Genomic DNA, 57671 nt, shown 5'->3' with positions numbered 1-57671 from the left:
CGCACTACTTGCGAACCGGAAGGTGCATTATGCATTTCAGACACGGGTCGCGATACATGCTGCGTGTGATGTGCTGGGGCTGCAGGACGGGGACGAAATTCTGGCACCGGCTTATAACTGCGGATCAGAGGTTGACCCGCTTGTGCAGGCCGGACTGAAGGTGCGGCTTTATCCGGTCGGTAAAGACCTGCGTACTGATCCCGCTCGGATCGAGCCACTGATTACGGCCCGAACGCGGGCAATCTATGTCACGCATTATTTTGGAATTATTCAGCCTGAACTGACCGCCCTGCGCGCGCTTTGCAACAACTATGGGCTGCGGATGATCGAAGATTGTGCGCTGAGCCTTCTGAGCGGAAAAAGCCCGGCAGAAGGGCGCACCGGCGATATCTCGGTTTTTTGCTTTCACAAATTCGTACCGGTGCCGGAAGGCGGGGCGTTGGTCGTGAACGCCCCCGATCTGACCGCGGCTGTGCCGTTTCCACGCCCGGCACCGGGAAAAGTGGTCGCGAAGATAGTGGCACGGTCAACCTTGGTAAATGTGCTGGGATCTACCCGGGCCCGAATCCTGAAACGTGCTTTGTCCGGCGGGTCTGGGATGACAGAACCGGACCATGTAACAACCGACGAGATGGACGATATTCCCGGGCACTATTACTTTGATCCAGATTTGCAGAGGCGCCGTATCAGCGTCGTTGCGTCTCGGCAGCTTCGTTCGTTTTCGGTGTCTGATACCATCAAAATCCGACGAGCCAACTGGCATCGATATCGCGAGCGTCTCGAAAAGGTACAGGGCGTTGAGATGTTGAAGTCGGAACTCGAAACCGAGACTTGCCCACTGATCATGCCGCTTGTGGTGAACGGGCGCGACCGGGCAGCGCGTGATTTGCAGGCGCGTGGTATCGGTGCCACGCCTTGGTGGGCTGGGTTCCATCGAAATCTGGATTGGACCGGTCAGGATGAGGCAATAGCGCTAAAGAACCAAGTTCTGTCCTTGCCGCTGCATCAATATCTTTCAGAGGATCATATCGATCACATTGTATCCGCTCTGCAAGAAGTGCTTTCGAGCTGAGGTGCGGGACATGTCCTGAGTAAGGCGAAGTCCAATGCAGAACCTTAATGCGCCGTGACGAGTCTGGATCTTATTTTGGCCACCAACTCCAATGTCATGCTTTCGACGCCTTTGGGTTTACCGCTTAGCTTCCAAAGCAGGAAATGCGTACCGATGTAGGTCAAGATCCCGACCAGAACCTTGATCGCAAATCGAAAGCGCAGCAATGGCAGGTCTTCCTCTGTTTCATAGGCCCAACCCACCGCGTCGCCGCTGCCAAAGGCGCTGCTGACGAACAGAACAACAGAAACCATCGCCAGAGTGGACACAAATGACCGCCAGGCAACAGTTATTGGCCCAAAAAACGTGCGGGTTCCATAACGTTTCGCAATCATCAGAGTTGTAAAGATTGTGACCAAGCTGGCGATGCCTGCTGCGATCAGCGCGCCTGAGAAACCGAATTCCACCCCTTCGCGCATCAGCAGGCAGACGAACACCAAAAGGAACGTGTTCCGGATAAACAGTATCCTGGTAGAGCCTTCAATATAGGCGGCGGACCGCACGTTTTCGTGCAGCGTTTCAAGCGCCTTGAGCGGGGCCAGAATCCATATGACCTGTACGATGCCCAACCACTGCCAGCCGATCACGACCACGACGATATGATTGGCCACTAATGCCATCCCAAGGGAAACCGGTAACACGATCGCAAGAAGCAATTCGTTCAGCCGATTAAACGCCTCATCTTGGCGGTCGGTGTTGCGCGATATATCTGCAAGCCCGGGATAAAGCACACGTTGCAACGGGGCGAACAGCTGTGTTGTGACAAGTGTACTCAACCTGTTCCCAAGCCGGAATACACCCGCATCGGCCAGCCCCAGGGTGGCACCGATGATAAGTTGCGGCATGTTGTTCGAGAAAAACAATGAGACTTGGGCGCCCGTGGTCCAGACCGAAAAGGACAAACAATCGCGCCAGCGTGCCAATGACAATCGTATGGTCATGGGGGCCATGCTGTAGGTCCAGATACTGCGCGTTATCAGCGCACAGACACTGGCGACGATAATTGACCAGAAATCACCCCAAAGCCACGCCAGACTGATTGCAATGATCGAATACACGATCCGGCTTATCGTTTCTTCGGCGGCGGCGAAACTGAACCGTAGTTTGCGTTCAAAAAGGACGAAGCGGGGGCTTTTCAGAGCTATAATCAGTGAAAGGGCACAAAGAATGGGTGCCAGTTGGATCAGCTCGGGTATTTCGAGCAGGGCAAGCAATGGCTGGGTAACGTAGAAAAACAGCGCAGCAACGACGCCAAGGATTACCTGAAAGGTGAAAACGGTTTTGAGATGCTCAAGAGTGACATCGTCCAGTCGGATCAGAACTGTTGCGATCTGCCGCTGCATCATTTCCAAAAAGGCCGTGGCGACCAGGAAATAGGCGGCGATACCGAAATCTTTTGGTGTAAGCAGCCGGGCGGTTACGATCAGTGTGATCAATCCAAGCGCTTGCCGAAACAGGCTGGAGGCAAGCAATGTGGTTGCCCCCACCGCAAGAGCGGACGTGCGGGCAGACGTGCTTTTATCCACAACAGGATCGGACGGCTGCTTCAAACTGTTAACTTCCCAAACTCATAACAAATGACGCATATCTGCATTAATGTTTCCATATTCGCGATCCATTGTGAGGTCCTTAGACGTGTGAGATCGCGATTCTGGTGTTCTGACCAGACGACTGATAAGTGTCAGCATAGTGCTATTTTGTATGTGCCTCGCAACGGTTTTGTCTTATTTGTCAAATGATACTCGTATCTCGTACCCGTACGTTGAATTCTGTTTCAAAGTACATTCTCAATTGGTGTCATGAATTGGACACCAAATGCAGAAAGAAGCCAAGCACGACGGTTTACATGTCTTTTGTCGCGGCAGGATAGATAATTGGGTGCTGAGTTTTAGAGCGGTATTGCGGTATGAAAATTGCAATTTTCGGGCTGGGTTATGTGGGCTTCACGGCGGCGTGCTGTTTGACCCGCGAAGGGCACGCGGTAATCGGCATCGACGTGAACGCCGATAAGGTTGCTGAAATCAATGCTGGTCAGCCCCCGATTAAAGAACCCAAAGTGGCTGAACTGCTGACCGAAGCGCTTAGCAAGAACCTGATACATGCGGTGGTGGAAACACCGGATCTGTCTGATGCAGATTTGGCCATTGTCTGTGTTGGCACCCCTAGCGCGACTGACGGGTCGCATAACATGGATTTTGTGGCTGAGGTGACGCGCCAGATTGCCGAGACCGTGTCGCCTGATCGGGTGCGACCGTTGACGGTTGCGTATCGGTCGACCTTCCGGCCCGGCACGGTGCGCCAACTGATCGAGCCGATCTTCCGGAGCCAACTGGGGGATCAGACGGCGCAGGCCGTCGAAATCATCTACAACCCGGAATTCCTGCGCGAAGTGTCGGCGGTGGACGATTACTTCAACCCGCCCAAGATCGTCGTCGGCACAGCGAATGGAAATCGCTCTGACGTGATGGACGCCCTGCACGAAAATCTGGACGCCCCGGTGTTCTATACCGCCTTCGAAGAGGCCGAGATCACGAAATTCGTCGACAACACCTGGCACGCGACCAAGGTGGCATTCGCCAATGAGATCGGTCGCATCTGTCACCGGATGGGCGTGTCGGCGAAAACCATGCATGAGATTTTTGTCTCGGACACCAAGCTCAACATCTCGGCTTACTACACCCGTCCCGGGGGCGCGTTCGGGGGGTCTTGCCTGCCCAAGGATGTCCGTGCGCTGCAGCATATCGCCAGCGAGGTCGGGGCGCATACGCATCTGATCGATAGCCTTTTGCAGACCAATCAGGCGCACAAGACCTATCAGGCGCAGGACATCATGGCTCGCTTGCCCGAGGGGGGCAGGGTGCTGATGGCGGGGCTGGCCTTCAAGGCCGGAACCGATGATTTGCGCGAAAGTCCCAATGTCGATATCGCCCGGCGGCTGCTGGACGCAGGCTATCAACTGTCGATCTATGATCCGGCCATCGAACCTGCTGATCTGCGGGGACAGAACCTGGGCTATGCCTTCACCCATTTGCCCAATGTGGGCAGCCTGCTGGTGAACCGAGCCACGGCCGAGGCCGGGCCCTGGGATCTGGTGATTGGATCGAACCGGATTATCAATGATCTGAACCTTGGCGATACAGAGGTGGTGCGGACCTATGAATATGACTAGCCCGCCGCCTGCCGTTCAACCGATCTCGTTTGAGGAACTGCGCCAGACCCAACCCCTGAAGGGGTTGAAAGTTCTGATCGTGGTCGAAAACCTGCCCGTGCCTTTCGACCGCCGGGTCTGGATGGAGGCGCGCACGCTGGCGGCCGCCGGCGCGCTGGTGTCGGTCATCTGCCCCACCGGCAAAGGCCATGAGGCACGCGTGTGGGAAGACGAGGGGATCAAAGTCTATCGCCACCCTCTGCCTTTGGATGCCAGCGGGGCACTGGGCTACCTGCTGGAATACGGCGCGGCGCTGTTCTGGGAAAGCTGGCTGGCGTTGCGGATCAAGCTGACGCGCGGTTTCCATGTCATACATGGCTGCAACCCGCCCGATCTGATCTTTCTGGTGGCGCTGCCGTTCAAACTGTTCGGGGTGCGCTATCTGTTTGACCACCACGACATCAACCCCGAGCTGTACGAGGCCAAATTCAACAAGCGGGGTTTCTTCTGGAAACTGATGAAGAAATTCGAGAGGCTGACCTTTGCCTCGGCGCGGGTGTCGATCGCGACCAACGAAAGCTATCGTAAGATCGCCATCGAGCGCGGTGGCATGGCGCCCGAAGATGTCTTTGTTGTCCGCTCAGGCCCGGACCTCAGCCGCCTACAGCACCTGCCCCCGAACCCCGATTGGCGCAACGGGCGCAAGTATATGGTGGGTTATGTCGGCGTGATGGGCGATCAGGAGGGGATCGATCTGCTGCTGGAGTCGGTGGCGCATCTGGTGCAGGTTCAGGGGCGTGACGATATCCAGTTCTGCCTTGTGGGCGGTGGTCCCAGTCTGGACAAACTGCGCCAGCAATCGGTGGATATGGGGCTGTCGGATTATGTCACCTTCACTGGCCGTGCCCCGGATCACGATCTGTTCGAAATCCTGTCAACCGCCGATGTCTGCGTGAACCCGGACCGGGTGAACGAGATGAATGACAAATCCACCATGAACAAGATTCTGGAATACATGGCGTTCAAGAAGCCCATCGTTCAGTTCGACGTGACCGAAGGGCGCTTTTCCGCGCAGGAGGCATCGCTTTATGCAAAAGCCAACGATCCAGTGGATATGGCGGACAAGATCACTGAATTGCTGGCGGATGACGAACGTCGCGCCACCATGGGCCGGTATGGCCGTGCGCGGGTTGAGGCGGAAATGGCCTGGCCCCATCAGATACCCGCTCTGATCGCGGCGTATCAGCGTATTTGGAAAGGGTAGGGGCCGCCCTGGCTATTTAGCGATTTTCAGGAAACAGTTCTCGCATGAGAAGGCATGCAAACAAGTGAATCCAGGCACTTTGCTTGACGTATTACCAATTCATGTCATAGTTTTTCTCCCTTTTCGGCAAATGGAATGTTGTATTGCTATATTCTATTCAAGCGCTCAGGGCGATTGCCGCGTCTGCCGTTGCATTGCGTCACAGTGTGTATTTTGTTGATATTTCAAGCACTGACGCTTTTCCGGTAAGCAACTACATTTCGGGCTTGGGTTCTGCCGGTGTTCATATCTTTTTTGTTGTCAGTGGCTTCATCATGATGTGGACCAACCAAGACAGCAGCAGCAACTGGCGTTCCTTTCTAAGAAAACGCTTTTCGCGCATCTACCCGTCCTACTGGTTAATTGCGGCGCTGAGCATTCCGGCAGCCCTCTATCTGGGTGCGCAACTGCCTGACACCGCAGAAAAATGGTTTGGCGCCTTTTTCCTGCTGCCAGAAGGTGCAAGCTCATTGATCTTTGTGGGTTGGACACTGGCCTACGAAGTTTACTTTTATCTGCTGTTTGCCTTGGCACTGGCACTTGGTTTGCCAGCGTTCTACCGGGTTCTGTGGTTGACCGTGTTTTTTGTAGCCAGCATCTTTGTGGGCGTCTTCTTGATCCCTCCCAGCATGGGGTTCATGGGGATTCCCAAATTGGTCACCAGTGTTTTACTTCTTGAATTTGCAGCCGGTGCTTGGATCGGGTGGATGGCAACAAGTGGGTTAAAGGCGACCGTCAGCTCAGCAAGCGCCATGATCCTGATAGCTGCGGCTGGGTTTGGCCTAAGCCTTTGGTTGGGTTACAAACAATACCCTTCGGTAATTTTATGGGGTATCCCAAGTATATTGCTGGTCATTGGATGCATTTCGTTGGAGGCGCGTGGCGTTGGACAGCGATTTTTTCGTTGGCTCAGCCCGCTTGGGGATTCCTCTTACGCGCTGTATCTCATCCATGCGATTCTCATTCCGCTTCTAATGGCGTTCATCCCACAATTGGACGATTTGAGCCTTTTCGCGTTTCTCACCCTCTCATTTGCGATTTTTTTGATCAACATTCTGATCTCACATCTTTACTTCCTTTACGTAGAGCGGCGATTGGTGCGGTTATCTAATCAGTTACTCGCCGAGAAAACGAGTGCAAGGCACAGATCACAATAGCAGAGCAGACGGGCTCTATTTGCGCGTAAGATAGTTTATTGGGCTGCTATGCGTTGATACAGCGTCCACGGTTTGGCTGCGGCCAATACCCTGAACTCATCGATCTTCTGCTGCAAAAGAATCCATCGCACAGATTACGACGGTATCCGCTATTGCTTGAGGCAAAACAGCTGAAGCTGAAGCTGCCGTGCGATCAGTATCCTCGCTGATCTTTCAAGTGTAGCCTGTAAATCGCCTAGTGATCCGGCCACCCGATTGGGCTGTTGTGTGGGGTTGCCAATTGTCGGCACTGGGGTTTCGTTGAAGATCATAAGAGAAGACAAGGGTATGCAATGGGGCCATAAGACTTGGGGTCTGTGGTACTCTCCAAAAAAAGCAACGACCCCACGAGCGTTGCGATCACGGATCGCCAGTAAGAGTGTTTTCAAAGACAGGATTGAAGCCAGAAGCGTTAGCAAAAAAGAAGGGGACGCGCACTTAGATGCCCGCCACCAAATAAGTTTGGGGGTGTGATCAGATCCAGCACTGCACGGAGTAATACGGCAAGCTTCATGCGACTATCGATTCGCAAACCCTATTAGAAGACCTCTTATCGCCCCCCCCCCACAGGACAATGCCAAATCTCTGGTCTAGCGTGTGCCACGTAGAATCCGCCACCTGCAGTTACCGTATGCAGGAATAACAAGGCGGAAACGAAGCTAAAAGAAGCTAACCATGCGTCGAATCTATTTCCCTTGAATGCGATGGGCTGACGCGGGTGAACAAGTGGTCCGATCACTTGTCTTTGGCCCGGCGTTGTTGCCAGCAGGATTTAGGTGGCAAAGCACACCAATGTACTGCCGATCCAAAGACGGATCGGGTTACTCAAAATCCCGATGATCACGGCCACGCTCGGCCTGCGTCAAGGGACCGGTGAGCATTCAATTTTAATGCGGCTCAGGGTTTAAGAGTGAATCGCCGCCCAAGGGTCAAAAACGCCGTGCTTGAGCTGGCAGTAAAGTTATTTTGGTCATCCCTTTCGTATTGGTAGCCAATATTCATCGCCCAGTCCTTTGTGATTGCACGACTGTAAGAGGCGCTGATCGTGCCCCGGGTGCGTGGGTTTGATGGACCTGAACCTTCTGTTTGCTGATCAAGAACATCGACACTGAAAGAGAGCGCCGAAACAGGATTAATGAAATAGTCATATGTCAGAAAGGCTAATGTCTGGCGTGTTTCCAAGCTGTCGGTACTGGTACCAACCCGTCGTTGGATCGTTGCACCGATCCGGGAACTAAGCAGCCGGTACGAATAGTTGAGCTGGCCGATCGGGGTTATCTCGTCAAAAGGCCCCCGGGTGAAACCAATATCAAAATTCAACGTTCCGTTTGTTAGCTGGTAGTTGCGTCCGGCAGTTGCATTCAGCCTAGTGCCGTTCACGCCGAATGTTTGATTGATCCGTATGTCGGCGTTTCCATCTGACAGCGCCTTGTTCCAAGCAAAGTTCCAGACGAAGCTTTCAGTGGTGTTACTCGTATTTGTCGCACGTTGCGTATCGTCGACCTGGCTGTATCCGGCATCCAACGAGACGAATGTCGTGGAAGAGAGGTTATATGCTCCACCCGCTGAAACAGTTGTAGTCTGCGTTTCAGTTCGCACGTTGTCTTCGGCCGTAAAATCTTCGTAACCGACGCTCAAATTTCCCTGTAAAACCGGAGAAATCTGGAACAACAGTGCTGAATCAAAAATATCTGATCTGTTTTCGATCAGACTCGGGTCGAATGTGTCCTTATAGCGGCGTTCGCGGTGGCTGTAGTCGAACTGGAATCCCACAGGGGCATTCAGACCCACGGCCCAGCTCAGGTTCGCAAGGGTGTTGATCTGATCTCCGGCGGTTCCGAGTACGTCGGCGGAATCAATGATGCCATCCAGGTTGGTGTCTGTCAGCGACCGGTTAAAGGCCAAATCCCGTTCGGTATAATCCAACAGCAGGTCAAGGCTGCTGTTCAATCGGGTACGCTGATAAGCCAATTGCGCGGATGGATCAGAAAACGATGATTCAGTCCCTATGATCGGTTCGTTGGCGATCCGGTATAAGCCCGATAAATCGATAGCCAAAGTGGAATCGTTTGCTTGCTTCAGGATATTCAGGGCAAGCTCGTTTTCCCACCAAGTAGTTGATCCGAGAGACGGATCTGTCAGTCTGAGATTGTTATCATGCCGCAGTGAGGACAGGTAATCTAGCGTGACAATCAAGTCAGACCCCGTACCGGCTGACTGGACAATTGTGGGTGGGCCAACCTGCCGGGCTGGGTTCTGCAGAGCCTGTTGTGCAATCAGCTGTTGGCTGGGCGTTTGCTGAACAACCGTTGATTGGGCGGTCGACTGCTGCAGCGGTGTCTGCGTTGCAGCAGTGGTCTGTGCCGTCGTCTGCTGTATCGGCGGTTGTGGGATTGGGCTTTGTTGACCAACTGCTGGCGTCAATGATGCAGCAAAAGCTACCCCGCACCCCAGCGAAGCGGACAGCCTGTTCCTAAATTTTCCCACCTGTATAAGCCCCTATTCGAACAAGCGGCGTGCTGGAACAACAACAACGTCTCCGGGTTTGAGCAAAGTATTTCCCTGGATGCCGCCGCCCGTGCCTTTGTAGTTGTAGGTGTATCTGTTCATCACGCCTGTTTTAGTGTCGGGCCGCCGCAATTCGATGCGTTTTCTGGCCGCGAAATTGGTCAAGCCGCCAGCCTGAGCCAAAATCTGAAGAATGGTCGTACCCTCTGTCGCAATATGTTTCCCAGGTGCGTTGACCTCACCCATTATGAAAACGTCGATCGTCGGACCGGTTGGGGCGAGCGCGCCCTGCAACGGGGGTGGTGCAAGCGATGCCACCGAAATAAATACAGTCGGCGGTGCATTGAAGTTGGAAGACAGCGCCGACGAGAGCGACGAGCTTAGCCCATTGGTGGATTGCCCGGCTGCGCGAAGCGAGCCAGCAAGCGGGAAGTTAATGGAGCCGTCCGGCAGAACCAATATGGTTCGGTTCAACGTGGGATCTTCCAGAACTTCGACCTGAAGCGCATCACCCGGTTGGATTTGATACGAGCCTTGCGCCCACGATGCTGATGCTGCGACCATGGCGAAGACTAGAGAAATCAATGCTCTTATAACTGTACGCATATATAAATCTTTCACTTTTCCCTCCCTTTTTACCTTTATGTTATTTTCAAAACAATCTGTTGGTTTTTTGACAGGGGCATGGTGCGGCAGAAATGCAGCGTTCCGTCCCCGCATTATTGTCCAGCGATATTTGCTGCGTTCAATTGCTTTATTTCATCCTCTAATGTTGGAGATACATTTATTGTAACCCCAGTTTCTTGTGCGGCCCTAAAGGCGTGCAACGCCGCTTGTGGCTGGTTAATTGCAGCATAGGTTTTGCCCAGATGGTAAAGTACCAAGGGTTGGTCCGGCAAAGCCCTGGCCGCTGGCTCAAGGTATATGAGCGCTTCTTGATAGCGGCCCAGCTGATAGGCAACCCAGCCATAAGTATCCTGAAATTCGGGTATTCTTGTCCCATGCAACCGTCGCGCCAGATGCGCCGCTTGTTGCAGGCTTTCGTCGTCGTTGCGGTGACTCGTCAGAAGGCTTGCCAATTTGTTGGCCACGATCTGAGACTGGTTGCTGAGAGGGTACAGCTTTTCATAGACCGCAATCGCCAAGTCTAGTTCCCGGGCGCGTTCGTGTTCTGTCGCCTGCAGCAATAAAAGATCTGGATTCTCCGGCAGAGTTGATAGCGCTTCATCCAATATGGCTTGGGCCTGTTCAAGCTGTTCACGCTGAATATGCAATGAAAACAAGCTGGCCCAGACACGGGCCGCGTCCGGGTGATCTTTGAGGATCGCGCGGTGAAGTTGCTCGGCTTCGTCGAGCTTACCTTCACCCGTCAGAACGCGAGCTTTCATAAAGCGCAGGTTCAGCGATCCCGGGTCTTCCGCCAGCAATTCATCAAGTCGGTTGGCGGCACCGGTCACGTCGCCCTGTATTAACATCTGCCGGATAAGCGCAATGTCGGCTGACAGGCCAAATTCAGGATCGTTTGCCAGTTCGTCCAAGAAAGCCGTCAGTTCATCCTTGCGTTGCTGGGTCGACAGCATTTGTGATCTGAGGTCGTCTAACCGTTGACGCGCGCTTGGGTCGTCCAGATTGCGGAGTTTGTTCAACACCACATCGAGTCGTTCCCAGTTTTGCAGGTTTAGGTACACATTGCCGAGAGCCAATAACAGTTCAGGGTTCTCGGGAAGCCGGTACAAAGCGTCGTTCAATACGCGTTCGGCAACTACTAGATTGTCCTCTTCAAGAAGGAACCGGGCATAGTTCAGTGTCTCTTTTTGTGCATTCCGGGACGCCTCTGTCGCGAGTGCCAACATTTTACCCATCACAACCCGATCATCGTTGCGCTCGTGGGCGCGCGCCATCAAGGTCATAAGCTGTGAATCCCGAGGTGTGACATCCAGCGTTTTGCGCAACAGCACGATTGTGTCGTTGATTTTATTTTCTTCTATCAACCACGCTGCCTTCAATTTTACAGCTTCAATGTGTGTTGGGTCTTCGACAAGGACGCGCTCAATCAAAGCTCGGCCTTCCTTGGTCTCGCCGACATCCAATAGCATCCGGGCGAATTCCACTTCGCTGTCGCGGGTTTGCGTGGTCCGCTTTGCGTTCGCAAGCAACTCCCGCATCTCGCCAAGTGCGGTTTGCGTGTCCCCGATCTGGAATTTTAGCACTGCCCGCGTGGTTTTGAATCGCGGCGTATCGATTGTGTCCAAAGCAATAATCTGATCCAACTCGGCAATCGCCAGGTCAGGGCCACGGTACTCTGCCAGAAACGCGATGAGTTTTTGCGTCGAAAGGGGGTCCTGCGCCTCCTGCTCTGATTGTTCCCGCAGAAGGCCTTCGGCGGCATCCAGTTTCTTATAGCTAATATAATGTTCGAAAAGACTTTGCTGAATGCTTGTGTCCTCGGGGAAGACCTGCTGCATCTGCATCAGCTGTTTTTCGATTTCCTCGGGCTTTTGCAGTTCCTGCAAAGCGCCGAGCCGAATGGTATGCAACTTGGCCTGCTGCGGCGCAAAGCTTAGAGCAATATCGGTTTCGCTTAACACAGTTTCCCAATCCTGAGAGCGGACCAGATCGTCGATGACGATCTGTCGCGCGGACAACAGGTCGGGGCGGTCCTTTAGGAAATCATGGGCGATGGCGACGGTGAGTTCTGCCTCGGCTGTTTTCTTGGTGTTGACGGCCTCGGTATAGTTCAGCGAGTTGTTGAGGGATTTGATCTCGATGTCATCGGGGGCAAGTTCTTTTGCAACACCCGCATAGCGGCGCAGATCTTCCCAGTTCTCAGTTTCCAAAGCCATCTCAGCCAACGCGCGATGTCCTTCGAGGTTGTCCGGGTATTGCTCAACCAGTAACAGAAACTGGCTGTAAGCGATCGAGGTATTGCCGCGTTCACGTTCCAGCCGGGCATAGATCAGGCGGGCTTCTTTGTGTTTGCTATTCAGTTTGAAGACGTTTTTGAATTCGTACAGCGCGCTCTCGACATCATCCTTTTCAAGGAGGGCTAGACCAGCCTGAAAATGTGCCTCGGCCCGTTCTTCGGCTGTGTCACATGCGCTCAACACCAGAACTGCCGCCAAAAAAACAGCCGCCAATCTGTTGCCAAAGGATAAAAAAGTTACACGCAACGCTGTACTCCCGCAGAATCTACGAAAGGTACCCACCTTGTGGCGTGCCCTGCCTCAGCAGCCGGTGCCGCGCAAAACAACGGAAACCGTCCTGATCAGGATGGAAAGATCAGTGCCGAACGACATACTCTTCCAATACTCAGTATCATGAAATGCACGCTCGGCAAAAGTAGACTGGTTGCGTTTGGAAACCTGCCACGGCCCAGAGATGCCCGGCCGCATGGAATTGTAGAAATCGCCAGGATACAGTTTTTGCTGGTTCACCATCATAGGGCGGGGGCCGACCATGGACATCTCGCCTGTGAAAACGTTCCAGAACTGCGGTAGCTCATCCATCGAGGATTTGCGCAGAAACGACCCGAACTTGATGATGCGCGGATCATTGAGGAGCTTTTGATTGCGATCCCACTCTTCCCGTGCGCCCGGGTTGTTTGCCAGATGCTTTTTGAGAACTGTCTCGGCGTCATGCACCATGGTGCGCAGCTTGAGCATTTTGAAAATCTTGCCGTCTTTGCCGACCCGTTCCTGCCGATAAAAAGGCGTCACACCCTGGCAGGCCAGAAATACGGCCAAGAACAAAACCATGGGCACAACAAACGGCGCTGCAAGCAGCACAAAGACGATATCAAAGATGCGTTTTCCTACACTTCTGTAAATCCCTGGGTAGGTCGCCAGGGCAGGTGCAACAGAAATATTAGAGTAGCCAGTATCGGCTACGTCCTTCGAATGACTTGTCACTATTTAAACCCCCAGCACAAACAAAAAACCAAGAACCACTTACCCAACTCAGAAACTGACTACGCTCAACCTCGTCACATATTTAAGAAATATTGTTTTATTATATTGCAGAGCATTGCCGTTTACACACACGATACCAGCCTGCTCCACTCGCAAAGATTAACAAATTCTGGTCATCTTGCAAAACATTAATCATGACAGCTTTGTGCGCAGAACCTGAAAAGAGTGGGTATTTCAGGGTTGTTTGGAGCTGGGATGCGCCAGACCTGATTGAGGGTCTTGTGAGATTCTGTATCCAATACTGCAACAATTTGCATAAAACTTAGTTTTTGGTGCTTAATACTGCATTGTGCGGCGGGGCGGGAATTTTCTTTGTGAGGCTAGTCTTTGGTCTCTTTGCCGCTTTTCTGCACAGTCTTCTCAAGTGTTTGATGGGCATTACGACGGATACCACCAGGGATTGAGGTGGGCGAGCGCCAAATCACCAAGTGTGAAATTTAGTGCTGATTGCTAGTGTGATTTTGTGGCAGAGTAGTCCCCAGCTGCATTTGATTTATGTAATATGTGTATCGTGTAAGAGGTTTCTGGTGGTTCAGGGTATGAGTGTGGGTAATCTCCGGGGGGCCAGTACGAGGTTTGACAAGGCGGAAGGCAACCGTGGTGCAATGGCGTCCAGTGACGGGTTTTATTTAGAATTCTTCGGGCTGGACCGGCGCCCCTTTACGCTGCTTCCGGACCCTGGGTTTATGTATTGGTCACCGCTGCATAAACGCGGTTATTCGGTGCTGCAATTTGGGATCATGAGCTGCGCACCGATTACGCTGCTGACTGGTGAGATCGGGGCCGGCAAGACGACCCTGGTTCAGCAACTTCTGAGCGAAATGGAGCAGCAGATCACCGTCGGGCTGATCTCCAACGCACAGGGCGGGCGAGGAGAGTTGCTGCAATGGGTGCTTCATGCGCTGGGTTTGCCGATTAATAAAGACGCCACCTACGTGCAGCTGTTCAGGGCGCTGCAGGATTTTCTGGTCTCGGAATATGCCGCTGGGCGGCGGGTGGCTCTGATTTTCGATGAAGCGCAGAACCTGACAGTCGAAGGGCTTGAAGAAATCCGCATGCTGACCAACATCAATGCCAACACGGATGAGTTGATCCAGCTTGTTCTGGTCGGACAGCCCGAACTACGTGATTTGGTTCTGGACCCGAAAATGCGCCAGTTGACGCAAAGGGTGGCTGCAAGTTTCCATCTGGAGCGGATGGATGAAGCTTCGGTCGAAGCCTACATCCGGCACCGGATGAAGACGGCGGGTGGCTCAGGCGAGGAGTTCACGGATGACGCCTGCGCACTGATTTTTCAGCAGACCCGCGGCGTTCCGCGCCTGGTGAATCAGTTTTGCGATTTCGCCCTGATGTACGCTTGGACCAACGAAGCTGACAAAGTTGATGAAGATGTTGTCAATCAAGTGGTCGAAGATGGTGTATTCTTCGGGGGGAATTCACTAGAAAAGGAGGCAATAGTCTGAAATGGGCCCGGTTCGTTACTATTCTTCCATTTTTCTGAGGCGGCTCCCGTATTTCCTTGCTGTGTCTTTGGTTGTTTCGGTGGCTTCCGTCATCATAGCGATAACGTTGCCTCCGTCATACGAGGCTCAAATGCGGCTGATCGTTGAATCTCCTCAGATTTCTGGGCACCTGGCGTCCAGTACTGTCAATACTCCTGCTTTCGAACAGATGCAGATCGTTGAGCAGCGCCTGCTCACACGGCCGGTTCTTCTGGAAATAGCGCGAAAGCAGTTGGTTCTGGAAAACATAGACAATGCAAGCCCCGATCAAATTGTTGGTGTCATGCGCAACAACACGACGATTCAAATCAGCTCTGGTCAGGGCCAAGCCAACCTAATGACAATTTTCTTCAATGCGCGATCGGGTCAGATCGCTGCCGGGGTGTTGAATGAATACCTGACCGAGATTCAGAAGCTCGACGTGACCTATCGCAAGAACCGCGCGTCAGATACGCTTAGTTTTTTTGAAAAAGAAGTCGAGCGTCTTGGGAAGGAGCTTGATATACGCAGTTCCCGGATATTGGAATTCGAGAGAGAAAATTCCGACGCATTGCCAAGTAACCTTCAGTTCCGAACCGCGCAGCAAGCGGCATTGCAGACCAATCTAGAACAAACGGATCAGCAGATTTTCTCGCTTAAAAGCCAACGCGAGAAACTTTTGGAGATTTATGGTTCAACCGGCCAGATCGTGGGCGTAGCACAGCAAAACAGAACACCTGCGCAGGCGCAGCTGGATCAGTTGCTGAACGAACTCGACTCGAAGCTCGCGATCTATTCGGAAACCAATCCGCAGATAAGGCTTCTGCGTGCCAGAATTTCCAAATTGGAAGAAACTGTAGTTGCCGAACAGGCAGCCAATACAGCAGCGACTAACCCTCAGACGGGCAACTCGACGCTGGATCTACAACTGGCCCAGTTTGATTCTCAGATTTCGGCCCTTGAGGATCAAAGGATTTCAATTGTGGACCGCTTGGCCAAGCTGACGCTGACGATTGATCAGACCCCGGCCAACGCGATTGCGCTTGCAGAGCTGCAGCGGGATCATGACAACATCCAGGCCCAGTATAACAGTGTGGTCGATCGATTGGCGGCGGCATCGACCGGTGAACGGATTGAAGTGACAGCACAGGGTCAGCGCATATCGGTAATCGAATATCCTGTCGCGCCAGCTGCACCGACAAAACCCGACCGCATGATGGTAGCGGCAGGGGGAACTGCCTTTGGCATTTCGCTTGGCCTGGCTTTGGTTGTTCTGCTGGAACTTCTCAACCGTACGGTGCGTCGTCCAGAGGATTTGATCAACAAGCTCGAAGTTTGGCCGATCGCAACCATTCCCTATTTGCCCTCACGAGGAGAGATGATTAGGCGCCGGATTGGCTGGAGCATGGTTGTCCTGGCTATTCTGATTGGTGTGCCCGCGGCAGTTTGGGCCTTTCATACGTATTATTTGCCGCTGGATTTGATTGCAGAACAAGTGATCGAAAAGTTGGAGGTCTATTGGTGACTTTTGTATCTACAAGATTGGACAGGGTGTGATGGATCGTCTTCAAGAGGCAATTCGCAAAGCTCGCAATGAACGCGAAAGCCGCCAAGCGGAACCTATTCTGCAACCCGGGGCTCCGCAGCCTGTTCCAACTGATGACAGCCAAGATGCCTGGAGTTCTCTGCCCGAGTTGCAGATTGATCAGAACTTGATCGCTCGTAATCGTCTGATTGCCTATCACGGCGGGCCTGAAGCTGCCCCCTACGATATGTTGCGGACAAAGATGATTCAGCAACTTCAGTCCAACGGCTGGCGGCGCATCGCCCTGACATCCCCGTACAGCGGATGTGGTAAAAGCACGGCGGCCGCAAATCTTGCCTTTAGTCTGAGCCGACAGAAGGACCTGCGTACAATCGTCATTGATTTTGATATGCGACGCAGAGGGTTGGCCGAAATCCTGCGGCAGACCGGCAATCACAGCATGTCCGATGTCATTAATGGAAACATTTCGTTTGAACAGCATGCGCTGCGCCATGGTGAAAATGTAATCTTTGGATTGAACTATTCGTCAACACGCAATCCAGCCGAGATTCTGCAAAGCCGGGCCATGATCGAAACACTGGAACAAATCGAAGCAGAGTACCAGCCGGATATCATGCTGTTCGATACTCCGCCGCTGATGGCCAGCGACGACAGCCACGGGTTCCTGAAGAACGTTGACTGTGCCCTGCTATTGGGTGCCGCCGAAGAAACCAGCGTGGACCATGTTGACCTGGCCGAACAGCAACTGGCAGAGCTGACGAAGGTCATGGGCATCGTGCTGAACAAATGTCGCTATATCAGCGAGGCTTTCGGCTATGAGTACGGCTCGTACTGATCCGGCTCCGACGGATGCGGTCATTATTCCCCATTACAACGACCCTGATAGACTGGAACGATGCCTGCGGGCGTTGATGGAGAACGACACCACCGAAACAGAAATCGTGGTTGTAGACAACGCGTCTCCGGTCTCGTTGGACGAGGTGAAGCTGGCCTTTCCTGATGTGCGGTTCATCACTGAAACCCAGAAGGGCGCGGCGCATGCACGAAACAAGGGTATTGCCGCAACCACAGCGCCAAGGTTGTTTTTCATAGATGCCGATTGCGTTCCAGCGCCTGACTGGCTGACGGTCGGCCGCGCAATCGCCAACCGGGCTGACCTTGTCGGGGGCCGAGTTGACGTGTTTGACGAAACCCCACCACCGCGCAGCGGGGCCGAGGCGTTCGAGGCCGTTTTTGCATTCAATTTCCGCAGATATATCGAGGTTCAGGGGTTTTCCGGTGCAGGCAATCTGCTGACGCGCCGCGACGTGTTCGACGCGATCGGCGGGTTTATAAACGGTATATCGGAAGATCAGGAATGGACCATGCGTGCTGTCGCGCGAGGTTATAGTCTGGTGTACGAGGATCGGTTTCGTGTCAAACATCCGTCAAGACAAGATTGGTTCGCGCTCAGGACGAAATGGCGACGCATGACGCAGGAAGCGTATCAGTTGAACGGAACCGGAGGCAAAGCACGCCTGAGATGGGCAATTCGCGGATTGGCAATGCCTGCCAGTGCCATGGTACATACGCCAAAGGTTCTGGCCAGCAGCAGACTGAATTCAACCGGTGAAACCTTGCGAGCTATTGCCACTCTTATCCGGCTCAGGTGTACGCGAATGGTCTGGATGCTGCGCCAGGCCGCCGGTGGCTCCATCTGAACGAGGTCCGGTAAGTAAGCACGGCTTAAATTTACCATAACATTGATTCCACGTCTTGAAACATGCGTTACACCCGCATTTGGTCCCCGCTTGGCTCCAAAAGGCTTAACGTTATTTTTTTGACGTACTCGGAACAGTCTCGGTCTGAGCGCACAATTGTTTAGCCCAGCTTTGGTAACTGGTTCTGAAACATGGCTCATACAACCGGAAACCACAAAAACCGCAGAGCGCGCATATTTATCCTTCGTCCCTCTCTAAATTTCGTGTAGCCTCAACCGCGATGTACATACTGAGTGCAGGCGCTCAAATTTGCAGCCGAATTATTTGTTTTATTCGTTTGTAGTGCCTGATCGTTTTAGAAAACCGACGCGAAGCAATACCGGTCGGATTATAACTGCAGAGAGCGCTGATGAACGCGTCTGATTTTGATCCCAACGACATGCATCTAACCGCCAAGCGGATTCTGGTTACGGGTGGCGCAGGCTTTCTCGGCTCGCACCTGTGCGAGGCCCTGCTGAAACAAGGGCACGAGGTTTTGTGTGTCGACAATTTTTTCACGGGTCGGCGCGGAAACCTGCACCACCTGCTACAAAACCCCCGCTTCGAGGTCATGCGCCATGACGTGACCTTTCCGCTGTATGTTGAAGTGGATGAGATTTACAATCTGGCCTGCCCGGCCTCTCCGTTCCATTACCAGCACGATCCGGTCCAGACGACCAAGACGGCTGTGCATGGTGCGATCAATATGCTGGGACTGGCCAAGCGGGTCGGTGCTCGAATTCTGCAGGCTTCGACGTCCGAGATTTACGGCGATCCGCAAATTCACCCGCAAACCGAGGATTACGTCGGCCACGTCAATCCGATCGGACCGCGTTCATGTTATGATGAGGGCAAACGCTGTGCCGAGACGTTGTTCTTTGACTATTACCGCCAGCACAACCTGCCGATCAAAGTGGCGCGGATCTTCAACACCTACGGGCCGAACATGCATCCCGATGATGGGCGTGTCGTATCCAATTTTATCATGCAAGCCCTGAACGGAGAGCCTATCACCATTTACGGTGACGGCAGTCAGACCCGGTCCTTCTGCTATGTATCCGATCTGATTGACGGGCTGATTAAGCTGATGGAATCCTCTGATGATGTGACCGGGCCGATTAACCTGGGCAATCCGGTGGAATTGAGCATTCGTGAGCTGGCCGAGTCAGTGATCCGCCAGACCGGCTCGAACTCTGAGCTGGTGCAGCGCCCGTTGCCGCCAGACGACCCAATCCAACGCCAGCCGGATATCACGCGAGCCCAGGAACAGCTGGGGTGGTCACCTCACGTACCGCTGGAAGAAGGGCTGGAAGCAACAATCGCCTATTTCCGGCGCATAGCTGTGGCGGCGGAGAGCGCTGTAGAACGGATATGAACGTATCGGTTTCCTCTGATAGGCCATCTTGGCGAATTGGAGGATTTCTGCTGCTTGCCGCGGCGGTGCTTGCCTGTTTGTCCGTGCTTTTGATAAATGGCGGGCCTCTCTACTACTTCGACACCGGCAGTTATATTCGACAGGGCAACGTGGCGCTGAACAGTTTGCTGCCAACAATAAGCGAGAGCGGCAGCGCAGGTGGAAGTAGCGCTGCGGATCAGGACAATACCGCAACCGGATCCCGGTCACTGATCTATGGCATTGTCATGGCCCTCTTTTTTCGCGCGGGCGCCCTTATTGCCGTTCCAATCTTTCATATGGCTGGCATATTTCTGGTTGTTTGGCTTCTGGCGCGGACGACAAACCGCACTCTGGAAGAGGCCCGCAGCACATCTTTGCTGACCACAGTGCCGCTTCTGGTTGCGGCTCTTTCCTCATTGCCGTTTTACATCGCCTATATGATGCCGGACATATTTGCGCCGGTTTTGCTGATCGTAATCGCTGCGCTGACGGCGGTCGGTCGCACAATGCGAGGCTGGGAACTTTTTGTGATGTCAGGTCTGGCTGTGTTTTCCGTCATTTCACACCCGTCACATCTGGCAATCGCTGGGCTTATGGTGCCTTTTGTGATCCTGGCCGCCCTATTCATGAAAGCACGGGGGCGATGGCGGGCAGTGATATTGCTTGTGATCGTGCTTGCGATTGCAGTGGCCGAGCGCAAAGCCTTTCAGATCGCGGTGGAAACCAAAACAAACAAAGAAGTCGTCTATACACCCCACATCACCGCGCGGCTGATTGTAGATGGGCCGGGCATGGACTACCTGAACGACGCCTGCCCCGACACAAACATACCGACATGCGCCCTGCACGAGGCCCTTTCATGGTCTGATGATCCCTATCGGTTGACTGTGTCGCATATCATTTTCGAGCGCTCGCCCAAGCTTGGATCATTCCGGCTTATGTCAGCAGAAGACCAGAAGAAGGTTGCACGTTCCCAGCGTGACTTCGCCAAGGCTGTGTTTCTTTCCCGTCCCATTGCCACATCTTGGGCCCTGGCCAAGAATGGTTATCGCCAAATTTTGCGTGACAGCGTTTGGATGACAATCCCGACAGAGCAGGCGCTTGACAACGCTCGCCATCTTGCACGGTTAGACGACTCTCAACTGCATCTGATTCAAGGCGGCCTGCTGTCCAAGGATCGCGGTTGGCTTACGCCGGTTAATGCGCTGCACGGCTTTATCTATGCCGTTTCGTTTGCTGTTATCGTGGTCTTTTTGCTGACCCCGCGCAGCGTGCCGCGCGATATCAAGCTATTTGCCCTATTCATCCTGATAGGAATTGCGGTCAATGCGCTGGTTTGTGGTGGGGTGTCACAGCCAGCGGACCGATATGGCGCTCGCGTGATGTGGTTGCTTCCGTTCACTGCAGCCTTTCTTCTTATCATAAGGTGGCCCCCTGCCCTGCGCGCCGCCACCAAAAGGGATTTGTGATGTCGGATCATTCATTGTCCATTAGTGTCGTTATGCCCGCCTACAATGCCGAGCATATGTTGCCCCGCGTTCTGACCCCGCTGATTGAATTGCTGAATGTCGGACAGGTGCAGCAGGTTCTGGTTGTGGATGACCAGTCCCCAGACGGAACGGCCGCGCTTGCACACGAGATGGGGGCGACGGTCCTGACAACACCGGTCAATGGTGGGCCGGGCGCAGCCCGCAACCTGGCTGCGCAGCACGCCACGGGCGATATACTATGGTTCGTCGATTCCGACGTCATCGCCTGGCCTGACGGCCCGGAACATATCCGCCGCGCCATGTCCGAAGATAATGTCGCTGCCGTTTTCGGCTCGTATGATGATGCACCGGACGGGCAGTCCTGGTTTTCGCGCTATAAAAACCTTTTGCACCGTTATCACCACCAACGCGCACGGCGCGAGGCCCAAACTTTCTGGGCTGGGTGCGGTGCCATCCGGCGCGACGTTTTCCTTGAGGTCGGCGGGTTCGACGTCAAAACCTATGAGGTCCCGTCGATTGAAGATATCGAGCTGGGGTATCGGATTGCCAATGCTGGCTACCGCATCCTTGTCGAGCCGCAGTTGCAGGGCAAACATCTGAAGGTCTGGACCATGCGCAACAGCCTGACCACTGACATCTATTGCCGCGCACTGCCCTGGGCCCGGCTGATGATTTCACGCGAAGGGCTGACAGACGATCTGAACACCTCGATGGCCGAACGGGTTCGGGCCGCGATTGCTGGTCTGCTGTTGTTGTCGGTTCTGGCCCTGCCCTTCTGGCCGGGTGCATGGGCCCTGCCTTTGCTTTTGCTAGTGGCGGCTTTGGTCGCCAATTTCGATCTGGTGCGCACGATGGCCGGGCATGGTGGGGCATGGTTTGCCTTTAAATGCCTACTGTATCACCAAGTGTATTACGTCTATTCGGCCACGATCTATGTCTGGTGCCTGTTCGAGTATCACGTTCTGGGGCAAAAGCAGAAACTCCATGTCACCCGAAACTGAAATTTCGGGCCCTGCGGCACGGATGCCGGATTTCCTAATCCTTGGCGCCGCGCGGGCCGGTACAACGGCGCTGTACAGCCATCTGCGGCAAAACCCGAGTATCTTCATGCCGTCCGCCAAAGAGCCCAATTTCTTTGCTTTCGAGGGCGAAGCCTTGAATTTCTCTGGGCCGGGCGCGGACTATGTCAACAACTCGGTCACGCAGATCGCCGACTATCATGCCCTGTTTTCCGATGCGCCAGTGGAGGCGGTCTGCGGAGAAGCATCCCCGCTATATCTTTATGCACCCAAGGCGCCTGAACGCATTCATCGCCGTATTCCCCGGGTGCGTATGGTGGTTATTCTGCGAAATCCAATAGATCAGGCCTTGTCCCATTACCTTTATGCGGTAAAGCAACGGATCGAACCGCTCGAGGATTTTTCCGCTGCATTGGACGCCGAAAACGAACGGCTTGCCGCAGGTTGGCAACCCCTGTTTGGGTATTCGCGCTTTCCGCTCTATGCACAGCAATTATCGCGCTATTTCAAGCTTTTCGACCGCAGCCAATTCCTGATCCGAACCTACGAAGAATTTCAGGACGATCCGAAAGACGTCATCGACAGCATCACTGCATTCATCGGGGCCGATACAAGCTTCCAATCTGACCTGTCATCGCGGGTAAATGCCGGCGGCGTGCCGCGCAGCCGTCTGTTTCAGGATTTCCTGATGAAACCCAACCCGATCACCGGAATGATCGCCCGTGTCATGTCACAGGAACTGCGCTGGAAAATCAGGGATCGCCTGTCCCAATTCAACCTCAAACGCGAGGTGGAAATGCCAGACCGCGCACGCGCGATCCTGCGTGAAAGGTTGCTGCCGGAAATCGAAGATTTGGAACATCTGTTGGACCGCGATCTAAGCTCCTGGCGAGCCTGATCGCACTTCTGGCAACAATTCCCCCAAATCCAGCAGAATGTGCATGCCGTACTTGTCGTTTTGCATTTCTGCCAAGGTGCAACCACCAATACTTTGATTTTGAGCAGCATGCTTTAGAATAGCCCTGTGTTTTATGGGCTGTTGTCCGGTCGATCGCAATTAGTACCGGGCGACGGTGATTTAGTGGTGACAGTTTTTTATGGACGACATTGACAGAGCAACAGCTTCGTCGCGAATGACACCGGACAGCAATGCGCGACGATTGTTCATCAGCCCCGTTATTGCACGGCGCGTTACCCTTTGTCTTTCGCTGCTTATGTTTGCCTTGGCGTTGGCTTATCTGCTGCTGAAGATCACGCAACTGTCTGCCCTTCCCGCAGGGTATGATTTCCGGTTCATCTGGGTGGCGGGTGACATGTGGCACAGTGGCATAAACCCCTACGGCCCGACGTTTTTGGCGCATGGCGAAGCAAATATTGAGGTCGGACATGTCCCGGTTCTGTGGCCTTACCCACCGACTTGGTGGATTTTTGCCGCGCCTTTGGGGGCGCTGGATTTGAACACTTCGAGTGTCGTCTGGAATATCTTCGGTCTGGTGATCGTCATCGCAATTTGCGGCATGTTGACCAGCGCTTTTACCACCGCATTTCCGGGGCGCGCCCAGATGATCGGCGAGTTCACGGGAGGTCAGGTTTTTTTTCCGCTTTTCAGTGTGGTGTTCTTTCTTTTAGCGATCCTCGAAGCTACCGCGATCCTGTTTTCCGTTGGTCAGACGACTCTGATCGCAGGGCTTGGCATTGCCGTTATGCTGTGGAGCCGCGTCGGCGGACGCCTCTTTTTCGAAGCCATCGGTTTGACGCTGGTACTGCTCAAACCGCAGATCGGAGCGCCTTTTGTGGTCCTATACCTGTTGTTTGATGCGCACTCTCGGAAAGTGGTTTTGATGGCCGTGCTTCTTTCCGCCCTGCTGACAGTGCCGCCGCTTTTGGTCGCTCCAAGTACCATTTTGGATTTCTTTCAAAATCTGGCTGCTTATGACGGTTTTACAATTGCCAACCTTCCACAATCCATGACGGGTCTGCGGCTGATCATTTGGGAGGTTACGGATCGTGATATCGGTAGCTCTGTGGCCACGATCATCACGCTCGTGATCATTGTGGTGCTGTGTCATGGCCCTACCCGGCTGACGCGCGCCTGCGACGCCAACAAACATAGCTGGCAGATCTTCGGATTGGCCTGCGCAGCTATCGTCGCGCTGGCGCCGCTGCATATATATGATTTTGTGCTGTTGGCCTCCCCGCTGACGCTGCTGTTCAGGGGGCGGATCGTCAGCACTCTGTTCGCCGGGCTTGGCGCATTGCTGATCTGGCGATCGGAAAACCTTGTCGATATCTGGGCCTTCCATGTGGACGGGGTCGAGATCTTTCCAAGCTCGCGTTTGGCAACCATTGGCGCCTTGCTGTTTTTAATAGCGGTCGTTGATACAGTTCTGCAGCTGAACAGACAGAAGGCCAGCGCTTCAAACCAGTCTTCGCGCGCATGACTGTTTTTCTAAAATCATCGCCTGCGCCGTCTCGTCCGTGGCGCATTGCGCTTGCTGGGTTTGCCGGGCTGGTCGCAGTGCTGATACTTGTTTTTTCAGTACAGAGTGCCTTGCCCGGCATCCGCGATCTGGCGCAATGGTGGATGCTGATGGTCGCGCTAGCGCTGACCCTCTTTTCCGTTTTTGTTTTGTGGGATCTGACGCTATCGGGTTTGATGCTGCTGCTTTTGTTTGTGGGCGGGGCATCGCAGCTTTATGTGACCCAACCGCTTTGGTACCCGGCGCTACGCCTCCCGCCCAGAACGACCATCGAAATGGCGATGTATGCCATAATTTTCGGACAGGGCGCCCTTTCGGCTTTTGTGTTGTTTAGAAATTCTAGTGACAGCAAACTCTCTCAGGTTATCAGCGATTTGGGCGTAAAACGCACTGCTCTGTTCCTTTTGCTCAGCGGTGCGTTCACCATACCGATCCTCGACCATCTTCGCCAAAACGAAATCGACGTCTATTTCATTCAGCTTGCGGCGGGGCTGATCCTTGTGGTCATCAACCTGGTGACGGTGATCGCATTGGCTGCCACCTTGCCCAGAGGGGTTACTCTGCCCGCGGGATGGCGATGGGCAGGCTGCATGGCCACTGTTTTTCTGATTGCGACATTGGTGCTGGAATGGTTGGCCTTTGAACGGGTGCCGCATGTTCAGGATGAGCTTGCCTATATGTTTCAGGCCAAGACCTATGCGAGTGGCGCCCTTTATGTGCCGGCACTGCCGGAAGGTCCCCGCGCAGCTTTTGAGTTTTATCTGCTAGATCATCATAACGGGCGCTGGATATCGGTCTTCACGCCCGGATGGCCTGCATTTCTGGCGGTGGGAGTTTTTTTTGGAGTGCCCTGGTTGGTGAACCCAATTCTGGGCACTGCGTCCATCTTTCTGGCGCAGGGGGTGATGCAACGGTTAACAAATGCCCGTACGGCCAGCATCAGCACTCTGATCCTGGCGACCTCCCCCTGGTTCATCGCGATGTCGGCGTCACTGATGTCCCATACATTCGCCCTGTTTCTTGTCTTGCTGGCCTGGCTTTTGATCCTTCGCGCCGAAGAAGGTGAATTGAAACGGGCCGTTCTACTGGTGTTTGTGGCCGGCTTGGCACTGGGTTGGTTGTTCCTGACCCGCAACCTTGACGGCCTGTTGCTTGGAATTCTGACGGGTCTGTTTCTGTTGTGGCGCGGAGGTGCCTTACGCCATCCCCTGACTGTACTCAGCTACAGCGTGGGATGCGTGGCAACCGGAAGCCTTATCTTTTTCTATAATTACTACTTCACTGGCGACCCGCTGTTGACAACATTATCAGACTATTATCAACGAACCTGGGTTGATGGATCCAACGCCTTTGGGTTTGGCCAAAACATAGGCTCCCCAGAAGGCTGGGGCCACATGGAACTGCGCCCGCATGAACATTCCCCGTTTGAAGGTCTGGTCAACACGCTGACCAATATCAGCGCGCTTCATACCGATTTCATGGGTTGGGGGATCGGGTCGCTCGTATTTGTCTGGATCTTGCTGATCTATGGCCGCATCAACGCCACGGACCGGATGATGCTTGCGATCATTATCGTCGTAGCGGGTGCACACGCCCTTTATTGGTTCGTAGCCAGCTTCTACGTGGGCCCACGATATTGGTTCATGATGATCGCTCCCCTGGTGTTCCTGAGTGCCAGAGGAGTTCTGGAAACTGGCATCCGATTGGAAACCATTGGCCTTTCGTCAGCTTCGGACAAACTTAACGCCGTGCTTCTTATTCTGTGTTTGTTTTCAGTGACAGTATTTTTGTCCTACCGAGGCGTCACAAGATATCACGAGCATCGTACCTATGATGACCACTATCGCTATCTGTCGCTGCCTGACACGGAAGGTCTTGTCCAACCGCTGGTCTTAATCAATCCGAAAAGCCAAATTGCTTCGGCACTGTTCTTCAATGATCCTTCGTTTCCCTTGGACGAGCCGGTTTTCGCAAAGGATCTGGGAGGCACAGCGAATGACGCCGTGACTAAGGCTTTTCCGGGACGCCCCGCCCTGTATTACGACGAGCGCGAAGAGACGTTTTCTCGGAAATAGACATTTCGCATGGGGCCGATTTGATTATCTTAGGCCCAATAGCTTTGCAATATCCCAGACCTGACGTGGAGAGGTTTGTGCTCCGCGACCGAAGATTGTTTCCCGAGGCACTTTGTAAATGGGTGCAATGCTCACCGGGACGTCTGCATTGCTAAAATCTTCTTCATAGGTGGGCAAATGATCAGTCACCAAAACCCTACCTTCCACGGCTTCGCCCAATCGAATTTCATCGGGCGCCAAAGCCTCAGTTTCCAAACGGACAAAGTAAGTAGGCGTGACATTGGCTGGAACCGGCATCTGTGCGTACACATAGACCGAGACAGTTCCCGCTAAGTATTGGTCCTGCAATTCGACATCTGACCAACCAGGGGGAAAGGCCTTCCTTATCAGAGCTGGCGTAATCCGGATCTCCTCAAGGTCAAAAAACGGGTCAGCGTCGATTTCAATCGCGATACGCTGCCCCAAATCGCGGGTCACTGTAAATGGGCGCAAAGTCGTAGGCCAACTCAGCCAAGTACTGACAGCAAGCCCTGCCAACGCCATCACAAAGGCTGAGGCCGGCGCTGCCTGAACCGGGCGCAACCGCCAGAAGACAATCAGCGGCAACAGAACAGCCGGTGCAAAATGGTGCGGCAGAATACGATAAGCCTGAACATAGAAGAACAGAACATACCCCACAGTCATGAGTGTCAGCGTTCTGGAAAACGTATCCTGCCAGCGCCAGGCCAAAAGCGCTAGTCCAGGCAAAAGCCCACCGGGCAGAAGCCAGAACAAAATCCGCTGCGTATCGAATAGCGTCACATAGCGCAGACGACGCAGAATTGACCCCGTACTGAACTCACCGGATACGCCCGTCACACCCGTTTTTGCCAGTATGGCTAAAGAAAAAGAACCCAGGATCACAATTGCCAGGGCAATCAACCCTCCGACGATCACCTGCTTAATGGGTTGAAACCAATTCAAAAGCAGGTGCGCCGAAAGAAAGAACCCTATCAGCAGAATGCCGTTTGGTGCCGAGCAAAGAGCTAGCGTTGACACAACCGCCATCCAGCCGAGTTTTTGGTCGCGGAAGAACAAGATGTAACCCAAAACTCCCAGTATAATGGGCGGTTCGCGCGTCATTGGCATGGCAATGTCTGCAAAATATGGATTGTAGGATGGATTAAACGCCATCACGAAGGAAAACAGAAGCAAGGCTGCGCCCAGTCCGAAAACAGACCAGACATCGGTGCGGTTGTTTGGCGAACGGATAAATGCCAGCATCACTCCGAACAAAATCGACACGCCAGGCAGATAAGCAAATCGAAGGGCCGCTTCGGACGACCCAAACACCCGAAGGAAGCTGGTTTGCAGAAATACCTCAGTCATCATTTTCGGATTTGGGTAACCGGTCATTGAACCAGCATCCAAAGGCCAAAACGGCAGTCCCCGAGAAATGAACAGGATAGCGCTCAGTAAGCTATGCGCCCCATCGTCATTGAGAGCTTCCCAATAGAATTTGGGCGACAACAACAGCAAAACAATCAAGGGAAGCAGAACCATACCGGCCACATCCCATCCCCGGCCCCGGAAGATGTCCTGCGCAGGCCGTCTGATGGTTAAGCCAGCCCCGGGCAGGCAAAGCAGAACGACCAACACGATGAAAGCTGTTCCTGTCATCGGGATACCGCTGACAGCCTGCACAATCGCCGCAATCGTAGGTACGCCAAAAAGGGAAAGCGTAAAACCTTTCAACAGAAAATGTTCAAAACGGTCTTCGGGTCGAGCAATACCCAGCGCTAAAAGCAGACCGGGGGTGACAATTAGTATCGACGCCGACAATGCCACCAGAGGCGCCCAGACATACAAAAAAAACGCATCCTTGGCGATAAAATAGGGGGACGGCCCCTCTGCGAATGCAACTTTTGCTGCAATCTGACCTGCTATGTTTTGTCCCATCCAGACGATGCCGACCAGAATTGCCAGCAAACCAAGATAAAAAAATTGCTTCATAGTTCTGGTCATTCAATCATTTCGAACTCTAAGAATTGTTGGTCCAAAAAGTCCGGCACAAACCAAGCGGGCTCGAAGCTCATCCGCTCATTCGAGTGCGGTTTCCTTTCTCAAACGCGGTTTCAGACCCTTTATTTCGAGGCTTTGACTCGAATTCTTCGTGGTAGGACCGTTCGACATTAACATCCCAAACGTCGTTTTCCTCGCCCAAAATATTGCGCGCGGCATACATGGCGGACAACATCGAATGATCCTGATTGTTGTAACGATGCAGGCCGTTGCGGCCGACGGTCTGAAAATTCTCAAACGTCTTCAGCCAATCACTGACAATATCCAGCGCTTCTTTGTAGTCGCCATCATAAACCGGATAGGCCTTGGGTTGCCGGATCACTGTAAAATCGATGACATCGCTTGCCTTGGCCAAACCCAACTGTTCCAGTTCCTGACCGGCCAATTCTTTGAGGTCCGCGTCTGAGGACGACCACAGCCCGTCACCCTTCTGGCAGAAATACTCCATTCCGATGGACGAAGTGTCCTGGTTGGGCAGCATTTCCTTGGACCAGGCGCGGAAATTCTGGATGCGCCCGACCTTTACCTTGGGACTATGGATGTAGATCCAGTTGTCCGGGAAAGGATCGGCGTGATCGAGCATCAAAGTCACAATCAGGAAATCGCGGTATCTCAGGCGATCGGCGGCCTCGACAACCTCTGGCGGCGGCGGCGGATCAAATGCATGGATCAGATCGCGCACGGCCATCGAGTTGATGAACTCTTCGCCCTCTACCCGTTCGGTCGTTTTGTCGCCGTTTTCGTCCCAATGACGCACATCAATCGACGTCACGCGGTTGCCGTCGCGATTGACCTGCACCACTTCGGAATGTGTCTCAACACTGCCGCCCCTTTCCCGGATCAGATCGCGGGTTTTTTCCCACATCATACCGGGGCCAAGGCGGGGATACTGAAACTCTTCAATCAAGCTGGCGGTGTCATTGGCACCGGAAATCGCATTCCAGACTGCCTTGGGCAAAGACAGGTTCTTGATCCGCTGCGCAGCCCAGTCTGCCCGAATTTCTGACGGCGGAATTCCCCAGACCTTTTTGGTGTAGCTGTGGAAGAAATGTAAATATAACCGCCCGCCAAAGCGGTTGATGACCCATTCTTCAAAGGTATCTTCTTGTTTTTTAGGCCGGATTTTCCATTTTACGAAGCTGCCGATGATCTTATAGGTCTCATAGGGGCCTATATTGCCAAGGGCGTTGAAGATACGCAGCGGGTAATCATAAAACTTGCCGCGATAGAAAATGCGGCTCAGGCGTTGCACGGTGATGAAATCATCTCCCATCACCTCGTGCCACATATCTTCGACCTCGCGCACCTTGGTAAAAAACCGATGCCCTCCGATATCAAAACGGTAACCATTGAAAGTTTCAGTGCGCGAAATGCCGCCAACCATGTCCGAGGCCTCAAAGACCTGTGGAACATGTGTGTCACTAAGTTTCTGAAGCTCATGGGCTGCAGTCAACCCGGCAGGCCCGCCACCGATAATTACGACAGGAACGGTATCTTTTTGCAAATGACTAACACCCGTATACTCGAAAAAAACTGACTACAAACTACTAGAGGTTATCACCATTTCATAACAAATTCCTAATGACTGGTCCAAATAATATGCCCAGGCCTTTCACGTACCCAATCCGTATTCGGCAAAATGCAATCTGTGCTGCCATGACTTTGGGCTGCCGATCCCACAGGCAGGCACTGCGCCAGATCGCGTGCATTAACAGCAGACCTCTCGGAAAAATGCTGCCCGATGTCGGGATGGACGTCGCAAAAAAAGTTTCGACGCCACCAGCCAACAGGTTGAGTTACATGAACTATTTCGTCAGGCCCTGATCGGCACATGAATTTCTTTCGCCTGTGCTGGGAAAACTTTAGGTCTGGTCGCAATTAAGCGCGCCATCCTACGGCATCAAAAGAACAGCCCGAACGAAGAAAAGGACAAGAGTGGTGTTGTCGCAACTTCGCTTCCGTCCAAAATTCCGAATCAACAATACACCCCGTTTTCCTTCATTGTGTGCTTTTGAGGGTCAGTTGTGCTGCGATGGCCAAGTGCCGAACCTGACTATCCACTGAATCTTGACACGGGCAACGTGCTCCCGCCTACTGCATGTAGGTGTTTATTGAGAACAAGGTCCTCGCTGGCTGACGTTCGTAGTTAACGATTGATGGCTGACCCCTTATTGGAGAGGGAGCAATTTTATGAAGTGCGTTATTCTGGCTGGTGGTTTCGGAACAAGGCTCAGCGAAGAGACCGTCAGGATACCAAAGCCTATGGTCGAGATCGGAGACAAACCGATCATCTGGCATATCATGAAGATCTACGCTGCCCACGGGGTCACGGATTTCATCGTCTGTCTTGGCTACAAGGGTTATGTGATCAAGGAGTACTTTGCGAATTTCTTTCTGCACAGTTCGGACGTCACCATTGATCTGGCTAATGGCGGCCTTGAAATCGCGAACAGCAGATCGGAACCCTGGCGCGTGACGCTGGTCAATACCGGTCAGGACAGCCAGACCGGCGGGCGGCTTCGCCGGGTCATGCATCTGCTCAAGGATGAAGAGGCCTTTTGCATGACCTACGGGGACGGGGTCGGAAATGTCGATATTAGCGCACTGATCGCGTTCCACAAAAACCACGGCAGACGCGCAACGCTGACTGCGGTGGTCCCACCGGGACGCTTTGGGGCATTGGAACTGGACGGCGACCGGATCGACCGCTTCGCCGAAAAGCCGGGGGGCGATGGCGGGTTTATCAACGGCGGGTTCTTCGTATTGAATCCATCGGTCGGTGAATTGCTGCATGGAGATAGTGAGATTTGGGAGCGCGCCCCGCTTGAGTCCTTGGCTGCAGACGGTGATCTGATGGCGTTCCGCCACAGAGGGTTCTGGCAACCGATGGATACACTCCGCGATCGCCGCCAGCTTGAAGAGCGTTGGCAGGAAAACAACGCCCCATGGAAGGTCTGGGAATGAATCTGAGGTCTTCTCCGAAAATCATCCTGCTGGGCAATCTTGGCTATATCGGTCCGATTGTTGCTGCCACTTTGCGGAAATCCTGGCCCAACGCCAACCTGATCGGGGTCGATCCCGGGTTTTTCTCGGACCGGTTGACCACACATAATGCATGGCCCGAACGGTTTCTGAACCAACAGATCATTGCTGATATCCGCGACATCGATTCCTCGTTGTTCCAAGGGGCCGATGCAGTTGTTGCGTTGGCGGCGGTTTCAAATGACCCGATGGGTGCGCGGTTTGAAACCGTCACCACGGAAATCAATCAGGACGCCATTGTACAGACCGCACATCTGGCTGCCGAAGCCGGGGTATCGCGGTTTGTCTTTGCCTCCAGCTGTTCCGTATATGGATTTGCCGAGGGCGATGCGCGGTCCGAGGATGCACCATTGAATCCACTGACAGCCTATGCCCGCAGCAAAATCGGAACCGAGCGGGCGCTAGAGGCCATGAACACGCCAGGAATGCTGCGCACTGCGCTGCGCTTTGCCACCGCTTGCGGGCCATCGCCCCGGCTGCGGCTTGATCTAGTGTTAAACGATTTTGCCGCTTGCGCCGTCACTGCAGGTAAGATCACTGTGCTGAGTGACGGCAGCCCATGGCGGCCGCTCATCGACGTGCGTGACATGGCCCGAGCCATCGAATGGGCAATCAACCGGACCGAAGATGCCGGTGGCCAATGGTTGGCAGTCAATGCCGGATCGGATGCGTGGAACTATCAGATCCGCGATCTCGCGCAGGCCGTGGCTGAAGCCGTGCCAGGGGCCAGCTATTCAATCAATCCCGATGCTGCCCCTGACAGCCGTTCGTATAAGGTCGACTTTTCGCTGTATAAGCAATTGGCGCCCGAACATCAGCCCGTCCAGACGCTTAGGGGTACGATCGCCGATCTGCTGCACTTGTTGAATGAAATCCATTTTAAAGACCCCGATTTCAGGTCCTCACCGCTGATGCGACTGAAAGCGCTGGAAGAACATATCCACAATGGCGTGCTGAGCGAGGACCTGCGCTGGAGGATGCCGCAATGACACAACCTATTTGCAGACACTGTGCCGCACCGCTGAGCCAAACATTGGTCGATCTCGGGCTGTCGCCACTGGCCAATTCCTATGTACCGCCCGAACGCGCGAACACAGCCTGCCCGCGTTACCCGCTGCATGCCTGGGTTTGCAACGATTGCTATTTGGTTCAGGTCGAAGATGCGGTGCCCGCTGACGAAATTTTCAATGCCGATTACGCGTATTTCTCCAGCTATTCAGACAGTTGGCTGGCTCACGCCAAAGCATATGTCGACAACATGGTCGACCGCCTTCATCTGGGCCCGGATGATCTGGTAATCGAAATCGCCTCGAATGATGGGTACCTGCTGCAATATTTTGTCGAAAAGGGTATTCCGGTGCTGGGCATCGAACCCTCGGGTAGCGTAGCAGCCGCCGCCGAAGAAAAAGGCGTGCGCACGCTTGTCGATTATTTCGGCGAAACACTGGCCCAGAAGGTCGCCGCAGCCGAGAAACCACCGGCACTGATCGCCTCGGCTAATGTTCTGGCCCACGTGCCTGACATCAACGATTTCGTCGCCGGAATCGCCACTTTGCTAACTGGTGACGCGGTCTATACTGTCGAATTTCCGCATCTTCTGAACCTGATCAACGAAGTGCAGTTCGACACGATTTATCACGAACATTATTCCTATCTGTCGCTGTTGGCGGTCGAAAAGATTTTTGCCAAAGCCGGTCTGCGCGTGTTCGATGTCGAGGAACTGCCCACTCATGGCGGCTCGTTGCGGGTATTTGCCTGTCTTGAAGGGGCCAGCCACCCAGAAGGACCGGGCCTTGCCAAGGTCCGCGCTGACGAAGCGGCGGCGCAATTCGACCGCCCCGAGGGCTATATGAACTTTACTGGCCAGGTCGAGGCGGTACGCGACGGGCTGCTTGCCTTCCTGCGCGAAGTCGCGGCCCGCGGTGATACCATCGCCGCGTATGGGGCGGCTGCCAAGGGCAATACATTGCTGAACTATGCAGAGATCGGGCCCGATCTGATTTCATATTGTGTGGATCGCAACCCGGCCAAGCAGAACACGCTATTGCCCGGCAGTCACATTCCTGTTCACGGGGTCGAGGCGCTGCGCGAGACACCACCCAATTATGTTTTGATCCTGCCCTGGAACATCCGGGACGAAGTCATCGATCAGCTGGCCGATCTCAAGGCCCGCGGCACCCGGTTCGCAACGGCCGTGCCAGAGGTCAGGATCAGCTGATGGCACGGGTTATGCTGACCGGAGCGACCAGTTTGATCGGTCGTGCGACAGCATCGGCTTTGGCAGAGGCGGGCCATGAAGTCGTGACACTGGGCCGGAATCCGGCCAGCAACCTCATCTGCAATCTACTGAACCCCATCGCCACAACAACAGCCATTGAAACAGCCCAAGCCAGCCATCTCGTCCATCTGGCTTGGCATGACGGGCCGCGCGATCGCTGGACTTCGCCGGCCAATTTGGACTGGATGGCGGCCACGCTGCATCTGGTGCGGGAATTTGCGCGCATAGGCGGCCAACGCGCGGTCTGCGCAGGAAGCTGTGCCGAATATGACTGGTCTGAGCCGACTCTCACAGAAACAAGCCCCTTGCGACCTCGCACGCTTTATGGGGCAGCCAAGGCCGGGACCGGTCTGGCGCTGTGCAATGGGCAAGATGCGCTTGGCCTCTCGCTGGCCTGGGCCCGCATCTTTTTCGTTTACGGGCCGGGCGAGCCACCGGGGCGGCTGCTTGGGGATCTGATTTCAAACCTTCGTGCGGGTCAGCCAGTGAAGTGTACCGACGGGCTGCAAAAGCGTGACTTCCTGCATGTCGACGATTTGGCCCGCGCGTTGTCGCGCCTGCTGGACACCGATGTGGTTGGCGCGGTCAATGTAGCCAGCGGTACCGCAATCGCGGTTCGGGACCTGATTGCAGAGGTCGCAACCCAGATGCATCATCCCGATCTGATCCAACTGGGCGCAATTGCGCGTGCGCCAGACGACCCAGACCAGTTGGCGGCCGACGTGACCCGGTTGCGCGACAAGGTCGGTTTCGTACCAAAACATGACATGATTTCGGGTGTGGCAAATGTTCTTCGGGCCGAGGGGACGGCACTGTGAAAAAATTGCTTGTCCCCCGAAGGAATTCCTTCATGCGCTTTGTGTTGGTCGGAATATTGAACACAGCGTTTGGATACATACTTTTTGCAGTACTCAGCCTATCCGGCCTACCGCCTCAGGTCGCGCTGGTAATCTCGTTTTCTGTTGGGGTTTTATGGAATTTCATAACCCATGCCCGGCTTGTTTTCGACTCCAAGGGCCTGAACCGATTGCCGCACTATATTCTGTCCTACGTGATGGTTTACGCTTTTAATGCTCTGTCGTTGGAAGGCTTGCTGTCACTTGGTTTGCAGCCGATCATAGCGCAGGGGCTGATTGTGTTGCCTGCGGCCGTTCTGGCATTCATAGCCATTTCTCGAGCGCTGACAGATCGCTTTCCTTGGCAACAGAAAGCCTGACAAATCCGCCCTGCGCCAGAGTTCCCAGCCTATAGCGAACGCTCCTTGTGAGCGCACCTAGGCCTAGTTGGCATCCCTCAGATAGATAAACTTCACGTCCGGCGAAGGTTTCGATCACAGCCGCGTTCTGCTTAGCCACAAATCTCGCAGGAAAATCGGTTTATCCAATGATCAATGAAGCAAAGGATAGGCCCTATGCTGTGTTGTGCGGACACAAGTACCAGCGCACTTCCAATATCTTCGGCCTGCGCCATCCACCTTATGTCGCAAGAATAATTGACATAATTCTCGTATTTCGAGACCCTACGCCAGCGGGCGAAACTGACAACTGAAATTGCGCCCAAAAACAGAAAAACATTACCAAGTTAGACTTTGTCAAACCGTTGCACCAGAGCAATGTCCCACAGCGTCAACCCCGAGCCTGTTCGGAGCAAGCACCACAGGCCAGCTGGAACCATGAAAACCGTCGCGGAATACGCTATCAAGAATGCGCCGACAGCCAGAATCCAAAAAAGAGGTTGCCGTAAGCAAGACAATCAAATCGGCACGTTCCAGACTGACGGAACGCAGCAGAATGTCATGGGTCAGCCAAACCGATGCCGTAGTCATAGCGGTATAACAGATACGCATCTTGGCTAGCGTGGCATTCGTAATCGCAGGCCCGCAACTCAAAGCGCGGCCCCAGCTCAGAAGACCAACCCGGAATGGACCCCTTATGCTCAATCTACATCATTGAGCATTGCTGGGTCCCTGGCAGGGCCTTCGATGTTGATACGTTCCTGTTCGGTAACAATAGGACCACCTCGGACCTGGTTGTGTATTGAAGTGATGTATTCTCCCAGCATACCGATAAACAGCATCTGTACACCCGAAAGAAAAAACAACGCCACGATAATAGTCGTGGTTCCGCGCGGTGCTTGATCCGGGTCGACGAAATAAAGCAGCGTAGAAATGATCGAGAACAGGATACAACTGATCGCGATCACCAGCCCGCTGAGCGTACAGAACCGCATTGGTGCCCGTGTAAATGAGAAGATCGCATTCAGCGCCTGATCGGTCAGTGCCATCAGGCTGTGTTTGGACATTCCTCTTTTCCGAGCCTTCCAAACGTATGGAAGGATAACCCTGCGGAAGCCGCAGCTTGCAATGATACCACGGATATAAGGGTAGTGATCGTTATGAGACAGCACGGCCTTCAAAACCTTGCGATCGATCAACTGAAACTCTCCTACCGAAGGTTCCAACCATACATCTGATAACCTATTGACAACAGAATAAAAAATTCCACGCGCGCTGCGCATGAGGAACCCTTCTTCTCGGGTACTGCGCGCGCCGGCCACCACGTCATAGCCACTTTCCCAAAGCTCGACAAATTCGGGGATCATTTCGGGCGGATCCTGTAGATCGACCGGCAGCATGACAACGATACCGTCGCCGCTGGCGTAACGCAGACCGTTGAACGTTGACCTAAACACCCCGAAATTGCGGGCATTCACAACGACCTTCACATCTTGATCTTTTTCGGCAATTTCCCGCAAAATTTCCACGGTTCGGTCACTTGAAGCATTGTCGATGAAAATGTGCTCTCGCTTGTAGCCAGGCAAATCCTTATCGAAAATCGCTTTAACGGTTTTGTAGCAATCCGCCACATTGCTTTCTTCATTAAAGCACGGTGAGATAATAGAAATGGTTTTCATATCATATCTTTGCTTGACAACTACAAACACCGGTTACCGACCGCCGGTTCGGTCACAATTATATCATCGTGCGCCCTTGCAGATTCGCGCAACAGGCAATCAGCGAAAATGTTTTAGAATGCAGTGTGTTTAGCGCCACAGCCCTAATTCCAACTCCTGGACCCAAGAAGGGGTAGATCCGGAAATCACGCATCCCTTTTCTTGGCCCAATTAGATGCTCGACTGTGAACTACGCTGGCACACACGCAAGGTTCAGGCCTGGCGCATCCCGAACACGACAGAGACCGACTTCTTCGTCGATGTGATGAAAGAAGCAATCCACCACTTCGGCCCTCCTGAGATCATGAACACCTATCAGGGCAGCCAGCCCCCCAAGTCGTGGTCCACCGGCTGAGAAAAGACGATACGCAACCCGATCAGCAGGCGCAGTTAGTGGTTTAAACTTGGCGTCGACCTGACCAATAATTGTAGAGCAACTCGACTAGCCCAGGCCATAGCAGATCACCTTGCTTTGGGACGCGGTCACGGTACTTCGTGGGTCCGGCCGAAGTTGCTGGGTTTTCAATAGAATACTATGTATCTCTGTTGATCAATGTCGCCAATGCTGGCGCTTTATAACGTGATATCAGAAGCTTGTATGCTGTTCAGAGCAGACCTATTGATCTATTATGATCGGGACTCATTGGAGTTTGACCTCATATGGCTCGTAAAATTCGTAACCGATTATTCAGGCTTCACACTTGGATTGGATTATATCTTTCCGCCTTTTTCACCTTCATGTTTCTGACAGGCACATTGCTTGTGGCCGGGTTGGAGATTGAATCCATAGGTCGGCCCGCGATCTGGACGACCCTAGAAGAAGACAAGCGCACAGCAAGTTTTGGCCAAATCTATGACGGGATCAAATCCGCCCATCCTGAAGGCGATGTTTTCGTGATCCTCAAGCAGCCAACCTCGTGGTTCGTGGACCGCACATACGGGCGCACAGGGTGGGGTGAGAACATCAATTACTGGACAAATCCCACTACGGGCACCGTCATTCATGAGACAAGGGACATAGGGTTCAACACCATTCTTGGTGGGCTTCACGATACGTTTCTGATCGATAAAAGAATTGTGTTCATTCTCATTAGTGCGATGTCCATCCCATTACTTTTCCAGATGGTCAGCGGGCTGATCACCTACCGGCGTTTCTGGAAAGGATTTTTCAGATGGCCCAGCAGCTCGGGCGGCTTCAGATCATGGGCAGGCGGCGCCCATCGGCTAGCAGCTCTTTGGGCGGCACCGCTGGTCTTTTTGATTGCTATAACAAGCTTCTTTTTTCTGCTGGGTGGACTTGGGATTGAGGGGGGAAAACTAAAGTTCCAACCCCCTGCACCGCGTGAAGCCGCGCTGCCGGACGGGTTTGACGGGTCCGTCATCGATGCAGCCGAAGCACACGCTCGGGCTGCGCTTCCAGGCTTTCAACCGGTCAACCTGGCAATCCCCGGTGGAAAGGCTGGCAGTCTGCGTTTCTTTGGGCTGCATCAGGATTTTTCGTATCTACGCGGAGAGATCACCGTAGCTGTTGATCCCCTCACATTAGAGGTTCTCAACATCTACACACCAGCTGACTTCAGGGGGCTTGCGCGCCTGAACCATTTGATGGAGCTGCTTCATTACGGAGTTTGGGGTGGAGCATATTCAATGGTGCTGTGGATTATTCTGGGGCTCGTGGCCACAGCTCTCGCTTTTACCGGCTCGCTTGTTTATGCTGCCCGTCTGGCACCGACTGTCTCAACCGGCAGTTCTAACCTGCGTTTCTGGCGTAGGATGGGGCCACTGCGTTGGGTATACCTGCTGGTGCTGCTGGCCACTCTTTTCGCCGTATCATGGCGCTTGCACTCGGATGCCTATATACCGTCCCGCGTGCATCCGGTTGATGCCAAAGGCACTGTGGCACAGCTGGTCCTGCATGAACCGTTACGGCGCGGTACCCTGATCGAGATTGAATTGCGGATCGGCGCACCGGATGTCAGTGCAGCTTTGGTCGAAGTTAACGGAACTGCAGCACAGTCGGTTAATCTGGTCCGAGACGGAGACAAGGCTTTGGGCCGTTTTAGATTTGAGCCCCTCGAGACAGAAAACGAGGTCATCGCCTACTTGAAGAAACCCGATGGTACGGAACAGAAAGTCACCTTCCGAATGGGCAGCCCTATCTGGTGATCTCAGACCCGAGCGGCCAAATCCTTCAGCACCGCAAACCGGTCACGCATCGTTACAAATGCAAGGCAGGTGTAGATCGCCACACCTGTCACGACACCCACAATCAGACGCAAGATGTTTGCCTGATCCCCCAAAACCGCCTGACATCCCGCGACCCCCGCTGCCATGATCCCCGCCGAGACCAAAGGCAGGATATGCAGTGATGCCAATCTGGAAACAGGCTGGCCTGAGATCGCTGCCAGGTTGGCGAATTTGAACGGCCACATGATCAGAAAGACAGTGGTAAAGGCAGCGGTGACGAACGGCACGCCATACGGGGCGGCAACTGTGACCGCAATGGCTGCAAGGACCACCTCGATCCACGACAGCACGGCCAACCTACCGGGTTGGCCGGACGCCAGGCAAAATGTTTGCTGTACCCTTTCAGTGCAGAGATACATTCCGAACACGGACATCAGACTTAGAACCGGGGCTGCGGGGCTCCATTTCTCACCAAACAAAAGCACCAGTACCGGCTCGGACAGAACCGCCAATCCGGCAAAGGTCGGAAAAGTCACAAACCCGGTCAGGCGCATGACGTCCAATAGCATCTCAGACGCGCGCCCTCCGCCGCGTGTTACCGCCGCAAAAGCGGGCTGCGAGACCATGCGCAGTGGCGTGATGGTCAGAAATGAGGCCGTTTCCACGACCCGCCAGGCAATCGCATAATACCCGGCTGCAACCGGGCCCAGCATCGCGCCGATCAAAACCGCAGGTGACTGTACCGCCGCCAGTTCAGCCGCGCGCAGCCCGATGACCCGGTGACTGAAATGAAGAACCTGCCGCATCTGGTGACCCGACACGTGAAAGGTGGGTCTCCACGATACCGCACCCCAGGCCATAAGGATATTCGTGGCGGTCATCGCCACCCGCTGACCAACCAGGCTCCAGACTCCGTATCCCGCAAGGGCCATACCGATGCCGATAACCCCGCCAACTATTGCGCCAAGCACTGCGCGCAAGGCGAGAACCCGAAACCGCATCTCTCGCCGCAATAGCGCCACTGGCACCGCCGTGAGCGATATCATCAGCACCGTTGGCGACAAACCGATCAGCAATTGACCCGCGATCGCTTCGTCATAAAAGGTCGATACCGGCCCCGCGCTCAGAATGATCAACGCGGTCAGGCAAGCGCCCAGAAACCCCAAAAGCCAAAAGACCGAATTCAGCCGTTCAGGTGTCAGCGTGTCCTGAGTCAGCAAAATCTCGGATATGGTTTCGCGTACCAGAAACTCGGAAAACAAAACAAAGGCAGCAGCCATTGCCAACAGGCCGAAGGCCTCGGCCCCAAGCAACCGCGCCAGAATGGCTATTATAATGAAATTGAATGCCTGTTCTGCCCAGACGCCGAAGGACATCCAAGCAACGCCGCTGGTGAAACGTCGTCCCCGCGACATCAAAACCCTTCCCACTGACTTATTGCCACGCGAAACCGCGGGCATTCTGAATCAAAGCGTAACGGTTTGGAAACACTGCTGTCGAGATCACCCGTCGCTTCTTGGAGATGCGGCCAGCCTGCTTCCATTCTCAAAACCCCTCGGACAAAAGTCGTGGACACTGGGCATATCCTGCCAACGTCTCAACATTCCGCCAAGGACGCATGTGTTGCATTGCATGAGTTTCCAAGCATTATGAGATCAAAGCGCCGCATAGCTTTGCATAGGTTCCTATTTGGAAACACTCCAGACATTATGCCCCTCATCAAAAATGACCGAATATCAGAGCAAACTTACACCGAGGCCTAAGGGCTCATCGGGGTATAATTGAAACCATCACTGGCTTTTTTACGTTACTGGGTAAGCGCATGCATAGGTGAATTCCGGCAACCAGACCCCGGAAAGACCGAAATTTGTCAAAATTATTGTCTATATCCAGCCTGTCTGTGTTTGAATACAATAAGCAGCGATGGGAATTGAGCCCGTTGCGCTCTGAACGGCATGAATGCCAAGCGGGGCAGAATATACATTAAGTACGCAAAGGGATTTCATTTTCATGAACAAGGTTGCCGAGCAGATCACCCCGGACAACATCCCAACCGGTGCGCCGGATACTTCTGGCATGAGCCTGAGCGTGGTCATCCCTGCCTATAACGAAGAAAACGCCGTCCGTGGCACTGTTGAAGATGTGCGGGCCCATCTCGAACCGCTGGGTATTCCGTACGAGATCATCGTGGTCGACGATGCCAGCCAGGACAACACCCGCGCCGAGGCCGAGGCCAGCGGTGCCACCGTCACCTTCAACGACGTCAATTCCGGATACGGCGCCAGTCTCAAACGCGGGGTGCGGATGGCACAGTATGAATATGTGGCCATCCTTGATGCTGACAGCACCTATCCGGCGCGTTACCTGCCGGGCATGCTGGCCATGTGCCGCGATCAGGACATGGTGGTGGGCGATCGGGGCGCCGCAATGAAGAACGTGCCGCTGCTGCGGCGGCCGGCCAAGAAGTTCCTGTTCGCCTTTGCCTCATTCCTGGCCGAGCGCAAGATCAACGACCTCAATTCCGGGCTGCGTGTGTTCCGCAAATCCGAGCTGATCCCGTTCCTGCCACTGCTGCCACAGAATTTCTCGTTCACCACCACGATCACACTGTGCATGACCTCGAATGGCAAGCGGATGATCTATACGCCGATCGAATACGGTAAGCGGGTGGGTAAATCGAAAATCCGACCGATCGATTTTCTGAACTTCATCATCCTGATCCTGCGCATCAGCACGTTGTTTAACCCGCTGCGGGTGTTCATCCCGCTGGGTCTGGCGTTTTTCACTTTGGGCACGGTTAAGTTCATTATCGACATGTTCTACTGGAACCTCAGTGAAACGGCGGTGTTCTCATTCCTGGCGGCGATCATGATCTGGTCGTTGGGGTTGATTGCCGACATGATTTCGCGGCTGCATCTCAGACCTTGATATGAGCGGCGGCATGCTTTCCGATCCAACTCAACGGCGCTGGCTGATCCGGCTGGCCGGGTCGGCTTTGGTGCTGGCGATCCTGTTCTGGATCCTTCCAGCCGAGGCCATCGTGGCGGCATTCAAGGCAATCCCGATCTGGGTGTTCCTGAGCGTACTGGTCCTGTTCCTGTTGGCCCATGTGGGTGCGGCGATGAAATGGTGGCTGTTGTTGGGTCGGGGGCTTCCGGCCCTGCTGGCGATCTGGGCGCATTTTGCCGGTCTGGCCGCTAATCTGTGTCTGCCCGGCGCGATTGGCGGCGATACAGTGCGCGCCGGGATGGCGCAGGCGGCGATGAAAGACGGGGCACGGGTCGTCGCGGGCGCAACCGTGGATCGGCTGATCGACATGGTGGCCTTGTTGACCTTATCCTGCCTTGGGCTTGTCCTGACATGGGAACGGGCCGAGGGCGGACATATGATCTGGCCTGTAGCGCTGGTCCTGCTTGCGGCGCTGGCGGGTATGGTCGCATTGCCGCGCCTGCTGCCCCTGCCCTGGCGCTATGTCCCGTCTCTGCCTGGTAAGGGCTTTGCGCATCGTCTGGCCGATGCGCTGACCGGGTTGGGCCGCAAGCCCGGCACGCTGGCGGCGGCCTTTATCGCGTCGGTTTTGATCCAGTTGTTGTTGGTCATGCTGGCCTGGTGGCTGGCCATCGCGGCGGGTGTCGATGTGGCAGCCGGACCGTGGATATTTGCCTGGCCGCTGGCCAAGATTATCGCAGTTCTGCCGGTGTCGTTGAACGGGCTGGGCCTGCGCGAGGCCACGCTGGCGGGCTTTCTGGCCGCCTTTGGTGCCAGCGCCCCTGCCGTCGTGGCAGCCGGGCTGGTCTGGCAGGTTGTTCTGTTTACAGCGGGCGGGTTTGGCGCGCTGGTTCTGACAATGTCCGGGATGCGGTTTAGCGCTCCGGCGAATTCCCAAAAGGAAGAGTGCAAGTGACGGATGTTTCCCGACCAACAGGCGAGGATAAGCCTGAAATCATCATACTCGGTGCCGGACCCGCTGGTCTGGCCGCAGCATACGCCCTGACCGGGCAGGCAAAGGTGACCGTGATCGAACGCGCACCCATTGCAGGCGGCAATTCGGCGTCGTTCCCGGTCGAAGGCGTGATTTGCGATTATGGCTCGCACCGGTTTCACCCTGCGGCAGAGCCTGAGGTGTTGCAGGATGTGAAAACGCTGTTGGGTGACGATCTGCTGCTGCGCCCGCGCCATGGGCGTATCCGGCTGGGCGGCAAATGGATTCACTTCCCGCTGAAACTGACCGACGCGCTTATGCGCCTGCCCAAGCCCTTTGCCGCGTCGCTGATCGGGGACATGGTGCTGAAACCCTTTCGCAAGAAAAGCACGGGCCCCGAGACATTCTCGACCGTGCTTTATGACGGGTTGGGGCCAACGATTTCGGACAATTTCTATTTCCCCTACGTGCGCAAACTCTGGGGGCTGGATCCGGAAAAGCTGGCCGTCAAGCTGGCCGAGCGCCGGGTCGGCAGCGGATCGGTCGGCAAGATCCTGATGAAGATGCTGCGCCTGGTGCCTGGGCTGCGCAGCGAAACCGCCGGGCGATTTTTCTATCCGCGCAAAGGGTTCGGACAAATCTCGGACGCGATGCTGGAAAGCGCGCGCACAAATGGTGCCACCTTCATGTTCAACACCGAGATCACCGGGATCGACCGGGACGGCGACCGTATCACCGGGTTGACGATCCGCGAGGGCGACAGCGAGCGGCATGTGACCGGCGATCTGATCCTGTCGACCATTCCGCTGACCGGGTTGACGCGCCTGATCGACGCCCCTCCGCCGGAAGTGGTCGATGCCGCCCGCGCCATCCGGTTTAGGGGCATGATCCTGCTGTATCTGGTGCTGGAGACAGACCAGTTCACCGAGTTCGACGCGCATTACTTTCCGGAATTGTCGATCCCGATCAGCCGGATGTCAGAACCCAAGAACTATAACGCCAGTGGCGCGCCGAAGGGCGTGACCGTGCTGTGCGCCGAACTGCCCTGCGACCCGGATGAAAAGTGGTGGTCCATGTCCGACGAAGAACTGGGGCAGGAGTTCACCAAATGGTTGGACCAGCTGGGCCTGCCGGTCACCGTGCCGGTGCGCCGCTGTGAATCCCGACGGCTGAGCCACGCCTATCCGGTTTACGACGTGGGGTATGAGGCGCGGTTTGATACGGTTGATCAGTGGCTCTCAAATCTGGACGGATTGCTCGTATTTGGACGTCAGGGATTGTTCGCCCATGACAACACCCACCACGCCTTTGCCATGGCCTATGGCGCGGCGGATTGCATCAACGGCACAGGTCAGGTCGACCGCGCGAAATGGAATAAATATCGCGAGGTCTTTGCTACTCATGTGGTGGAAGACTGACCCATGACCGCCTGGCAGGCCGATATCCTGATGTATCATTCGATCTCGGATGCGCCTGGACCGACCTCAATCGCGCCCGAGGTGTTCAAGGCCCAGATGCAGGCGCTGGCGGCATCCGGCCTGCCGGTGGTCACGCCCGATGCGCTGGCCAACCCGCCCGGCCCCCGCGTGGTCATCATCAGTTTCGATGACGGGTTCGAAGATTTCGCCGATACCGCCTGGCCCATTCTGCGCGATCATGGCTTCTGCCCCATCGTCTATCTGCCCTCGGGCCTGATGGGCGGGATGGACCACTGGGTCGGAGGCAACATCCCGCCCCGCCCCCTGATGGGTTGGGACAGGATCGAAGCCCTGGCAGGGGAAGGGGTCTGTTTTGGCGCGCATAGTGTCAATCATCCCGATCTCACCACGCTGGATACGCTCATGCTGGAAGAGGAAGTAAGTGGCTCCGGTCAGGACATTGCCGCGCGGCTGGGCCAGCCTGTCCGGCATTTCGCACCGCCTTACGGCGCGTCGAATAGCAGCGTACTCAGACAGATCGCTCAGCATTACGACACTTCGGTCGGCACCAGGCTGGGCGTGGCCAAGGCGGGGGACGATATCCACGATCTGCCCCGGCTCGAGATGTTTTACTTTACCGACATCGCCCGTTGGAAAGCGCATTTGGAAGGGCGCGGCAAAGCCTATCTGACGGCGCGCAAGACAATGCGGGGGGTGCGCGCGGCAATACGCGGGCAACCGTGGTGAACAGATATTTTCCGCCTGCGGCTATAGCCGGATACGCAGCGCGGGTTGTACGATCCGGTAAATTGGTTTTCAACAAGTAACAGGTACGAACAAATGCATATTCTGGTTACCGGTGGCGCCGGGTTTATTGGCTCTCATCTGACGGAACGGCTGATCCGGGATGGCCACACGGTCACGGTCTTTGATGATCTTTCGACCGGACGGCTGGCAAATCTGACCTCAGTTGCAGACCACCCGAATTTCACATTCACCGAAGGCTCAATTCTGGATCGCCAGATGGTCACCGATCTGGTTCGTCCGGCTGACGTCGTTTTTCATCTGGCCGCCGCCGTTGGCGTCAAACTGATCATGGATGAGCCCAGCCGATCGATCCTAACCAATGTAGCGGGTACCGAGAATGTTCTGGATGCGGCGCTGCCAAACAAGACCTATACATTTGTCGCCTCTACATCCGAGGTTTACGGCAAAAGCGCGAAGTTTCCGTTTCAGGAAGACGACGATCTGACCATTGGGGCCACGCGCAACCTGCGCTGGTCCTACGCCTGTGCCAAAACGCTGGATGAGTTTCTGGCGCTGGCCCATGCGCGCGAATCCGGTCTGCCGGTCACGGTTCTGCGGTTTTTTAACACCACCGGGCCGCGACAGACGGGCCGCTATGGCATGGTGTTGCCGAATTTCGTGAAAGCCGCGCTGGAGGGTGCGCCCCTGATGGTGCATGGCAGCGGCGAGCAGTCGCGTTGCTTCGGTCATGTGGCCGATGTCGTCAAGGCATTGGGGTTGCTGATGAACGCACCACAGGCAAAAGGCGAGGTGTTCAATATCGGCTCGAACGAAGAAGTCACAATCCGCGCTTTGGCTGAAAAGGTCATTGAACTCACCGGGTCCAACTCGGAAATCCGCTATGTTCCCTATGACGCGGTATATCCAGAAGGGTTCGAGGATATGCAGCGCCGGCTGCCCGATGTGTCAAAGCTGGAGCGCGTCACTGGATTCCGCCCGATGCGCACGCTGCAGCAGACTATCGAAGATATCATCACTGAAATGCAGGCCCCGGTTTCCGCATGAGCCGTCAGGTTCCCATCTGTGACTGATCTGGTGATCGGCTCCGGGCCGTCCGGCGTGTCTGTGGCCATGGCTTTGCTGAACCGGGGGCGTCAAGTTCTGATGCTGGACCCGGGCGGCAGGCTGGAGGCCCCAGCGCAAGACCGCCGTGACAAACTTGCGGCTTCGGATCCCGACACCTGGTCTGTTGAGGACCAAAAAAAATGGCAGGCCCCGCAATTCGACACACCGCCCGGGCAGGTGCGCCGGTTCGGGTCGGATTTTGCCATGGTGCCGGGCGCCAAGACACTGGTGTCGCCCGAACGGATCGGGTTGCGGGCCTCACATGCGGTGGGCGGGCTGTCCAATCTCTGGGGTTCGGCGGTTCTGCCCAACCGCGCCGAGGACATCGCGGACTGGCCGATTGGAATTGACGATCTGGCTCCGCATTACCGCGCCGTCGCCGAATTTCTTCCCGTAAGCGGCCAGCAGGATGCATTGCAGACCCTGTTCCCCGCCCTTTCGATGCAGGACCGGGTGCCGCTGACCCCGTCCCCACAGGCGCAGCAGTTGTTGCAGCGTCTGGAGCATCAGAAAACCAGCCTGTCAGAACTGGGCGCCCATGCCGGACTGGCGCGTCTGGCCGTTGACCCCGGATGCCAATATTGCGGCCAGTGCCTACATGGATGCCCTTGGGGCTACATCTATTCAGCCCAGAAAACGCTGACTGAGTTGCGCCGTAACCCGGCCTTTCAATATCGCGCTGGCCTCGCCCGCCGGTTCGAAGAACAGGCCGACCACGTCACCTTGACGCTGGAGGATGGCGAGGCCTTGCAAGCCAGTCGCATTTTTGTGGCCGCCGGGGTTCTGGAAACGGCGCGGCTGTTTTTGACGTCGTCGCCGGATCCGTCTACCAGTTTGCAACTACAGGACAGCCAGCATTTCTTTCTGCCCAACCTGCACCGCTGGCGCACACCGCGCCGCCCGGATCAAAGGCCCTATCACACCCTGCCGCAGATGTTCATCGAACTGGATGATCCGAACATCTCACCCCATCTGGTCCATGCGCAGGTCTATACCTGGAACGAATTTTATGCCCATGACCTGATCAACAGCCACGGCTCCAAACTGCCGGGATCGGGCGTTCTGTGGCGGATGCTGGCGCGGCGGCTGATCGTGGCGCAGGCGTTTCTGCATTCGGCCCATTCCGCCCGGATCGACCTGACGCTGGCCACTGACAGGCGGCTGGTCCCGACGGTGCAGACCAATGAGGCAACCGAAATGGTGATGGGGTGGGTGACGTCCCGATTGGCACAGGTGCTGAAACGTGCCGGCCTCATACCGCTGGCGTTTGCCCGCCGTCCGGGTGAGGTGGGGTCCAGCTTTCACGTCGGCGGCTCGGTCCCTATGGCCAAGGCCCCCGGCGCGGGGCAATCCGACATCCTGGGGCGGCCGCATGGATTATCACGGGTGCATCTTGTCGATGCCTCGAGCCTGCCCAGCATCCCGGCCACAACCATCACCTTCTCGGTCATGGCCAATGCCCATCGCATCGGAACGCTGACCCCCTAGCGCTCAATTCATGCAAGTGATGCTGCACGCGCTCCGTTCTCTAACGCACCGGCTTCCAGAGCCGCAGAAAGCGCCCGATCACCTTTTCCATGCGCCGCACGCGCCAGCGCCGCACCATAGGCTTCAAGCACAGAGGTCTCATGCCAAATGTCCAGAAAGGCCTTGCGCGCCGCAGTTCCCTGCACCCCGCGCTGGTCCGGCTGGTGCTGCAATTCACGCATCGCCGCGATCAAATCATCCTCGGTTTCAAACAGCGACCCACCTCCGGCCCGCTCCACGATCTCGGGGAATGGGCCCAACCGACGGGCAATAACCGGCGTGCCCAGACGGAAGCTTTCAATCAGGATGATGCCGAACGTCTCATAGCAAACCGACGGAACGATTAACCCGATCGCACCGCGGTAATAGGCGTTAAGCTCCTCAAGGGTTTTGCGGCCCAGGAATTTAATCCGGTCATTGCCTGCGGCTTGGCTCTTTAACTCATCCGCATAGTCACCGTCGCCCAAGATCAGCAGATCGGCATCCGAATAGCGGTCAATGGCCGGAAACACATCTTGCAACCCTTTAATCTTTTCCAGACGTCCGACGAACAGGAAATAGGGGCGCTCATGGGTCGCTGGTTCTGGCAGGGCGCTCTGATCGAGATCGGGCAGGAAATAGGGCAGCACCTGCATGTCTTGCCGCAGACCGAATTCGCGATGTTTGGCGCGGCTGAATTCGCTTTTTGCAATGATCAGATCCATATGATCCAGCGCCCGGTCCAGCGCGCCGGTATAGCGCCACAGCTGCGGCGGACGTTTGTGATTCAGCACGCAGCGTAGGCATTGGCGCGCGTCGCACAGCTCCCGCCCGTACCGCCACAGAACATGGGTGGGGCAGACCAGCCAATGCTCGTGCGCCTCATAAACCTTTAGCCCCTCACCCATCGGCAACAGACCGGGTCCTCCGATCAGGGATGTATTGTTGTGCCAGATGATATCCGGTTTCCGTTCGGCCAGTATCTCGCGGATGCGGGCTGCGTGTACAACAGGTCGACCCAGCTGCTGGGTCAGCAGGTTCGACATCATGCCATTGCGGCTGCGCAGCCCGATCCGCCGCACCCCATCGGGGTCGCCCTCAGCCTGCGGCTTTCCGCCCAGGATCAAATAGCTGTCTTCGTCATGCACCACCGTCACATCGTGACCGCGCGCCACAAGCGCCCGGGCCATGCGCTGAATCCCTATGGCGTCACCGCCAAAGGAATAGGGCGGGTAAAATGTGGTGAACATCAGAATGCGCAGCGACTGCATGTGAATTGTACCAAACAACCAATAACTTTCAGGTATGAAACACGATCCCTGCGACAATCGAAAGGAACAAGCCATTTGGACACTCAGATAGCCACCGGTGTTGCGGACATGCTGCAAACATACGCAGGCTGTCACGGGCTATGACCACAGCATGTGCAAATGCTGTGCGCATGCTATGATCGGGGAATAGTTCAGAAAATTGGCTCGATCCCGCTTCAGATGCAGACCTATTCCTCTTCAGACCCCCTTCATGTTGTCGAAATGGGCACCCAGTTCGGTATGGGCGGCATCACCCGGCATATCCTAGGGCTGAGTGAGTGGCTGCAGACACACGATCATCGCGTCACGCTGGCTGGCACCGCCGATATCTGGGGCGGGCCTGATCAGCAGCCGGATTTCCTCGACCTGCCCACCCGCTATGTCGCTGGCGATGGCGGCAACATCGCCAACCGGTTGCACCATACGGCAGTCGCGGCTTGGCGGTTGCGGCGCTGGCTGGCGAACAATCCGGTCGATCTGATCCACTGCCATGAATCCGCCCCTGCGCTGGTTGCAATTCTGGCCCGCACCGGGCGGCGCATCCCCGTCGCCGTTACCTATCACGGGTCCGAGCCCGAGCGGATCGCCGCATTCGGCCGGATTGCCGCGAAATGCGATCTGGTGATCACGCCCAGTCATCGGTCCGCCGAGGATCTGGCCACCATCGGCAATGTGCCGCAGGACAAGCTGAAAGTCATCGGTCTGGGCGTCACACCCCCGCCTCAGGACAGTGCAGAGGACATTGCCAACCTGCGCGCTGAGTTGCTTGGGGATGGTGACCGGGTGATCGTCACACTGGCCCGTCTGCTGCCGCAAAAGGGGATCGACATTCTGATCGACTGCGTCGCGCGGATGAAAGAAACCCATCCTGGCTATCGTTTCATCGTTGCAGGTGACGGGCCGGATGAGGCACAGCTGCACGCGCTGGCGCAGGAAAAGGGCCTCGGCAAGCACTTGCGTTTTGTTGGTCGCACGGACAAGCCAATCCGACACCTGCGCGCGGCGGATCTGTTCCTGTTGACCTCGCGGTGGGAGGCGCTGCCCTTCACCATTGCCGAGGCGTTCCAGGCCGGAACCCCGGCGGTGGCCACCGCCTGTTCCGGCGTGGTCGAACTGATTGATGACAGTGTTGGCGCGGTCGTGCCCATCGCCGATATCGATGCGATCTGCGCTGCCGTGGCGGATGTCTTGTCAGACGAAGACCGCCGCCGAACCCTTGCGGAAAATGCTTTGAAACGCAGCCTCGAAGACCGGTTCAATCCGGATTGGGTGCACCAGCAATTCGAAAAGACCTATTACACTCTGGCAGGTCGCTAAAAAGGACCGCAGATCAGGGACGTTTGGTGATGTAGCCCCAGACTTCGCCCAGCGTCCAAGCGGTAGACAGCAGCATGACATACGGCAGCGTCTTGAGGTACCGCATCCCCCGCCCCTTGCTGGCCTGCAGCTTATAGTGACGCACCCAAAGCAGTGGCGGAATCAGTGGCCCCGCCAGGATCAGCATCAGGCGCTTTGCGTTGCTTTGATTGCGCACCCGGATTTCACCGAACAGGCGACCCCAATCGAACCGCTCGGGCAGCAATTCCCGAAATGTCGCCCTGGGCCGGTGGTGATGCACGACCACCTCGTTCGAGAGCCACAGCTCCTCACCCTGTTCGATCAGGTGCCAATGCACGATTGGCTCGTGATAGCGATCTTTCCACAGGTGCTGGGTCTCATCCAAGGCTTTGCGGCTATAAGTCAAGTTCACGTCTGACACCCAATCCGCCGGACCGGTTTCAAACGGTCGCCCGTAGCGGCCAAAATCGGTGACGTAAAAGGCCCAGTTCAGCGGGCTGACCGGCTCCATGCACTCGATTGCGCCACCAATCACGTTCTTTCCGGTTTCCTCGTACAACCGCACAATGGTGCGCGCCCAGTCGGATTGCGGCAGACCTCGGTCTTCGAGAATGCCAATAATATCTCCTGTGGCCGCGGCCAGCCCGGCCGAACGACGGCGATCATAAAGCTCGTGCTTGCCCGCCTCGGAGGTGATCGGGCGGATCGGGTCGATCACGCCAAGGTCCAGAAACCGCACTTCTGGATAGTCATCGGCATATTGCGCCACATCCGCGACACTGGCGTCATAGGGAATAATCACATCCAGCGGTGGCGGATCATCGAAACTGCGTACTGCTTCAAGGAAATCCCGCACATAGCTGCCGCCTTGTACGATGGTCAAAACGATGGAAAGGATCGGATCGCTGCTCATTGGATTGTCATGTCCCCCAGATTGTCCAGTTCAACCGGCTGACCGCTGCGCGTGCTTTCCGGCACAGCGGCGGCGATTTCGACCGCGCGCAGGCCCGCATGACCGTCGGCGCAGTTCAGGCCGGTTTCACCGCGGGTCAGGCGGATGAAATCGGCCAGTTCGTCGCCAAAGGACAGGATCGCGGTCGATTTCCAGGATTTCAGTTTCTCGCGCACCATGATTTCCGGATAAAATTTACGCACTCGTTTGGGCGCACCACCGGGCTTGTCCATGGTGATGACAAGGTTCTGCATCGGCGCATAGGCCCCGCGCACCATACCGCGCGAGCCGTACACCTCGATCACGCTCTGATAGCCTTTCCAATCGTTCCAGCAGGCCTGATAGATCGCCGGAATACCATCTGGGTTCTTGAAGATTGCCACAGCGTTATCCTCGGAGCCCGGCACGTTCCAGACCGTGTTGGTGGCCACGCCATAAACGCTGGTAATCTCGCCCAGAATGAAACGCGCCATGTCGGTCATGTGAATACCCACATCCCACAACGCACCGCCGCCGGAAAATTCGGCCTGATATTCCCAATCATGGGTGAAATGGCCCAACCCGTCATGGCCGCCATAGACGCGGACATGGTCGATCTCTCCGATCTCGCCCGAGGATGCGACCTCTTTCACATGCGCAAACGACGGGTAGTAGCGCATATTGAACCCGGCCCCCAAAGCCTTGCCCGCCTTTTTCGCCGCATCGACGATCCGCCTTGCCCCTTCCACGGTCGGAGACAGCGGCTTTTCGGTCAGCACATTCAGGCCTTCGGCAAAGGCCCGCAGGCAGAGCGGTTCACGTATATGTGCCGGGGTCGAGATCACCACCGCATCCATCGACGTGGCAAAAAACCGGTCGAGATCGGTAAAGGCAGGCGCGCCATCCGCCACAGCCACAGCGCGATGAAACTCCAAGTCCAGAACCGCCGCCAATTCAGCATCAGGAGACTCAAGAATGTTCTGAACCCGCATTTGGCCGATCTTTCCGGCCGCCCCGATCACACCGATCTTCATTCAATTCCTCATTAACAATCACGGGTGCGCAACAGGGCTACACCCGGCATCTTTAACAACAATTCACCTATAAGCGGAGTAGCACAGACGCTGCCTCCACGCTAGGTTTCTGAAGGATGACATTTGCCGACAAAACGAGATCAAAGAGGATTTGAAGTGTGAGCATCACCGGATTGGACCGCCTGAATGGCAAATCGGTCTTCGTGACCGGGGCAACCGGTTTTGTTGGTAAACGGCTTGTTCCGGCCTTGCTGGATGCGGGTGCCAAGGTCACCGTTCTGCTGCGCAGTCGCCATGGCGCGCACGCACTTGCGGCAATGGGCGCAAAGGTTGTGACAGGATCGCTTGGGGATGGGGCTGCGATGAAATCCGCCCTGCGCGATCAGGACGTACTATTTCATCTGGCCTATGACATGCGCGCGCCTGCAGCCGAAAACCTTGCAACATTCGACACCCTCAGACAGGCCGCCGAAGCTGTCGAGGTCGGACGGATCATCCATATCAGTTCCATCGTCGTCTATGACGGCTGGCCACAGGAAAATCTGACCGAAGACAGCCCCGCGTCCCAAGCCGGAGGCACACCGTACAGCCAAGCCAAAATGGCGATGGAACAGACCCTGATACAAGGAAATTGCCCGGTTGCCATCCTGCAACCAACGCTGGTTTATGGCCCGGGTAGCATGCTCTGGACGGACCGGTTGGCCGACTGGATGGCCGCCGGCAGTGTGGTGCTGCCCGAACCCGAGGGGCTGTGCAACGCAGTGTTCGTCGACGATCTGGTACAGGCCATGCTGCGCGCCGCAGTGCTGGAGGGGCTTGGGCAAGAACGGTTCATCATTTCAGGCGCGCGTCCTTTTTCATGGTCCTCTCTGCTGACCGGCTATGCCAACATCATCGGTCGGGGCAGCACTCATTATGTTCCGCTGGCCGATCTCGCAGAACGGTTGCCACCCGAGGAACCCGGCACAATCCCGGACACACCGCCGCTGGCTGCCCGGATCAGCGCCGCTGCCCGAGGCTGGATCGGTCGCGAGAGGTTTGAGGGGATAGTGCAAATGGTGAAACAACGGTTGCCGCAACAGGGCGAGGTTTACCCGGACCGTTATATGTTGGAACTGTTCTCGACCAAGGGGCATTGCCAGATCACCCATGCGCGGGCCAGACTAGGTTATGCACCGGAATACGACCTCGACTCTGGGTTGGAGGCCACGCAGGATTATCTGCGCAACAGGTATGGAAAATAGTTTAATTGCAACCAGTTACTGCATGTTATCAGGGACCAAGGCCTTTGACCCACATCGCCATTGACGCAACACCCTGGGATAACGAACGAGGCTTTGGCCGGTTCACCCGGAATCTGGTCACTGCTCTGGCCGCCCGCGATACCGGCTTTCGATATACGCTCCTGTTTGATCAGGAACCGACACGACCCGTGCCGGAAGGTGTCGAAACCCGCATTGCAGGCTCTGAATTTTCGATGTCCGAGGCCTCATCGGGAGCCAAAGCCCGGGGCGGGGCCGATTTGCTGACAATGGCCAAGGCGGCCCGACACATCGACTGCGACGTGTTCTTTTACCCGGCGGTTTATTCCTATTTTCCGCTGCCGTCCCGGCGACCCACGGTAGTCTGCTATCACGACACGATACCCGAACGCTTTCCCGACCTGATCTTTCCAAAACGTCTGAACTTCCGACTGTGGCAGGCCAAATGCTGGCTGGCCAAGGTGCAGGCGACGCGGGTGATGACGATTTCGGACGCTTCGGCAAATGACCTGACGCGTATTCTGCGCATTCCCCGCGCGCGAATTGACACGATCACGGAAGGGGCCGAGGACATCTTTCAGCCTATTCACGACAATCGGGTTTTGGTGAAAGCCCGAGAGACCTATGGAATCCCACCTGACGCACCGCTTTTAGTTTATCTGGGCGGGTTCAACCGACATAAAAACGTGCTGCGCCTAATTGAGGCCATGCCTCAGATCCTTCAGAAAGCGCCAAAAACGCGGCTGGCTATTGTCGGGCGCACCACCGGGGCGCGGTTCTGGGACAATGTCGAAGACCTCAAGGCCAGTGCTGCCGCTGATGCCACCCGGTCCGAACGCATCCTATTCACCGGCGAGATTGATGACCCCGAACTTGCCGCTCTGCTCAATTCGGCCGATGCGCTGGTCTTTCCCTCGCTTTGGGAGGGGTTCGGTCTGCCCGCGCTCGAGGCGATGTCATGCGGCACGCCCGTTCTGTCCTCGGATCGCGGCAGTCTGCCCGAGGTGGTGGGTGATGGCGGGCTTTATTTCGACCCCCTATCCAGCCAGGCCCTTGCGGATCAAACCATCCGCTTACTGACAGAACCCGGACTACGAAGTGACCTGTCGCAAAAAGCCATGGCGCAAGCCTCAAACTTTAGCTGGGACAAAGGTGCAGAACTGGCCGAGGCATCGTTTCGAACGGCGCTAAGCCCGAAGTAAAGAAATTTTTCCCAGGCGCGCCTTTTTCAAACTTCCCGCAACAATTCTGTGTCCGTCCAAGAATTGAACCCTTACTGGAAACGCGGTACGGCAGTCTGGAACCAGGCTGACAAATTTGTTGGATTCGCACCCCCTTCCTCCTATCCGTGGAAAAGGTTAGAATTTCCGACAGCCATACCGTGAATTGATTTCAGTCTGACTTTGTAAGATCAGGGTAAATTATGAACTACGAAACCTCGCACCATCAGTCCCTCGGGCAGCTTATCGCGGCGCGCGACGCGCGGGTCGCGGTGGTGGGGTTGGGCTACGTCGGCCTGCCGCTGGCGCTGACCGCCTATGATGAGGGGTTCGACACGACCGGTGTTGACCTCAACCCCGATCGGGTGGCGCGGATCAATCAGGGCGATCAGGTCATCTCGTATCTGGCGTCGGATCGGATCGCGCAGGCTGTGGTCAGTGGGCGTTTCCGCGCCACGCAGGACCCTGCCGCACTGGCCGAGGCCGATATCGTGCTGATCTGCGTTCCGACCCCGCTGACCGATGCGCAGGACCCGGACATGCGCTTTGTTGCTGCCGCAGCCCAAACCATCGCGCAGCATCTGCGCCCCGGTCAGATGGTGGTACTGGAAAGCAGCGTCTGGCCCGGAGCCACGACAACTCTGGTCCAGCCCATTCTTGAGGCCGGCGGTCTGCGTGCAGGTTCTGATTTCTTTCTGGCCTTCTCGCCGGAACGCGAAGACCCCGGCAATGACAAGTTCGACACGCACAGTATTCCCAAAGTGGTAGGTGCCGACGATCCGCTGTCGCGGCAACTGGTCGAGGATTTCTATCGCGCCATCGTCACCAGCGCGGTGCCGGTCAGCTCGGCCGCCACAGCCGAAGCGGTGAAACTGGTCGAAAACAGCTTTCGCACCGTCAACATCGCCTTGGTCAACGAGTTGAAAACTGCGCTTGAGGCGATGGATGTGGACGTCTGGGAGGTAATCGAGGCAGCGGCCACCAAGCCTTTTGGCTTTATGCCCTTCTATCCCGGCCCCGGCATTGGCGGGGCCTGCATTCCGGTGTCCCCCGCCTATCTGGCGTGGCGCGCCGCAGATGCGGGGTCGGATACGCCGATCATCAACCTGGCACGCTCCAGCAACGACGCCGTCCCGCAGATGCTGGCTGCGCGCATGGCTGCAGAGCTGACGGCACGCAACGGCTCGGCGCTGGCGGAAACCGGGCAGCCGCTGACCGGGCAGAATATTTTGCTGATGGGCATCGCCTATAAGCGCGATGTCGAAGACACCCGCCGCAGCCCGGCGTTGGTGCTGCTGGATGAGTTGGAGAAGCTGGGGGCCGAGGTGGATTATCACGACCCGTATTTCCCCCGACTGCCGGAAGGCGGTGAATACCCGCAGCTTGCGGGCCGGGAGTCTGTGCCGCTGGCGGCCGAGAACCTGAGACAATATGCGGCGGTGGCCGTCATCACCGATCACAGCGCCCCGGATTACGATCTGGTCGCGCGCACGGCGACGCTGATCTTCGACACACGCAACGTCTTTGAAAAAGCAGAAATTACCGTGACAAGCGGCAAGCTCGTCAAACTCTGAACACATCAGCCCTGTGCAACGCGTCCGGCAATTTTGAAACAGAAAAAAGGTTACTAAAATTACGTACTTTCAATGAGGTAAAAATCAAAAGTAGAATTCTTGTAATGAGTGAAAAGCCCGAGAAAATTTTTGTTGATCTGGACGGGACGCTGATCAGAACTGATCTTTTTGTCGAGGCCATCCTTCAATTCCTGAAAAGGAACCCGCTTAATATCTTTCCCCTCCTTTTATGGTTGTTCAAAGGTATTCCCTACGCCAAGGAACGCATTGCCCAGGAGGTCACCCTCAGGGCCGAGACGCTGCCATACGAAACCCCGCTTCTTGAATACCTGGAACAGCAGAAAGCGGATGGCAGGCAGTTGGTTCTCGCGACAGCTTCGCACCGCATATATGCCGATAAGGTTGCCGCACATCTGGGGATATTCGAGTCCGTGCTGGCAACGGATGCAGATCACAACCTGAAAGGCGCCAACAAGCTGACCGCGATACGCGCCGCCGCCCATGGTGATGCATTTGCATATGCCGGAGACAGCGCCGCCGACAACCCGATCTGGGCCGCCTCTGCGTCGAACATATTCGTAAATGCTCCTGAATCCGAGGTGGCAACGGCGCAGGCGGCGGGCACAGCCGAGAAAGTCATCACATCACGCCCGCCGCTGTGGCGCGCCTTTCTCAAATCAATGCGGCCGCATCAATATGCAAAGAACGCCCTGATCTTTGCGCCGATCTTTACCTCTCAACAATATCTGCCCTTTTCGTCGGTTCTTGCGTCTTTGCTGGCTTTTGTTTGCTTCAGTCTTTGTGCGTCAGGCGTGTATTTCCTGAACGATCTGGTCGATCTGGCCGCTGATCGCCAGCACACAAGCAAACGGCACCGCCCTCTGCCATCGGGCGATCTGTCCCTGCATACAGGCATTGCCGGGGCCATCGCGCTGCCCGTTATCGCCTTTGCTCTCTCACTGACTTTCCTTCCACCCGTCTTTACGGTTGTGCTGATTGCCTATCTGATCATCACCATGGCCTATTCCTTCTGGCTCAAACAGATTGCAACAACGGATGTCATGGTGCTGGCGTCGCTTTACACGCTGCGTGTCATCGCGGGGTCTGCGGCCACCGGAATTGTCCTGTCATCCTGGTTTCTGGCATTCTCGATGTTTGTCTTTGTCAGCCTCGGCTATCTGAAACGCTACATCGAAGTGGCCGCGGCACCTGAAGATGACGGCAATGTCCATGGCCGGGATTATTCCTATGCCGACAGCGAAACCATGTTCAGCCTGGGCGTGGCCAATATCACCGCAGCCGTT

General features: G+C 55.5%; 44 protein-coding genes (2 of these 44 running past the window's edge). 32 read left to right on the top strand and 12 right to left on the bottom strand.

The features are described from left to right. Positions 1–1072, top strand: the 3' portion of a protein-coding gene (locus ACR0AJ_RS09570; RefSeq protein WP_170350118.1) for a DegT/DnrJ/EryC1/StrS family aminotransferase. Its footprint begins 89 nt before the window's first position; only the last 1072 of its 1161 coding nucleotides appear in the window; its start codon lies beyond the left edge, outside the window; the stop codon is at positions 1070–1072. A gap of 44 nt (positions 1073–1116) precedes the next feature. Here ACR0AJ_RS09570 and ACR0AJ_RS09565 read toward each other — a convergent pair whose 3' ends face one another. Continuing rightward, positions 1117–2661: an oligosaccharide flippase family protein gene (locus ACR0AJ_RS09565; protein ID WP_480740713.1), complete on the bottom strand. Its 1545-nt coding sequence runs from the start codon at positions 2659–2661 to the stop codon at positions 1117–1119. A 356-nt stretch (positions 2662–3017) separates the two neighbouring features. Here ACR0AJ_RS09565 and ACR0AJ_RS09560 point away from each other — a divergent pair, with 356 nt between their 5' ends. The 3 genes from ACR0AJ_RS09560 (at position 3018) to ACR0AJ_RS09550 (ending at position 6719) form a co-directional block, all read left to right on the top strand. Further along, positions 3018–4280, top strand: a complete 1263-nt coding sequence (locus ACR0AJ_RS09560; protein ID WP_170376747.1) for a nucleotide sugar dehydrogenase — start codon at positions 3018–3020, stop codon at positions 4278–4280. Beyond that, a complete protein-coding gene (locus ACR0AJ_RS09555) occupies positions 4267–5523 on the top strand; it encodes a glycosyltransferase family 4 protein (protein ID WP_254428488.1) in 1257 nt (418 codons plus the stop codon). The genes ACR0AJ_RS09560 and ACR0AJ_RS09555 overlap by 14 nt, the downstream gene beginning before the upstream one ends. Positions 5524–5666: 143 nt before the next feature. Further along, on the top strand, positions 5667–6719 hold the full coding sequence (locus tag ACR0AJ_RS09550) for an acyltransferase family protein (RefSeq protein WP_480740712.1): 1053 nt from the start codon (positions 5667–5669) through the stop codon (positions 6717–6719). A gap of 936 nt (positions 6720–7655) precedes the next feature. Here the strand turns inward: ACR0AJ_RS09550 and ACR0AJ_RS09545 are convergent. From ACR0AJ_RS09545 to ACR0AJ_RS09530, 4 genes are all read right to left on the bottom strand, one after another. Beyond that, a complete protein-coding gene (locus ACR0AJ_RS09545; protein WP_480740710.1) occupies positions 7656–9245 on the bottom strand; it encodes a hypothetical protein in 1590 nt (529 codons plus the stop codon). A 12-nt stretch (positions 9246–9257) separates the two neighbouring features. Further along, positions 9258–9887 carry a polysaccharide biosynthesis/export family protein gene (locus ACR0AJ_RS09540; RefSeq protein WP_368039997.1) on the bottom strand — a complete coding sequence of 210 codons (630 nt, stop codon included), beginning with the start codon at positions 9885–9887 and terminating at the stop codon, positions 9258–9260. A 98-nt stretch (positions 9888–9985) separates the two neighbouring features. Next, on the bottom strand, positions 9986–12388 hold the full coding sequence (locus ACR0AJ_RS09535; RefSeq protein ID WP_480740709.1) for a tetratricopeptide repeat protein: 2403 nt from the start codon (positions 12386–12388) through the stop codon (positions 9986–9988). A gap of 102 nt (positions 12389–12490) precedes the next feature. Next, positions 12491–13174: a sugar transferase gene (locus ACR0AJ_RS09530; protein ID WP_170350112.1), complete on the bottom strand. Its 684-nt coding sequence runs from the start codon at positions 13172–13174 to the stop codon at positions 12491–12493. 746 nt (positions 13175–13920) lie between these two features. Here ACR0AJ_RS09530 and ACR0AJ_RS09525 point away from each other — a divergent pair. From ACR0AJ_RS09525 to ACR0AJ_RS09480, 10 genes are all read left to right on the top strand, one after another. Further along, complete coding sequence (locus ACR0AJ_RS09525) at positions 13921–14697, top strand: ExeA family protein (RefSeq protein ID WP_254438758.1); 777 nt, start codon at positions 13921–13923, stop codon at positions 14695–14697. 1 nt (position 14698) lies between these two features. Continuing rightward, positions 14699–16240 (top strand): GumC family protein, encoded by a 1542-nt coding sequence (locus ACR0AJ_RS09520; protein WP_170376757.1) that lies wholly within the window; start codon positions 14699–14701, stop codon positions 16238–16240. Positions 16241–16271: 31 nt separating this feature from the next. Next, positions 16272–17096 (top strand): CpsD/CapB family tyrosine-protein kinase, encoded by an 825-nt coding sequence (locus tag ACR0AJ_RS09515; RefSeq protein ID WP_170350109.1) that lies wholly within the window; start codon positions 16272–16274, stop codon positions 17094–17096. Further along, positions 17077–17961, top strand: a complete 885-nt coding sequence (locus ACR0AJ_RS09510; RefSeq protein WP_170350108.1) for a glycosyltransferase family 2 protein — start codon at positions 17077–17079, stop codon at positions 17959–17961. The genes ACR0AJ_RS09515 and ACR0AJ_RS09510 overlap by 20 nt, the downstream gene beginning before the upstream one ends. 409 nt (positions 17962–18370) lie before the next feature. Continuing rightward, the gene (locus ACR0AJ_RS09505) at positions 18371–19375 is read left to right on the top strand and encodes a UDP-glucuronic acid decarboxylase family protein (protein ID WP_437440774.1); all 1005 of its coding nucleotides are present in this window, start codon (positions 18371–18373) and stop codon (positions 19373–19375) included. An 83-nt stretch (positions 19376–19458) separates the two neighbouring features. Further along, the gene (locus ACR0AJ_RS09500; protein ID WP_480740706.1) at positions 19459–20865 is read left to right on the top strand and encodes a hypothetical protein; all 1407 of its coding nucleotides are present in this window, start codon (positions 19459–19461) and stop codon (positions 20863–20865) included. Beyond that, positions 20865–21887 (top strand): glycosyltransferase family 2 protein, encoded by a 1023-nt coding sequence (locus ACR0AJ_RS09495; protein ID WP_170350106.1) that lies wholly within the window; start codon positions 20865–20867, stop codon positions 21885–21887. The genes ACR0AJ_RS09500 and ACR0AJ_RS09495 overlap by 1 nt, the downstream gene beginning before the upstream one ends. Next, the gene (locus ACR0AJ_RS09490; RefSeq protein ID WP_170350105.1) at positions 21871–22803 is read left to right on the top strand and encodes a sulfotransferase domain-containing protein; all 933 of its coding nucleotides are present in this window, start codon (positions 21871–21873) and stop codon (positions 22801–22803) included. Before ACR0AJ_RS09495 ends, ACR0AJ_RS09490 begins: the two co-directional genes overlap by 17 nt. 199 nt (positions 22804–23002) lie before the next feature. After that, entirely contained in the window at positions 23003–24346 is a 1344-nt protein-coding gene (locus ACR0AJ_RS09485; RefSeq protein WP_480647475.1) for a glycosyltransferase family 87 protein, read from the top strand. Beyond that, on the top strand, positions 24343–26460 hold the full coding sequence (locus tag ACR0AJ_RS09480; protein ID WP_170350103.1) for a glycosyltransferase family 39 protein: 2118 nt from the start codon (positions 24343–24345) through the stop codon (positions 26458–26460). The genes ACR0AJ_RS09485 and ACR0AJ_RS09480 overlap by 4 nt, the downstream gene beginning before the upstream one ends. Before the next feature lie 24 nt (positions 26461–26484). Here the strand turns inward: ACR0AJ_RS09480 and ACR0AJ_RS09475 are convergent, their stop codons facing one another. Next, positions 26485–28452 carry a hypothetical protein gene (locus tag ACR0AJ_RS09475; protein WP_480740703.1) on the bottom strand — a complete coding sequence of 656 codons (1968 nt, stop codon included), beginning with the start codon at positions 28450–28452 and terminating at the stop codon, positions 26485–26487. Between the two features lie 79 nt (positions 28453–28531). Further along, positions 28532–30025 (bottom strand): NAD(P)/FAD-dependent oxidoreductase, encoded by a 1494-nt coding sequence (locus ACR0AJ_RS09470; protein ID WP_480662742.1) that lies wholly within the window; start codon positions 30023–30025, stop codon positions 28532–28534. 686 nt (positions 30026–30711) lie between these two features. Here ACR0AJ_RS09470 and rfbF point away from each other — a divergent pair. Genes rfbF through ACR0AJ_RS09445 form a run of 5 tightly spaced genes read left to right on the top strand, consistent with a single transcriptional unit; the run spans position 30712 to position 35057 of the window. Further along, complete coding sequence (rfbF, locus tag ACR0AJ_RS09465) at positions 30712–31485, top strand: glucose-1-phosphate cytidylyltransferase (protein ID WP_170350100.1); 774 nt, start codon at positions 30712–30714, stop codon at positions 31483–31485. After that, positions 31482–32552 (top strand): NAD-dependent epimerase/dehydratase family protein, encoded by a 1071-nt coding sequence (locus tag ACR0AJ_RS09460; RefSeq protein ID WP_480662740.1) that lies wholly within the window; start codon positions 31482–31484, stop codon positions 32550–32552. Before rfbF ends, ACR0AJ_RS09460 begins: the two co-directional genes overlap by 4 nt. After that, positions 32549–33781 carry a class I SAM-dependent methyltransferase gene (locus ACR0AJ_RS09455; RefSeq protein WP_170350098.1) on the top strand — a complete coding sequence of 411 codons (1233 nt, stop codon included), beginning with the start codon at positions 32549–32551 and terminating at the stop codon, positions 33779–33781. The genes ACR0AJ_RS09460 and ACR0AJ_RS09455 overlap by 4 nt, the downstream gene beginning before the upstream one ends. Continuing rightward, positions 33781–34659, top strand: coding sequence for an NAD-dependent epimerase/dehydratase family protein (locus ACR0AJ_RS09450; protein WP_480662738.1), 879 nt, complete (start codon positions 33781–33783; stop codon positions 34657–34659). The genes ACR0AJ_RS09455 and ACR0AJ_RS09450 overlap by 1 nt, the downstream gene beginning before the upstream one ends. A 32-nt stretch (positions 34660–34691) precedes the next feature. Next, positions 34692–35057, top strand: coding sequence for a GtrA family protein (locus ACR0AJ_RS09445; RefSeq protein ID WP_170350096.1), 366 nt, complete (start codon positions 34692–34694; stop codon positions 35055–35057). Between the two features lie 719 nt (positions 35058–35776). Here ACR0AJ_RS09445 and ACR0AJ_RS09440 read toward each other — a convergent pair. Further along, on the bottom strand, positions 35777–36754 hold the full coding sequence (locus ACR0AJ_RS09440) for a glycosyltransferase (RefSeq protein ID WP_480740701.1): 978 nt from the start codon (positions 36752–36754) through the stop codon (positions 35777–35779). A gap of 214 nt (positions 36755–36968) precedes the next feature. Here ACR0AJ_RS09440 and ACR0AJ_RS09435 point away from each other — a divergent pair, with 214 nt between their 5' ends. Next, positions 36969–37148: a hypothetical protein gene (locus ACR0AJ_RS09435; protein WP_480740699.1), complete on the top strand. Its 180-nt coding sequence runs from the start codon at positions 36969–36971 to the stop codon at positions 37146–37148. A 305-nt stretch (positions 37149–37453) separates the two neighbouring features. After that, on the top strand, positions 37454–38959 hold the full coding sequence (locus tag ACR0AJ_RS09430; RefSeq protein ID WP_170350093.1) for a PepSY-associated TM helix domain-containing protein: 1506 nt from the start codon (positions 37454–37456) through the stop codon (positions 38957–38959). A gap of 2 nt (positions 38960–38961) precedes the next feature. Here ACR0AJ_RS09430 and ACR0AJ_RS09425 read toward each other — a convergent pair whose 3' ends face one another. Further along, positions 38962–40395: a lipopolysaccharide biosynthesis protein gene (locus tag ACR0AJ_RS09425; RefSeq protein WP_170350092.1), complete on the bottom strand. Its 1434-nt coding sequence runs from the start codon at positions 40393–40395 to the stop codon at positions 38962–38964. Between the two features lie 595 nt (positions 40396–40990). Between ACR0AJ_RS09425 and ACR0AJ_RS09420 the strand changes: the two genes are divergently transcribed. The 6 genes from ACR0AJ_RS09420 to ACR0AJ_RS09395 all read left to right on the top strand — a co-directional run bounded on the left by ACR0AJ_RS09420 (position 40991) and on the right by ACR0AJ_RS09395 (position 47680). Continuing rightward, entirely contained in the window at positions 40991–41908 is a 918-nt protein-coding gene (locus tag ACR0AJ_RS09420; protein WP_170350091.1) for a glycosyltransferase family 2 protein, read from the top strand. Between the two features lie 13 nt (positions 41909–41921). Then, positions 41922–42884 carry a lysylphosphatidylglycerol synthase transmembrane domain-containing protein gene (locus ACR0AJ_RS09415; RefSeq protein ID WP_170411977.1) on the top strand — a complete coding sequence of 321 codons (963 nt, stop codon included), beginning with the start codon at positions 41922–41924 and terminating at the stop codon, positions 42882–42884. After that, positions 42881–44320, top strand: coding sequence for a protoporphyrinogen/coproporphyrinogen oxidase (locus ACR0AJ_RS09410; RefSeq protein ID WP_170411980.1), 1440 nt, complete (start codon positions 42881–42883; stop codon positions 44318–44320). Before ACR0AJ_RS09415 ends, ACR0AJ_RS09410 begins: the two co-directional genes overlap by 4 nt. 3 nt (positions 44321–44323) lie before the next feature. Next, positions 44324–45067, top strand: a complete 744-nt coding sequence (locus ACR0AJ_RS09405; protein WP_170411983.1) for a polysaccharide deacetylase family protein — start codon at positions 44324–44326, stop codon at positions 45065–45067. 93 nt (positions 45068–45160) lie between these two features. Beyond that, on the top strand, positions 45161–46132 hold the full coding sequence (locus ACR0AJ_RS09400) for an NAD-dependent epimerase/dehydratase family protein (protein WP_480662731.1): 972 nt from the start codon (positions 45161–45163) through the stop codon (positions 46130–46132). An 18-nt stretch (positions 46133–46150) separates the two neighbouring features. Next, the gene (locus ACR0AJ_RS09395) at positions 46151–47680 is read left to right on the top strand and encodes a GMC oxidoreductase (protein ID WP_480740697.1); all 1530 of its coding nucleotides are present in this window, start codon (positions 46151–46153) and stop codon (positions 47678–47680) included. An 8-nt stretch (positions 47681–47688) separates the two neighbouring features. Here ACR0AJ_RS09395 and ACR0AJ_RS09390 read toward each other — a convergent pair whose 3' ends face one another. Next, positions 47689–48969, bottom strand: a complete 1281-nt coding sequence (locus ACR0AJ_RS09390) for a glycosyltransferase family 4 protein (protein WP_480647452.1) — start codon at positions 48967–48969, stop codon at positions 47689–47691. A 159-nt stretch (positions 48970–49128) separates the two neighbouring features. On the opposite strand from ACR0AJ_RS09390, the gene ACR0AJ_RS09385 reads away from it, so the two are divergent. Then, the gene (locus ACR0AJ_RS09385) at positions 49129–50325 is read left to right on the top strand and encodes a glycosyltransferase family 4 protein (protein ID WP_480740695.1); all 1197 of its coding nucleotides are present in this window, start codon (positions 49129–49131) and stop codon (positions 50323–50325) included. 13 nt (positions 50326–50338) lie between these two features. Here the strand turns inward: ACR0AJ_RS09385 and ACR0AJ_RS09380 are convergent, their stop codons facing one another. Together ACR0AJ_RS09380 and ACR0AJ_RS09375 are read right to left on the bottom strand one after the other, a co-directional pair. Further along, positions 50339–51259: a glycosyltransferase family 2 protein gene (locus tag ACR0AJ_RS09380; RefSeq protein ID WP_480740694.1), complete on the bottom strand. Its 921-nt coding sequence runs from the start codon at positions 51257–51259 to the stop codon at positions 50339–50341. Next, on the bottom strand, positions 51256–52311 hold the full coding sequence (locus ACR0AJ_RS09375) for a Gfo/Idh/MocA family protein (protein ID WP_480740693.1): 1056 nt from the start codon (positions 52309–52311) through the stop codon (positions 51256–51258). The genes ACR0AJ_RS09380 and ACR0AJ_RS09375 overlap by 4 nt, the downstream gene beginning before the upstream one ends. A 158-nt stretch (positions 52312–52469) precedes the next feature. Between ACR0AJ_RS09375 and ACR0AJ_RS09370 the strand changes: the two genes are divergently transcribed. From ACR0AJ_RS09370 to ACR0AJ_RS09355, 4 genes are all read left to right on the top strand, one after another. Further along, on the top strand, positions 52470–53555 hold the full coding sequence (locus ACR0AJ_RS09370; RefSeq protein WP_170350081.1) for an NAD-dependent epimerase/dehydratase family protein: 1086 nt from the start codon (positions 52470–52472) through the stop codon (positions 53553–53555). 44 nt (positions 53556–53599) lie between these two features. Then, positions 53600–54775, top strand: a complete 1176-nt coding sequence (locus ACR0AJ_RS09365) for a glycosyltransferase family 4 protein (protein WP_170350080.1) — start codon at positions 53600–53602, stop codon at positions 54773–54775. A 221-nt stretch (positions 54776–54996) separates the two neighbouring features. Further along, positions 54997–56367 (top strand): nucleotide sugar dehydrogenase, encoded by a 1371-nt coding sequence (locus ACR0AJ_RS09360; RefSeq protein ID WP_480740690.1) that lies wholly within the window; start codon positions 54997–54999, stop codon positions 56365–56367. Positions 56368–56471: 104 nt separating this feature from the next. Then, positions 56472–57671: the 5' portion of a UbiA family prenyltransferase gene (locus ACR0AJ_RS09355; RefSeq protein WP_480647443.1), read on the top strand. 237 nt of this gene lie beyond the right edge of the window; 1200 of the gene's 1437 nt are visible here — the first part of the coding sequence; the start codon lies at positions 56472–56474; the stop codon falls past the right edge of the window.

The organism is Ruegeria sp. CJ9 (assembly GCF_056536625.1).
Note: the sequence above shows the minus strand (reverse complement) of the source record. Positions and strands in the feature narration are given on the sequence as shown.

Coding starts and splice junctions, on each gene's coding strand:
- ACR0AJ_RS09560 (WP_170376747.1), top strand. CDS start 3,018: ATGAAAATTGCAATTTTCGGGCTGGGTTATGTGGGCTTCACGGCGGCG.
- ACR0AJ_RS09555 (WP_254428488.1), top strand. CDS start 4,267: ATGAATATGACTAGCCCGCCGCCTGCCGTTCAACCGATCTCGTTTGAG.
- ACR0AJ_RS09525 (WP_254438758.1), top strand. CDS start 13,921: ATGTATTGGTCACCGCTGCATAAACGCGGTTATTCGGTGCTGCAATTT.
- ACR0AJ_RS09520 (WP_170376757.1), top strand. CDS start 14,699: ATGGGCCCGGTTCGTTACTATTCTTCCATTTTTCTGAGGCGGCTCCCG.
- ACR0AJ_RS09515 (WP_170350109.1), top strand. CDS start 16,272: ATGGATCGTCTTCAAGAGGCAATTCGCAAAGCTCGCAATGAACGCGAA.
- ACR0AJ_RS09510 (WP_170350108.1), top strand. CDS start 17,077: ATGAGTACGGCTCGTACTGATCCGGCTCCGACGGATGCGGTCATTATT.
- ACR0AJ_RS09505 (WP_437440774.1), top strand. CDS start 18,371: ATGAACGCGTCTGATTTTGATCCCAACGACATGCATCTAACCGCCAAG.
- ACR0AJ_RS09495 (WP_170350106.1), top strand. CDS start 20,865: ATGTCGGATCATTCATTGTCCATTAGTGTCGTTATGCCCGCCTACAAT.
- ACR0AJ_RS09490 (WP_170350105.1), top strand. CDS start 21,871: ATGTCACCCGAAACTGAAATTTCGGGCCCTGCGGCACGGATGCCGGAT.
- ACR0AJ_RS09485 (WP_480647475.1), top strand. CDS start 23,003: ATGGACGACATTGACAGAGCAACAGCTTCGTCGCGAATGACACCGGAC.
- ACR0AJ_RS09480 (WP_170350103.1), top strand. CDS start 24,343: ATGACTGTTTTTCTAAAATCATCGCCTGCGCCGTCTCGTCCGTGGCGC.
- ACR0AJ_RS09475 (WP_480740703.1), bottom strand. CDS start 28,452: ATGAAGCAATTTTTTTATCTTGGTTTGCTGGCAATTCTGGTCGGCATC.
- rfbF (WP_170350100.1), top strand. CDS start 30,712: ATGAAGTGCGTTATTCTGGCTGGTGGTTTCGGAACAAGGCTCAGCGAA.
- ACR0AJ_RS09460 (WP_480662740.1), top strand. CDS start 31,482: ATGAATCTGAGGTCTTCTCCGAAAATCATCCTGCTGGGCAATCTTGGC.
- ACR0AJ_RS09455 (WP_170350098.1), top strand. CDS start 32,549: ATGACACAACCTATTTGCAGACACTGTGCCGCACCGCTGAGCCAAACA.
- ACR0AJ_RS09450 (WP_480662738.1), top strand. CDS start 33,781: ATGGCACGGGTTATGCTGACCGGAGCGACCAGTTTGATCGGTCGTGCG.
- ACR0AJ_RS09445 (WP_170350096.1), top strand. CDS start 34,692: ATGCGCTTTGTGTTGGTCGGAATATTGAACACAGCGTTTGGATACATA.
- ACR0AJ_RS09440 (WP_480740701.1), bottom strand. CDS start 36,754: ATGAAAACCATTTCTATTATCTCACCGTGCTTTAATGAAGAAAGCAAT.
- ACR0AJ_RS09435 (WP_480740699.1), top strand. CDS start 36,969: ATGCTCGACTGTGAACTACGCTGGCACACACGCAAGGTTCAGGCCTGG.
- ACR0AJ_RS09430 (WP_170350093.1), top strand. CDS start 37,454: ATGGCTCGTAAAATTCGTAACCGATTATTCAGGCTTCACACTTGGATT.
- ACR0AJ_RS09425 (WP_170350092.1), bottom strand. CDS start 40,395: ATGTCGCGGGGACGACGTTTCACCAGCGGCGTTGCTTGGATGTCCTTC.
- ACR0AJ_RS09420 (WP_170350091.1), top strand. CDS start 40,991: ATGAACAAGGTTGCCGAGCAGATCACCCCGGACAACATCCCAACCGGT.
- ACR0AJ_RS09415 (WP_170411977.1), top strand. CDS start 41,922: ATGCTTTCCGATCCAACTCAACGGCGCTGGCTGATCCGGCTGGCCGGG.
- ACR0AJ_RS09405 (WP_170411983.1), top strand. CDS start 44,324: ATGACCGCCTGGCAGGCCGATATCCTGATGTATCATTCGATCTCGGAT.
- ACR0AJ_RS09400 (WP_480662731.1), top strand. CDS start 45,161: ATGCATATTCTGGTTACCGGTGGCGCCGGGTTTATTGGCTCTCATCTG.
- ACR0AJ_RS09390 (WP_480647452.1), bottom strand. CDS start 48,969: ATGCAGTCGCTGCGCATTCTGATGTTCACCACATTTTACCCGCCCTAT.
- ACR0AJ_RS09385 (WP_480740695.1), top strand. CDS start 49,129: ATGCTGTGCGCATGCTATGATCGGGGAATAGTTCAGAAAATTGGCTCG.
- ACR0AJ_RS09380 (WP_480740694.1), bottom strand. CDS start 51,259: ATGAGCAGCGATCCGATCCTTTCCATCGTTTTGACCATCGTACAAGGC.
- ACR0AJ_RS09375 (WP_480740693.1), bottom strand. CDS start 52,311: ATGAAGATCGGTGTGATCGGGGCGGCCGGAAAGATCGGCCAAATGCGG.
- ACR0AJ_RS09360 (WP_480740690.1), top strand. CDS start 54,997: ATGAACTACGAAACCTCGCACCATCAGTCCCTCGGGCAGCTTATCGCG.